The 57671-nt window shown below is 35.5% G+C and carries 43 protein-coding genes; 35 read left to right on the plus strand and 8 right to left on the minus strand.

The window, feature by feature from the left end:
• From ACEN2H_RS08960 to ACEN2H_RS09030, 15 genes are all read left to right on the plus strand, one after another.
• The coding region (locus ACEN2H_RS08960; protein WP_441731994.1) for a SusC/RagA family TonB-linked outer membrane protein at nucleotides 1-2344 on the plus strand (2344 nt) is incomplete at its 5' end.
• Between the two features lie 13 nt (nucleotides 2345-2357).
• Entirely contained in the window at nucleotides 2358-4133 is a 1776-nt protein-coding gene (locus ACEN2H_RS08965; RefSeq protein WP_441731995.1) for a RagB/SusD family nutrient uptake outer membrane protein, read from the plus strand.
• A gap of 22 nt (nucleotides 4134-4155) precedes the next feature.
• The gene (locus ACEN2H_RS08970) at nucleotides 4156-5976 is read left to right on the plus strand and encodes a PKD domain-containing protein (RefSeq protein ID WP_441731996.1); all 1821 of its coding nucleotides are present in this window, start codon (nucleotides 4156-4158) and stop codon (nucleotides 5974-5976) included.
• Nucleotides 5977-6157: 181 nt separating this feature from the next.
• Nucleotides 6158-9418 (plus strand): carbohydrate-binding protein, encoded by a 3261-nt coding sequence (locus ACEN2H_RS08975; RefSeq protein ID WP_441731997.1) that lies wholly within the window; start codon nucleotides 6158-6160, stop codon nucleotides 9416-9418.
• Nucleotides 9415-10116 carry a hypothetical protein gene (locus ACEN2H_RS08980; protein WP_441731998.1) on the plus strand — a complete coding sequence of 234 codons (702 nt, stop codon included), beginning with the start codon at nucleotides 9415-9417 and terminating at the stop codon, nucleotides 10114-10116. The genes ACEN2H_RS08975 and ACEN2H_RS08980 overlap by 4 nt, the downstream gene beginning before the upstream one ends.
• A gap of 287 nt (nucleotides 10117-10403) precedes the next feature.
• A complete protein-coding gene (locus ACEN2H_RS08985) occupies nucleotides 10404-11900 on the plus strand; it encodes a glycoside hydrolase family 30 protein (protein WP_441731999.1) in 1497 nt (498 codons plus the stop codon).
• A gap of 170 nt (nucleotides 11901-12070) precedes the next feature.
• Nucleotides 12071-14299, plus strand: coding sequence for a beta-glucosidase BglX (gene bglX / locus ACEN2H_RS08990; protein ID WP_441732000.1), 2229 nt, complete (start codon nucleotides 12071-12073; stop codon nucleotides 14297-14299).
• 535 nt (nucleotides 14300-14834) lie between these two features.
• Nucleotides 14835-17549 carry a class I SAM-dependent DNA methyltransferase gene (locus ACEN2H_RS08995; protein WP_441732001.1) on the plus strand — a complete coding sequence of 905 codons (2715 nt, stop codon included), beginning with the start codon at nucleotides 14835-14837 and terminating at the stop codon, nucleotides 17547-17549.
• A gap of 113 nt (nucleotides 17550-17662) precedes the next feature.
• Nucleotides 17663-18484: a BRO-N domain-containing protein gene (locus ACEN2H_RS09000; protein ID WP_441732002.1), complete on the plus strand. Its 822-nt coding sequence runs from the start codon at nucleotides 17663-17665 to the stop codon at nucleotides 18482-18484.
• Nucleotides 18477-18788, plus strand: coding sequence for a hypothetical protein (locus ACEN2H_RS09005; RefSeq protein ID WP_441732003.1), 312 nt, complete (start codon nucleotides 18477-18479; stop codon nucleotides 18786-18788). Before ACEN2H_RS09000 ends, ACEN2H_RS09005 begins: the two co-directional genes overlap by 8 nt.
• A gap of 58 nt (nucleotides 18789-18846) precedes the next feature.
• A complete protein-coding gene (locus tag ACEN2H_RS09010) occupies nucleotides 18847-20787 on the plus strand; it encodes a DEAD/DEAH box helicase (RefSeq protein ID WP_441732004.1) in 1941 nt (646 codons plus the stop codon).
• Entirely contained in the window at nucleotides 20780-21973 is a 1194-nt protein-coding gene (locus ACEN2H_RS09015) for a GIY-YIG nuclease family protein (RefSeq protein WP_441732005.1), read from the plus strand. Before ACEN2H_RS09010 ends, ACEN2H_RS09015 begins: the two co-directional genes overlap by 8 nt.
• A gap of 116 nt (nucleotides 21974-22089) precedes the next feature.
• Complete coding sequence (locus ACEN2H_RS09020) at nucleotides 22090-22248, plus strand: hypothetical protein (RefSeq protein ID WP_441732006.1); 159 nt, start codon at nucleotides 22090-22092, stop codon at nucleotides 22246-22248.
• 250 nt (nucleotides 22249-22498) lie between these two features.
• The gene (locus ACEN2H_RS09025) at nucleotides 22499-26203 is read left to right on the plus strand and encodes a YobI family P-loop NTPase (protein ID WP_441732007.1); all 3705 of its coding nucleotides are present in this window, start codon (nucleotides 22499-22501) and stop codon (nucleotides 26201-26203) included.
• 1448 nt (nucleotides 26204-27651) lie between these two features.
• Nucleotides 27652-28071 (plus strand): DUF6943 family protein, encoded by a 420-nt coding sequence (locus ACEN2H_RS09030; protein ID WP_441732008.1) that lies wholly within the window; start codon nucleotides 27652-27654, stop codon nucleotides 28069-28071.
• 71 nt (nucleotides 28072-28142) lie between these two features.
• Here ACEN2H_RS09030 and ACEN2H_RS09035 read toward each other — a convergent pair whose 3' ends face one another.
• Genes ACEN2H_RS09035 through ACEN2H_RS09050 form a run of 4 tightly spaced genes read right to left on the minus strand, consistent with a single transcriptional unit; the run spans nucleotide 28143 to nucleotide 29748 of the window.
• The gene (locus ACEN2H_RS09035; RefSeq protein WP_441732009.1) at nucleotides 28143-28319 is read right to left on the minus strand and encodes a hypothetical protein; all 177 of its coding nucleotides are present in this window, start codon (nucleotides 28317-28319) and stop codon (nucleotides 28143-28145) included.
• Nucleotides 28306-28584 carry a hypothetical protein gene (locus ACEN2H_RS09040; protein ID WP_441732010.1) on the minus strand — a complete coding sequence of 93 codons (279 nt, stop codon included), beginning with the start codon at nucleotides 28582-28584 and terminating at the stop codon, nucleotides 28306-28308. The genes ACEN2H_RS09035 and ACEN2H_RS09040 overlap by 14 nt, the downstream gene beginning before the upstream one ends.
• Complete coding sequence (locus ACEN2H_RS09045) at nucleotides 28581-28991, minus strand: DUF5675 family protein (RefSeq protein WP_441732011.1); 411 nt, start codon at nucleotides 28989-28991, stop codon at nucleotides 28581-28583. The genes ACEN2H_RS09040 and ACEN2H_RS09045 overlap by 4 nt, the downstream gene beginning before the upstream one ends.
• A 1-nt stretch (nucleotide 28992) precedes the next feature.
• Nucleotides 28993-29748, minus strand: a complete 756-nt coding sequence (locus ACEN2H_RS09050) for a hypothetical protein (protein ID WP_441732012.1) — start codon at nucleotides 29746-29748, stop codon at nucleotides 28993-28995.
• Nucleotides 29749-30758: 1010 nt separating this feature from the next.
• Between ACEN2H_RS09050 and ACEN2H_RS09055 the strand changes: the two genes are divergently transcribed.
• Nucleotides 30759-31433, plus strand: a complete 675-nt coding sequence (locus ACEN2H_RS09055) for a porin family protein (RefSeq protein WP_441732013.1) — start codon at nucleotides 30759-30761, stop codon at nucleotides 31431-31433.
• Here the strand turns inward: ACEN2H_RS09055 and ACEN2H_RS09060 are convergent.
• Nucleotides 31428-32033 carry a hypothetical protein gene (locus ACEN2H_RS09060; protein WP_441732014.1) on the minus strand — a complete coding sequence of 202 codons (606 nt, stop codon included), beginning with the start codon at nucleotides 32031-32033 and terminating at the stop codon, nucleotides 31428-31430. The two genes, ACEN2H_RS09055 and ACEN2H_RS09060, sit on opposite strands and share 6 nt — an antisense overlap.
• Nucleotides 32034-32313: 280 nt before the next feature.
• Between ACEN2H_RS09060 and ACEN2H_RS09065 the strand changes: the two genes are divergently transcribed.
• The 11 genes from ACEN2H_RS09065 (at nucleotide 32314) to ACEN2H_RS09115 (ending at nucleotide 46885) form a co-directional block, all read left to right on the plus strand.
• Nucleotides 32314-34758 carry a bifunctional UDP-N-acetylmuramoyl-tripeptide:D-alanyl-D-alanine ligase/alanine racemase gene (locus ACEN2H_RS09065; RefSeq protein ID WP_441732015.1) on the plus strand — a complete coding sequence of 815 codons (2445 nt, stop codon included), beginning with the start codon at nucleotides 32314-32316 and terminating at the stop codon, nucleotides 34756-34758.
• A gap of 88 nt (nucleotides 34759-34846) precedes the next feature.
• On the plus strand, nucleotides 34847-35269 hold the full coding sequence (gene mscL, locus ACEN2H_RS09070) for a large conductance mechanosensitive channel protein MscL (protein ID WP_441732016.1): 423 nt from the start codon (nucleotides 34847-34849) through the stop codon (nucleotides 35267-35269).
• Between the two features lie 241 nt (nucleotides 35270-35510).
• Nucleotides 35511-36500 (plus strand): aspartate-semialdehyde dehydrogenase, encoded by a 990-nt coding sequence (locus tag ACEN2H_RS09075; RefSeq protein ID WP_441732018.1) that lies wholly within the window; start codon nucleotides 35511-35513, stop codon nucleotides 36498-36500.
• A gap of 89 nt (nucleotides 36501-36589) precedes the next feature.
• Nucleotides 36590-36946, plus strand: a complete 357-nt coding sequence (locus ACEN2H_RS09080; protein WP_441732019.1) for a hypothetical protein — start codon at nucleotides 36590-36592, stop codon at nucleotides 36944-36946.
• A 98-nt stretch (nucleotides 36947-37044) separates the two neighbouring features.
• Complete coding sequence (locus ACEN2H_RS09085) at nucleotides 37045-39252, plus strand: TonB-dependent receptor (protein ID WP_441732020.1); 2208 nt, start codon at nucleotides 37045-37047, stop codon at nucleotides 39250-39252.
• Between the two features lie 278 nt (nucleotides 39253-39530).
• On the plus strand, nucleotides 39531-41021 hold the full coding sequence (locus ACEN2H_RS09090) for a deoxyribodipyrimidine photo-lyase/cryptochrome family protein (RefSeq protein WP_441732021.1): 1491 nt from the start codon (nucleotides 39531-39533) through the stop codon (nucleotides 41019-41021).
• Nucleotides 41021-41755, plus strand: a complete 735-nt coding sequence (locus tag ACEN2H_RS09095) for a YqjF family protein (protein ID WP_441732022.1) — start codon at nucleotides 41021-41023, stop codon at nucleotides 41753-41755. Before ACEN2H_RS09090 ends, ACEN2H_RS09095 begins: the two co-directional genes overlap by 1 nt.
• Nucleotides 41742-41885, plus strand: coding sequence for a DUF2256 domain-containing protein (locus ACEN2H_RS09100; RefSeq protein WP_441732023.1), 144 nt, complete (start codon nucleotides 41742-41744; stop codon nucleotides 41883-41885). The genes ACEN2H_RS09095 and ACEN2H_RS09100 overlap by 14 nt, the downstream gene beginning before the upstream one ends.
• Nucleotides 41882-43417, plus strand: coding sequence for a cryptochrome/photolyase family protein (locus tag ACEN2H_RS09105; RefSeq protein ID WP_441732024.1), 1536 nt, complete (start codon nucleotides 41882-41884; stop codon nucleotides 43415-43417). The genes ACEN2H_RS09100 and ACEN2H_RS09105 overlap by 4 nt, the downstream gene beginning before the upstream one ends.
• Nucleotides 43417-44709, plus strand: a complete 1293-nt coding sequence (locus ACEN2H_RS09110) for a DASH family cryptochrome (RefSeq protein ID WP_441732025.1) — start codon at nucleotides 43417-43419, stop codon at nucleotides 44707-44709. The genes ACEN2H_RS09105 and ACEN2H_RS09110 overlap by 1 nt, the downstream gene beginning before the upstream one ends.
• A 79-nt stretch (nucleotides 44710-44788) precedes the next feature.
• Nucleotides 44789-46885, plus strand: a complete 2097-nt coding sequence (locus ACEN2H_RS09115; RefSeq protein WP_441732077.1) for a prolyl oligopeptidase family serine peptidase — start codon at nucleotides 44789-44791, stop codon at nucleotides 46883-46885.
• A 210-nt stretch (nucleotides 46886-47095) separates the two neighbouring features.
• Here the strand turns inward: ACEN2H_RS09115 and ACEN2H_RS09120 are convergent, their stop codons facing one another.
• A complete protein-coding gene (locus ACEN2H_RS09120; protein ID WP_441732026.1) occupies nucleotides 47096-48697 on the minus strand; it encodes a L,D-transpeptidase family protein in 1602 nt (533 codons plus the stop codon).
• Between the two features lie 995 nt (nucleotides 48698-49692).
• On the opposite strand from ACEN2H_RS09120, the gene ACEN2H_RS09125 reads away from it, so the two are divergent.
• The 8 genes from ACEN2H_RS09125 (at nucleotide 49693) to ACEN2H_RS09160 (ending at nucleotide 55330) form a co-directional block, all read left to right on the plus strand.
• Nucleotides 49693-50007 (plus strand): HPF/RaiA family ribosome-associated protein, encoded by a 315-nt coding sequence (locus ACEN2H_RS09125; protein WP_441732027.1) that lies wholly within the window; start codon nucleotides 49693-49695, stop codon nucleotides 50005-50007.
• Nucleotides 50008-50351: 344 nt separating this feature from the next.
• Entirely contained in the window at nucleotides 50352-50867 is a 516-nt protein-coding gene (locus ACEN2H_RS09130; protein WP_441732028.1) for a nuclear transport factor 2 family protein, read from the plus strand.
• Nucleotides 50868-51445: 578 nt separating this feature from the next.
• A complete protein-coding gene (gene trmB / locus ACEN2H_RS09135) occupies nucleotides 51446-52123 on the plus strand; it encodes a tRNA (guanosine(46)-N7)-methyltransferase TrmB (protein ID WP_441732029.1) in 678 nt (225 codons plus the stop codon).
• Nucleotides 52124-52178: 55 nt separating this feature from the next.
• Nucleotides 52179-52817 carry a LysE family transporter gene (locus tag ACEN2H_RS09140; RefSeq protein ID WP_441732030.1) on the plus strand — a complete coding sequence of 213 codons (639 nt, stop codon included), beginning with the start codon at nucleotides 52179-52181 and terminating at the stop codon, nucleotides 52815-52817.
• Nucleotides 52818-52861: 44 nt separating this feature from the next.
• Nucleotides 52862-53188 (plus strand): MGMT family protein, encoded by a 327-nt coding sequence (locus ACEN2H_RS09145; protein WP_441732031.1) that lies wholly within the window; start codon nucleotides 52862-52864, stop codon nucleotides 53186-53188.
• Between the two features lie 231 nt (nucleotides 53189-53419).
• Nucleotides 53420-54550: a P-loop NTPase gene (locus tag ACEN2H_RS09150; RefSeq protein WP_441732033.1), complete on the plus strand. Its 1131-nt coding sequence runs from the start codon at nucleotides 53420-53422 to the stop codon at nucleotides 54548-54550.
• 54 nt (nucleotides 54551-54604) lie between these two features.
• Nucleotides 54605-54844, plus strand: a complete 240-nt coding sequence (locus tag ACEN2H_RS09155; RefSeq protein ID WP_441732034.1) for a NifU family protein — start codon at nucleotides 54605-54607, stop codon at nucleotides 54842-54844.
• 168 nt (nucleotides 54845-55012) lie between these two features.
• Nucleotides 55013-55330: a 2Fe-2S iron-sulfur cluster-binding protein gene (locus tag ACEN2H_RS09160; protein ID WP_441732035.1), complete on the plus strand. Its 318-nt coding sequence runs from the start codon at nucleotides 55013-55015 to the stop codon at nucleotides 55328-55330.
• Nucleotides 55331-55558: 228 nt separating this feature from the next.
• On the opposite strand, the gene ACEN2H_RS09165 is transcribed toward ACEN2H_RS09160, so the two are convergent.
• Both ACEN2H_RS09165 and ACEN2H_RS09170 read right to left on the minus strand, forming a co-directional pair.
• The gene (locus ACEN2H_RS09165) at nucleotides 55559-56341 is read right to left on the minus strand and encodes a DUF3050 domain-containing protein (protein WP_441732036.1); all 783 of its coding nucleotides are present in this window, start codon (nucleotides 56339-56341) and stop codon (nucleotides 55559-55561) included.
• A gap of 90 nt (nucleotides 56342-56431) precedes the next feature.
• Entirely contained in the window at nucleotides 56432-57610 is a 1179-nt protein-coding gene (locus tag ACEN2H_RS09170) for an acyl-CoA dehydrogenase family protein (protein WP_441732037.1), read from the minus strand.
• Nucleotides 57611-57671 lie beyond the last annotated feature (61 nt).

Consider the following 57671-nt stretch of genomic DNA (forward strand, 5'->3'; position numbering starts at 1 on the left):
TTCTTTCACCTCTTTTCCGGAGTATTTAACCTCTGCTGAATATGGCGAGGTTTTAAATGAAGGCTTATTAAATGCAAATCAATCGCCTTTTTACACTCAAGAACAATTAGAATTGTATACTAACGGAACTGATCCTATTAATTATCCAAATACAGATTGGAAAAGTTTGATTATTAAGGATTGGGGTTTGCAACAACGCCATAACCTAAACCTTTCAGGTGGAACAGAAAAAGTTAAGTATTTCGTGTCTGGAGGATACCTAGATCAAGGATCTAATTATAATGCAGACGTTCTTTCTTTTCAACAATTTAATTTGCGGTCCAATATTAATGCAAATATTACTGATAATTTAGAATTAATGTTTAACATGGGCGCAAGACGTAAAATTAATGAAGCTCCTGCATTTTCGGCGTATAATATTTTCAGAGAATTAAGTAGGGCGTTACCAACAGACATTGCATACTATCCTGATGGAACTCCTGCTAAGTCAAGTTTTAGTCCTACACATATAGCGGAAGGATTAAGAGATTTTAATGCGGGTTATTATAAGCAGAGAAACAATAATTTTGATGCTAAAATATCCTTAAAATGGAATATTTCTCATATTAAAGGATTGAGCTTAAAATCATATGCATCCCTGGTGTACGATACTTCTTTTAGTAAAAACTGGGGCAAAAGTTTTAATATTTTTACTTTAAATAGGCAAACTGGCAATTATGATGTTTCTCGTGCTACACCATTAGATACTCCTAGTGAAACAGTACTAACACAAAGTACTAGCTACAGCAATCATTATGTTTTGCAAGAGTCCATCAATTATGATCGTAGTTTTGGCAATCATAATGTTTCTGGTTTACTTCTCGCAGAAATACAAAAAATAAGTGGAGAAAACTTTAATGCGAGGCGTCAAGATTTTCAATCCACTTTGATCGATCAATTATTTGCTGGTTCCTTGCAAAATCAAGGGGCCAATGGAGGGGAGTTTCGTGAAAATCGTTTGGGACTTGTTGGCCGATTTAGTTATGATTATAAATCTAAATATTTTTTAGAATCCTCCTATAGATACGACGGTTCTTCTCGATTTGCACCTGGAAATGAATGGGGGCTGTTTCCATCTATCTCATTAGGTTGGAGATTGTCCGAAGAACATTTTTTCACGTCTTTAAAAGACGTGATTCCAGAATTAAAATTGAGAGCATCTTTAGGAACAGCAGGAAATGACGGAACTGCTGCTTATCAATGGCTAAGTGGTTTTAATTACAGTTTCTTTTATGCAATTAATGATATTGCAGTTCCCACAATTAACAATACAGCTTTAGCAAACAGGAATATAACATGGGAAACTAATACGACCTACGATATAGGTTTAGACGCTAGCTTATTTAAAAACGATCTAAAATTATCTTTAGATTATTTCTACAGAAAAAGAGATAATGTTCTTGCCTATTCTTCAGCTAGCGTTCCAAGCACACTAGGGGTAGGGTTAGCAGCTGAAAATTTATATGAATTTTCAAACGAAGGTTTTGAAATTTCTGCAAATTATCAAAAGCAGCTAAGCGATGCATTTAAAATTAGTGCAGGACTAAATTATTCAAAATCTAGAGAGAAAGCAATTTACATAGATGAAATACTTCAGCAAGATCCATTTATGCGAATGAACTTAACAGAAACGGGTGGCTTCACGGGACTTAGAAGAGGCTATATCTCTGACGGCCTTTTTCAAACACAAGAAGAAATTAATACGTATGCTATTCAAGATGGAAATAGTAATGCAAGTATTCAACCCGGAGATATTAAATATCAGGATTTAAATGGAGATAATATTATTGACGTAAAAGATCAAAAAGTTTTTGGAAAGGGAAGTAAAGCAGCTTCAAATTACTCTTTAAATTTAGGAGTTGAATATAAAAACTTCGCTTTATCAGTTTTACTAACAGGCGCTTCTGGTTATGACCTTTATATTTCAGGGGAAGCACAAAGTCCATTGCAAAATGGATTCACAGGCTATGATTATCAATTAGATTATTGGACAAACGAGAACACAGATGCAGCATATCCGAGAATAACGAGCGGGGGGTTTAATGATAATAACTATAAATACTCTGATTTTTGGGTGAGAGATGGAAAACATATTAGGTTCAAAAATATTAACTTAAGTTATTCCTTGCCTAAATCTTTATTCACCAAATCCTTAGATGAGGTTAGATTTTTTGTGACAGGATACAATTTATTTGTAATTAAAAATTATGATGAAGATTTTGATCCTCAAATGCAAGGATCAGATCAAGGTTGGGTATACCCCCCAACCAAATCATTAACTTTTGGTATAAATGTTACACTTTAAAAAAATGTTCACTATGAAAAAACGTATAAATATAATATTAGCAGTTATAACTCTTAGCTTAACAAGCTGCACTAAAGACTTTTTGAATGAACCACCATTGGATAGAATAACAGAAAATGATGTTTGGAATGACAAAGCTTTGACGGATGCTTATTTATTCCAAATTTACGAGGATATGCCGTGGGATTATTTAAAAGATTTTGGTGGAGGTGCCGGTGGAGGTGCACAGCGTGATGCCTTATCAGATTTAGCTATGAGTACCTACTCTTGGACTCCAGCAACAAATCAATTCAGACCTGGAATCTGGGGTACAGCTAATAATTCATGGCCAATGGATTGGTGGGGCTACTCCAACTTATGGAAAATTAATTATTCTATTAAAAATATTGAATTAGCAGGTAGCACTGTATTTACTACTGAGGAGCGTAATCATAGATTAGGCGAACTTTATTTTTTAAGAGCATTTAGCTATTTTGAAATGGTTAAACGATATGGAGGCGTTCCTATTATTTTAGAGGCTCAAAATCCAGATACGACCCCTGAAGAAGAATATTTTCCAAAACGAAACACCGAAAAAGAAGTTTATGATCAAGTACTAACAGATGTTCAATTAGCGTATGATTTGTTACCTCATAGATGGTCTGGTCAAAAAGGGAGAGCCAGTAAATGGGCCGCTAAATCCTTAGAATCAAGAGCTTCCTTATACGCTGCTAGTATAGCAAAGTACGGCACTGTTCAATTAAATGGCTTAGTTGGTATAGCAGCGTCCGATGCTAATGAATACTACCAAATTTCTCTAAATGCATCAAACAAGATAATTACAGAGGGAGGTTTTGTTTTATTTGATAAATACCCAAACAAAGCAGATAACTATGCTAATCTTTTTGTTGATGAAACAGAGGAAGAATCGATTTTTATGAAAATTTGGCTTCCTTTTGAAAAAGGGCATTCTTATGATTTGCATAATGTTCCGTTTAGCTATAGGGTTGACTGGGGGTCAAGCATGTCCCCTACAAAACAACTTGTTGATAGTTATGAAATTTTAAGTACAGGACTTTTTCCAAGTGATTCTGGTTCTGGATATGATGAAAATAATCCATGGGAAAATAGAGACCCACGTTTAAGAGGTACCATATTAACTAATAATGATATGTTCCAAGGGTCTCCAGTAGAAATTTGGTACGGTACTAATAGAGAAGGCGTTGTAGATACAGAGCGAGGAACAGGTGTTGGTAAAGATGGAATAGGGATTCACCCTGATGCTACTAAAACCGGTTTTTACGTTAGAAAATATCTTCAAGATGGTGGAGCTCCACTTTTTATAAAAGAATACTATTCTGGTCAAGATTGTATTTTATTTAGGTTAGGTGAAATATACTTAAATGCTGCCGAAGCGGCGTTTGAACTGGGACAAGAAGACTCTGCAAGAAATTTTATTGAATCGATAAGAACTAGAGCTGGTTTACAACAGAATCTTCGTTTGCAGGCGCAGTCAGGAATTGATTTAAGGGATAGAATTCGAAATGAAAGAAAGTTAGAATTAGCCTTTGAGGATCAAAGATATTGGGACGTTAGAAGATGGCGAATAGCTACTGAAGCCTTAAGTATAAAAGCGCAAGGAGTTAAGACCCTTAGACATGTTGACTTATCTGGTAATAGTACATTTACTTATGAATTTTTTGATGCTGAATCTTTACAAATGAATTTTGATGAACGTCATTATTACCTGCCTATAGGCCAGAATAGAATTAATAATAATAACAGACTTATAGAGAACCCTCTTTACTAAGGCTCAATTAAAAAGATAAAACATGCAAACAATAAAAAATTTAACTAAGTTATTGGTGTTAGGAATTCTATTAATTTCAACAGCTTGTGCTACTGATTTTAACCCCATTAAAAACCCCACTAGTGAGGATGCTGCATTTTCATTTACATTTGATAAAGAAAATCCCAATAAAGTAATTTTGGCAGCAACTCCTAGTCAAGCTAACTGGTATACCCATTGGGATTTCGGAGATAATTCTTTTTCAGAAGGATACGAAACTAGTAAAATTTATCTAAAAAAGGGAGATTATGATGTGAGATTTAAAGTTTTTACCGAAGGTGGTTCAGCAGAAGCCATTCAAACGGTGGTAATTAATGATGATTTTAAAGGACAAAATATTCTTCAGAATGGTGAATTTACAGGAAGTGATCCTTGGGTTATCTTACCTATTTCCGATGGGGTCAATATTTCTTTTGACAACTCTAATGCTCATTGGACAGGCGGTGGTTATGGACAAGTTGGGATTTACCAACCTTTCACTGTATTAGCAAATAATCTATATCAAATATCAATGGATATTAAAGGAGGGCCTTTAAGCAATGCTTGGTTTGAGGTGTATGTTGGTATGGAAGCTCCAGTTATAGGTGGCCCGGATTATGCAGATGGAGGAATAAGATTAAACTTAAACACCTGGGAAGGTTGCGGCGGAGAACCTTTTGATGGAGATTTCTCCGAATATACATGTGTACAGGGAGCCGCTACGTTCAAGTTTCCTAAGGCTGGTGTTGCCTACCTGGTTATCAGAGGAGGTGGAGAAAGCTATGGTGATAATGGAGTTATTATAGATAATGTTGCCATACGTTCTTTAGAATCTACTGAAGTAGCACCTCCTCCGCTTGTATCAAATTTCACATCCTCGGTAACAGACCTAACAGCAGTATTTACAAATTCATCCTCTAATGCCACAAGCTATGCTTGGGATTTTGGGGATAATTCTGGGACATCTACTGAGCAAAACCCAACGTATACCTATACTGCTGGAGGTATCTTTACGGTTAAATTAATTGCTAGTAATGGTGCAGAATCTAAAGAGTTTACAAGTCAGGTAAGCGTTACTGATCCTGCTGCCGCTCCCATAGCTGACTTTTCTTTTATAGTCTCTAATTTAAAGGTAACATTTACTAATAAATCTGGGAATGCAAAAAGTTATGCTTGGGATTTTGGTGACAACGCGGGAACATCTACCGATATAAATCCCACCTATACGTATGCTACTGCAGGAACATATAAAGTAAAATTAACAGCCATAAAAGATGGTCAGTCTATCGAATTTACAAGTAATGTTACAACAACAGTAGATCCAAACCTTGTTAAAAATGGTGGATTTGAAGATGCTACTGGTTGGACTACACTGAATCAATATGAAGCTGCTAATACAAATGGTTCTGTAACTATTTCTGGCGGTGCTGCTAAATTCGAAGAAACCTCAAATGCCGATTGGAAACATATGGGTATTTATACAGCCGTTACTTTAGAGCCAGGAACCTATCAATTCGATATGGATATGACCTATTCTGGTATTAATGATGTTTGGGGCGAAGTATATATTGGTAGTGTAAAACCTATAATTAATACTGAATATAGTGGGGATCAACAAGTGATAAAGGCATATAATGCATGGGATTGTGGAAATATTAAAACATATACAGGTTCCGCAATTGCTGCAGGTTGCGATAGTAAAAGTAAGCCCGGACAATTTGAAATAACTTCTTCAGGAAAATATTATCTTTTATTTAGAACTGGAGGAGCTCAATATGGTTCTGAAGGTATCGTTGTTGACAACTGGTCTTTACTAAAGTTATAAGATGCAATCATAAAATCAAAAATAGAATGGTTAGTTTGAGTTAATTAATTTGAGTTTGTTTTAACGGTGTTTTATTTTTAAGTACCTTACTAGTAAAACACTTTAAAAACACCTTTGTTTTTTTATTTTAATTGACAACATTAGCATTTCTCCATTTTTAAAAACATACAACATTTATATAATGAAAAAGCACGTATTTTTAGTGAGCTTGTTATTGATAACAATGCTTAGTTGGGGTCAAGGCCTTAAAACGCAAGGAAAAATTATAGTTAATTCAAATGGTGAAGATGTTCTATTAAGAGGCATGGGGCCAGGAGGATGGCAAATTATGGAGGGCTACATGATGCAGTCTTCTGGTATAGCTGGTTCGCAACATGAAATTAAAGAAAAGTTAATAGATTTGATGGGGGAATCTAAAACGGAAACTTTTTTTAAGAAATGGAGAGAAAACCACTTCACTCAACAGGATGTAGATTCTTTGGCCGCTTGGGGTTTCAATAGTATTCGAATTCCTATGCATTTTAACTTGTTTACACTTCCAATTGAAGATGAACCTGTCGCTGGTGAAAATACTTGGATTGAACCGGGATTTGAATTGATTGACAAAGTATTAGCGTGGGCTGCACCACATAATATGTATGTTATCCTAGATATGCACGCGACACCAGGTGGTCAAGGTAGAGGTTCTGAAATTAATGATTATGACCCATCAAAACCTTCCTTATGGGAAAGTCAAGAAAATAAAGACAAGCTTGTAGCCCTATGGGCGCGAATAGCAGATAGATACAAAGATAATGAATGGATTGGAGGCTATGATCTGATTAATGAGACACACTGGGATTTACCTGGTAATAATGATTTAAGAAGCTTATATGAAAGCATTACAGCTGTAATTCGACAGGTTGACGATAAACATATTATTTTTATTGAAGGAAATTCATATGCGAATGATCATAGCGGACTAACACCTCCATGGGATGATAATATGGTATATAGTTTTCATAAGTACTGGAACACTAATAAAGAAGGAGATTTAGATTGGATTTTACCTTTAAGAGAAGAATTTAATGTACCCCTTTGGATGGGTGAGTCGGGAGAAAATTCTAATACGTGGTTTACGGATGCTATAAGCCTTTTCGAGAACAACAATATTGGATGGGCTTGGTGGACTATGAGAAAAATTGGGGATATAGATAGTCCTTACGCAGTAGATATTAATCCGGGATATCAAAAAATATTAGATTACTGGAAGGCAGAAGGTCCAAGACCAACAGAGCAGGAGACTTTTGAAGGAATGATGCAACTTGCGGATAATCTACTAGTGGAAAATAGTCGCTACAGAAAAGATGTGCCAGATGCAATAATTAGACAAGTTCAAACAGATGAAACCATACCATATCATGGTAGTGCAGCTGAAATACCAGGTATTGTTTATGTTTCAGATTTTGATTTAGGTAAAAATAATTTTGCTTATTATGATACCGATGCAGCAGATTATAATCTCTCGACCGGAGAGTTTCAAGCATGGAATAAAGGATGGTCTTACAGAAACGATGGTGTAGATATTGAGAGAAACAATGAAACTGTTAGTAGCAATGGGTTTAATATAGGATTCGTTAATAAAGGTGAATGGACAAAATATACCGTTCAAGTCAATGAAACGGCAGCTTATAAAGCTACGGTTAGGCTAGCTACGCAAGAAGATGGAGGTGAATTTTTTCTTTCTGTTGATGATCAAGAAATTACAGCTACCCAAACAGTCAGTGCAACCGGCGGCTGGTCTCAATACACGATGTTTGAAATTTCAGATATTCTACTTACTGCAGGACAACATAGCTTAAAACTGCATTTTAATAATGATATTGCTTTTAATACAACTAGTATAGAGTTTGAAAAAACAGGAATCTTTGATGCGGTTGAATTGATCGCCTTAAATGGTAAAACGGGTGAAAATGAGAAATCTATTGAAATTGCTATTAGTGAAGCCTTATTAGCTTCATCACTTGATGGCTCTCTAGATCAATTCACAGTTCTTGTCAACGGAGAAGAACGGGTGATAACATCTGTTAATGAGGATCCATCAAAAGACAGACTCGTTAAACTTACGCTTGATAAATATTTAATTAAAGGAGATGATATTACGGTTAATTATAGCGGAATATCAATCCAGTCTGAATCCAATAAAACATTAAAAACCTTTACAGATTTAGTTATAAATAATGTATCTCCTGATCGTGTTGTAATACCGGGATTAATTGAAGTCGAAGACTTCGATTATATGACTGGTATGGGTACAGAAGACACCTCTGACGAAGGTGGGGGAAAAAACTTTGGATATACAGATGTCGGCGATTATTCTGACTATTCGATTTTTGTTCCTGAAACCGGTAATTACGGTGTTAAATTTAGAGTTGCAGGATACGATGAGGGAAGGATAGGACTCTATTCTGTTGATGAAAACGAAGTGGAAACAGAGTTAGTTGTTGTTACAACAGTAATTACTAACGGTTGGCAAACCTGGCAAACTGTTGCTGATAATTTATTTATTGAAGAAGGAATACATAAATTAAGGATGCGAATTTTGAAGGGAGGATTTAATTTTAATTGGATAGAATTTGATGATCCTGACTCAGATAAAGATGGTGTTTTAGATAAAGATGATTTGTGCCCAAATACTCCTGAAAATACCCTTGTTGGTGTTACAGGATGCGAACTATTTTCTTTACCAGCAGACAATTATTCTTTGATGATACTAAGTGAAACATGCAGATCACAAAATAATGGTAGTATTTCTGTCAAAACATTACAAAGTCATGATTATGTATCAATTCTTTCAAAAGAGAACTTTTCAGAAACTAAGTCCTTTACATCAGAAAGTAGTTATGATAATTTATCTGCAGGGGTGTATACACTTTGTATATCTATTAAAGGTATTGACAGATACGAGCAATGTTTTGCTCTAGTAGTAAATGAACCGGATGAATTATTAGTGTCTACTTCGAGCAAGAGTGCTAACAGCAAAAAATTAATGGTATCATTAGATGGAGGGAAATCCTATTATGTAACCTTAAATGGTATATCTACAATTACTAGTGCAAGTGAAATCGAGCTAGAATTATCTTATGGCATCAATAAATTAGTTGTTAAAACCGATAAAGATTGTCAAGGTATTTTCAACGAAAATATAATTTTTAATAGTCAACCTGTTGTCTATCCTAACCCAATCAAAAACAATACGATACATATTAATCATTTTGATTTTTATGGATACGAAATACCGATTGAAATTTATGATCTACAAGGGAAATTAGTACTTGCTAAAACATATCAGGCTACAACGGATCATCTATCTATTGATATTTCAACTATACCTAAAGGGGTGTATTTATTGAAAGTTAAATCAAAAGATAAAATATTTAATTATAAAATTATAAAGCAATGATTATACTCAAACGAACAATACCGCTTTACTTATTAGTACTATCTCTTTTTATTTCTTGTACTACCAAAGATGATGAAGTAAATTTAGTAAGTTCTAATACACCAACGCCATCTACATTAATATTTCCTGAAAACAATACCGAATGTAATGAAGGAAATATTGTGTCCGAAACGGAATCTGATGTGCTTTTTAAATGGGAGGAAACAAAGAATACTGGTTCCTACCTCTTAACTATCAAAAATTTGAATACTGGTTTAACTAGAGAGATAAAAACCGTTTCAAATGAGTTTTTGATTAGGGTTTTAAGAGGAACTCCTTATTCATGGGAGGTGATATCTAAAGCAATTACCGGTAATGAAACTGCAAACAGTGAGACTTGGAAGTTTTATAATGCAGGTCTTCCAGAAGAGAGTCATTCTCCATTTCCTGCTGAGGCAATAAGTCCAAAAATTGGCTCAAACGTGAATGAAGGGATCATACAATTACAATGGCTAGCAACTGATGTTGATAATGATATCGTTTCTTATAAAGTGTTAATGGATACATCTACTTCACCAAGTACTGAAGTCGGAAATATTACTGTAAACAGTTTAAATGTAACGGTTAGTTCTGGTAAAGTTTATTATTGGAAAGTTATAACGGAAGATGTTACTGGAAACGCTTCTCATTCTCAGGTTTTTCAATTTAAAGTTAATTAAATGATAAAATCCGTTTCTATGCATAAGTGATTAAAGAAACATTAATATTAAAGAGATTAATTACGGAAGTAAATACAGCAATGATTTTCTTGATAAAAACGGAAAATAACATCCACAAGGCTTAATTGAAAAATTAAAATAATAGTAGTACATGCATCAGAAAGGTCGTAAAAACTATTTTTGTTTTAAGGTAACTATTGGTAATTTAGAATTCATTTAAATAATAAGATGTACTTACAGCTTAACTGCTATGAAATGCTGTTTAATAAATCTTTTAAATAAAAAAAATGCAAGTAAAAAAAATAATACGATTAGTATTAATATGTCAATTATTAGTCAACTGTTCAGCAATTACAAATAAAACAGCTTCTGTTAAGAAAAGTGAATCAGCGGCTTATAATGTTAATTTGATGAAAAGTAAAGTCTATACTTCAGCACATAACAGTAATTATAAATTATCATTAAGCAAGGAGGATATATCGTTTGGAGCATTGATCCAACCTCTAGAAACAGATCTATCTATTCTGGTTGATGAAAGTATAGAGTTTCAAACTTTTTTAGGTATAGGTGCTGCGCTGACAGATGCATCTGCAGAAACCTATTACAAGTTACCAAAGGAAAAACAAGATAAGTTTATGGAGTCTTATTATAGCGTTGAAAAAGGTATAGGGTATTCATTGGCTCGAACACATATTCACAGTTGTGATTTCTCGACAGCCAGTTATACGTATATTGAAGAGGGAGATGCAGAATTAAAAACATTTAATATTGAACACGACCGTAAATATAGGATTCCTTTTATAAAAAAAGCTATTGAGACGGCTGGAGGCAGATTAACCATGTATGTAAGTCCATGGAGTCCACCAGCATTTATGAAGACGAATAACAACATGCTTCAAGGCGGGAAATTAAAACCTGAATTTTATCAGTCGTGGGCTAATTATTATGCGAAATTTATAAAAGCATATGAAAAAGAAGGAATTCCTATATGGGGTTTAACTATTCAAAATGAACCAATGGCTTCTCAACGTTGGGAATCATGTATTTATACAGCGGAAGAAGAACGAGATTTTTTAAAAAATTACTTAGGACCTACTCTTAAAAATGAAGGTTTTGGAGCTAAGAAAATTATTGTTTGGGATCACAATAGAGATTTACTATTTCAGAGAGCTAACGTTATTTTAAACGACCCGGAAGCTTCTAAATATGTTTGGGGATCTGGATTTCATTGGTACGAAGATTGGAAAAACGGAGTCCCTATGTTTGATGCAGTAAAACAGGTACAAGAATCTTATCCTGATAAAAATTTAATATTCACTGAAGGTTGTAACGAAGGTTATGATATTAAGCGGATTATAAATGAAGACCCTAAATTAGCAGAGCGTTACGGCAAATCAATGATTAATGACTTTAATAATGGTACAGTTGCTTGGACCGATTGGAATATTCTATTAGATCAAACCGGCGGGCCTAACCATGTTGGGAATTTATGTTTTTCTCCTGCTCATGGTAATACGAAAACAGGAGAGTTAACATTCACAAATTCATATTATTATATTGGACATTTTTCTAAATTTATTCGTCCTGGCGCAAAGAGAATAGCTTCGGTATCTAGCTCAAATTTATTATTAACAACTGCATTTAAGAATACAGACGGTAGTATTGTAATTGTAGCTATGAATCAAAGCGATAATGCTGTTAACTTCAGTTTAACAATGCAATCAAAGACGGCAAAATTAAATTCATTACCACATTCAATACAAACCATAGTATTGAGTAACTAACTAATAAATCAGCTATCAGACGCAAGTAATATCTATCAATTTTGTAGTAGTAGCTTCAAAGAAATGGTAACATTTAATTATCGCAACAAAAAAGACAGCAGTGGTAAGCTATATCTACAAAGTCTATTTTATTAAACAAGTCTCTTTGTTAGATAAATCCAGAAAATGCAATGAAAAAAATACTAGTAACATCTCTACTTTTAATAGGCTTTGTTAGTTTTTCACAACAAAACACGATTGATCAAAAAGTGGACGCCTTATTGAATAAAATGACGATTGAGGAAAAAATCGGTCAGCTTAATCAATATAGCGGTGACAACCAGGCAACGGGACCTATTACAATAAATCCAAATAAGGAATCCGAAATAAAGCAAGGTCTAATTGGTTCGATGCTTAATGTTTTAGGAACAAAATACACCAGACAATATCAGGAATTGGCCATGCAATCAAGGCTAAAAATCCCATTGCTTTTTGGTCAGGATGTTATTCATGGCTATAAAACTTCTTTCCCAATTCCATTGGCCGAAGCTGCCAGTTGGGATTTGGATGCAATGGAACTTTCAGCAAGAATTACTGCAACCGAAGCCGCTGCATCAGGAATTCACTGGACTTTTGCTCCTATGGTTGATATTTCCCGAGATCCACGTTGGGGGAGAGTGATGGAAGGAGCAGGAGAAGATACTTATTTAGCATCTAGAATTGCCTATGCAAGAGTAAAAGGATTTCAGGGAAAATTAGGAGACCTTAATTCTGTAATGGCTTGTGTTAAGCATTTTGCTGCTTACGGAGCTGCTATTGGTGGTAGAGATTACAACTCAGTAGACATGAGTGAGAGAATGCTTTGGGAAACGTATTTACCTCCTTTTAAATCGGCGTTAGATGCTGGAGCAGCAACTATTATGAACTCATTTAATGACTTAAACGGAGTTCCGGCAACGGGAAATAAATACCTGCTAAGAGATATCCTGAAAGGAAAATGGGACTTCCAAGGCTTTGTAGTTTCTGACTGGGGATCAATTGGCGAAATGGTCGCACACGGTTATGTAAAAGACAGCAAGGAAGCAGCATTTGCAGCGATAACAGCCGGAACAGACATGGATATGGAGAGTAATGCTTACCGGCATAACTTAGCTCAATTAGTCAAAGAAAACCAAATCTCAATTGAACTTATAGATGATGCGGTAAAAAGAATTATGCGCAAAAAATTTGAATTAGGATTATTTGATGATCCTTACAAATACAGTAATGCTAAAAGAGAGCAAAAGGAAATTAATAATCCAGAACACAGAAAAATTTCAAGAGAAGTTGCTGCCAAAAGTATTGTCCTTTTGAAAAATAAAAACTCGCTCTTGCCTCTTTCTAAAAACACTAAAAAAATCGCTTTTATAGGTCCGATGGTTAAAGAACACAAAGCCAATATGGGATTCTGGGCGGTAGATTTACCCAATATTGACTACGACAAAGGGATTGTTTCTCAATGGCAAGGATTACAAAATAAAGTAGGTAAAAATACCGAGCTTTTGTATGCCAAAGGTTGTGAAGTTGAGGGTTATAATAAACAAGGTTTTGCCGAGGCAGTCGCAACTGCAATGAAAGCAGACGTCGTTATTATGAGTATTGGAGAAAGATGGAATATGAGTGGGGAAGCCAAAAGTCGTTCCAACATCCATTTACCCGGAGTACAGGAAGATTTGGTAAAAGCGATTCAGGCAACAGGAAAACCAGTAGTAGTCTTAATTAATGCCGGAAGACCTCTTGTGTTTAACTGGACAGCTGACAATATACCATCGATTCTCTATACATGGTGGTTGGGTAGCGAAGCCGGAAATGCTATTGCTGATGTTCTTTTTGGAGATTATAATCCTTCGGCCAAATTACCCATGACTTTCCCCAGAGATGAAGGACAAATACCTATTTATTATAATCATTTTAGCACAGGAAGACCAGCCGCAGACGAGACCGCTACTCATTATGTTTCGGCCTATATCGATTTAAAAAATAGCCCAAAATACCCTTTCGGTTTTGGACTGAGTTATACCCAATTTGACTATGCTGCATTGAAATTATCTAAAACTAAAATAAAGGAAAATGAGACCATCGAAGTTTCTTTCGAACTAAAAAACTCTGGTGAAGTTATGGGTGAAGAAGTGGTTCAATTGTATTTACACGATCAGGTTGGTTCTGTAATCAGACCTGTAATCGAACTGAAAGATTTCCAAAAAATTAAATTAAACCCAGGAGAAACTAAAACAATTTACTTTACTATTGATAGAGAAAAATTATCCTTCTACGATAAAGATTTGAATTGGATTGCAGAACCGGGAGATTTTGATTTAATGATTGGTTCATCTTCAAAAGATATCAGATTGAGATCTGCTTTTGAATTATTCAAAAAATAAGTGTAAGCCGCCAAACGGTCTACAAACAACCTTCTCTTTTGTTTTGCATTTCATGGTATGGCAGTACCCTAAATTCGCACAAAATGTCAAGACTAGTTTAGATAGGAATAAAAACTTCAAAGACCATCACTACGTCAAGAAAAAAAGAACTCATAGGAAAGTATATAAACGGGAAGGCAGAGCACAACTATACAATGCAACACTAAGTTTTTTTGACAATCAAATGAGGAAACCTATTAAATTTTACTTTGGCGAGGTAAAATTTTTTACTATCAAAATGTGGAAAACCGTAAGACAAAACAAAACCTAAAGGTTATTTTTGATGTGTACTATAAAAGTATGGGTATCGTTTACGCAACAAAACAAACTAATCTGTATGTTTTTTATGTAGGTTATTACTTTTAATATTTTTAGATTTACATACCGCATTCTGATACAAAATGATTTTGATGGAACAAAGGACATAATGCTTTAAAAAGCATTATCAAAGCCTTATAATTGATAAATCATAATAATTCTAAGACAAATCGTTTTTATGAATATCGCCCAAATAGAAGACAATCTTCAAAGTCTCATCCAGAATTACACCCAAGAAACCTTCATTTATGAATTGCTTTTAGCCTATGGTCTACCTAAGGCATCCATAACACGACTGCAAAAAGGAAATCTGAACCTGTCAAAAATAGAAGGGGAAATATCCTGGAAGAAAAAACTGTTTTTTAAACCGGTATTCAATCAGGATTTGCATCTTGCTATTTCCGAAATAAAAGCGACACTCAAACAAGACCAACGCTTTGTTATCGTGACTGATTATAAAACCCTATTGGCCATAGATACAAAAACAGGCGATAGTTTAGATATTGATTTTACTGCCTTACCCAAGCATTTTGATTTCTTTTTGCCTTGGGCAGGAATGGAAAAAGCTCAACACCAAAACGAGAATCCGGCCGATGTAAAAGCAGCCGAAAAAATGGCTCGGCTTTTTGACGAAATCAAGAAAGACAATCCTGATAATTCCCCAGAATTCATTCATGGACTCAATGTGTTCCTATCCCGATTGCTGTTTTGCTTCTTTGCTGAAGATACCGGTATTTTCGAATTAGGACAGTTTACCAATGCGCTCGCCAGCCACACACAAACAGATGGAAGCGATTTGACGGATTATTTAGATAAACTATTCGACGTATTAAACACGCCACGCAATATTGATGCTAGAGACGCACTGCAATGCGACTCTAAGGCACAATACTTACAAAATTTCCCGTACGTAAATGGCGGTTTATTTAGAGAGCAACAACCCACGCCGTTGTTTACCCGTCGTTCCCGCCAAGCCATAATCGATGCGGGACAAATGGATTGGGCGGCCATAAATCCTGATATTTTTGGCTCAATGTTTCAGGCCGTTATTTCGGTAGATCAACGCGGTAGTTTAGGGCAGCATTACACCTCTGTACCTAATATCATGAAAGTCATAGAACCTTTATTTTTGAATGATTTATATGAAACATTTGAAAACGCTAAAGGAAATCTCAAAAAACTAAACGACTTACTAAAACGCATATGGAACCTCAAGCTATTTGATCCTGCTTGCGGCAGCGGAAACTTCCTGATTATTGCCTATAAAGAATTACGAAAACTGGAAATGGGAATCTTCAAGGAAATTGATGCGGTGAACAAAACCTACACTACCCAATATTCCGGTATATCATTAAACCATTTTTATGGGATAGAAATTGATGATTTTGCCCACGAAATCGCGATACTTTCGCTTTGGCTGGCAGAACACCAGATGAACCAAGAGTTTTTTAACGCCTTTGGACGTACCAAACCCGCTTTGCCACTAGAACAAACAGGTTCTATTGTTTATGGCAACGCAACAAGAGTGGATTGGGAAATGGTTTGCCCAAAAAATGAAACCGATGAGATATATATTTTGGGGAATCCTCCGTATTTGGGAAGCAGTATGCAAAATGCCGAACAGAAGGATGATATGGCATTTGTTTTCATAGGATTTAAGAATTATAAGAATTTAGATTATATAGCCGCTTGGTTTATAAAAGGAGCTAATTATATACAAAACCACAATGCTCAATTTGCTTTTGTTTCTACCAATTCTATTTGCCAAGGCGAACAAGTAGCTTTATTATGGCCTCCGATCTTTAATAAAAATTTAGAAATTGGTTTTGCTCATACTTCTTTCAAATGGAATAATAATGCTAAAGCAAATGCTGCTGTGATTGTAATTATTGTTGGAATTAGAAATGAATCAAAAAAAGAAAAGTGTTTATTTAGCGAAAGCAGAAAACACACAGCGAATAATATTAATGCATATTTGGCTAATGCTCAAAATAGTATTGTTGAGAAAAGAAGTGATAGTCATGCTTTACTACCGAAAATGACTTATGGTAATAAAGCTGTTTATGGCGAACCGTTAATTTTGTCAATAGAAGAAAGAAATAAAGTCGTTAATGAATTTAATGACATTTCAAAATTTATTAAAAAATTCGTAGGAGCAAAAGAATTAATTGACTGCACTGTAAGATGGGTTATTTGGATAAGAGAAAATCAATTAAAAGAAGCTTTGAAATTTAATTTCATCAATGATAGAATCGAGAAAGTTCGTAAATTAAGATTAACAAGTAATGAAAAAGGAGCAAATGAATTAGCAAATAAACCACACCAATTTAGAGATACATTTGAAACTACTACAAATTCTATTATTATACCATTAACTTCATCAGAAAGGAGAGAATATATACCTTTAGGATATTTACCGAATGATGTAATTTTATCAAACGCAGTAAGTGTTGTTTACGATGCAGTTCCTTGGGTGTTTTCAATAATATGTTCAAAATTCCACATGACATGGATGAAAACTGTTGCGGGAAGATTAAAAATGGATTACCGTTATTCTTCTCAATTATGCTATAATACCTTTCCCTTCCCACCCATTTCCCAATCTCAAAAAGAAGAACTAAACCAATGCGTTTTTAGAATTCTGGAAGAACGAGAAAGCCACAGCGAGAAAACCTTGGCGCAATTGTACGACCCAAACAAAATGCCAGCGGGTTTACGGGAAGCACACCGGTTGAATGATTTGGCAGTAGAAAGATGCTACCGCTCCAAACCTTTTGAAAGTGATGAAGAACGACTGGAATATTTGTTTAAGTTGTATGAAAAAATGATAGCAGAGGAAAAAGAAAAAGGAACTTTGTTTGCAGCGGAGAAGAAAAAGCGGATAAAGATATAATCAAGAAAATAGACTTGAACTGTCGATAAATTGTCGACAGTTGAAATTATAAAAAAGTAATCTAGAATCTTAGCTTACCTAGAGGCAAATTGTCCCCACAAAATAAAAAAAGTATGAGTGCAATCAAACTATTTGAAGATAAAAAAGTACGAAGCCATTATGATGCCGAAAAGGAAATTTGGTATTTCAGCATTACCGATGTGGTGGCAATTCTAACAGACAGTAAAGACCCATTGGCCTATTGGCGTAAACTAAAAGAACGCCTCAAAAAAGAAGGAAATGAAACCGTGACGAATTGTCACGGTTTGAAAATGCAAGCCGCAGATGGCAAAATGAGACTAACTGATGTTGCTGAAACAGAGCAGCTTCTAAGACTGATACAATCTATTCCGTCGCCAAAAGCTGAACCTTTCAAACAATGGTTGGCTAAAGTAGGCTATGAAAGAATCAAAGAAATTGCTGATCCCGAACAAAGTATAGACCGAGCCAGAGAAAACTGGAAACAACACGGCAGAAGCGAAAAATGGATTCAGCAAAGAATGATGGGTCAAGAGACTCGAAACAAATTGACCGATTATTGGAAAGAAAGCGGTGTGCAAGAAAAAAAGGATTTCGCCATACTAACCAATATCATTCATAAGGAATGGACGGGTCTAACAGTAAAAAATCACAAAGAAGTAAAAGGATTAAAATCTCAAAATTTGAGAGATCATATGAGCGAAGCTGAATTAATCTTTACGGCCCTTGCAGAACTATCCACAAGACAAATAGCCGAAAATGATAAAGCCAAAGGAGTGCCCGAAAATGCAAAAGCAGGTAAAAAAGGAGGTGCTATTGCTAAAAATGCAAGAATTGCATTAGAGGACAAAACAGGGAAAAGCGTGGTAACTGGAGAAAATTTTTTACCGCCAGCGAAGGAAGAAAAAATTGATTGAGGAACGAAAACCCAATAGATCTGCTGAATTAGCCGAGATTACAGGAGAAAAAGCCGATTATATTCGTAATCGAGGATTTAAAGACGAACATTATAAAAAAATGGATTTAGACTATTTAGATAAATATGGATATGCGTCTAAAGAAGATATAGATAAACTTATTTTAGACATACTTCCGGATGTTTTAGACAAACAACAGAAAGAAAACAAAGTAAGGAATTTGATTTACGCAATGCATAAAAAGGATAAAACCCTTGTAAATAAAGGGACTAGCAGAAAACCTATTTGGAAAAAGTTTGTCTAAAATAGGTATAGATAAAAAACACTTTAGACAAACTTAGACAAACTTCAAGAAACAAACCATGCCAGATATAGTAAATGTAAACTACCACAAAACAGGGAACAGCACCAAAATCAATACGATGGGAATGCGAGAAATGCAAACCCGTGCCTTTGAATCTCGGGATGCCCAGTACTTATTACTCAAAGCACCGCCAGCTTCTGGAAAATCTCGTGCTCTGATGTTCTTGGCATTAGATAAATTAGTAAATCAAGGAATAAAAAAAGTGATCGTGGCAGTTCCTGAACGTTCTATTGGGAGTTCATTTTCTAAAACTGATTTGAAAAAAGATGGCTTTTTTGCCAACTGGGAACCCAATGACAATTACAATCTTTGTACGCCCGGTGATGATGGTAGCAAGAGTAAAGTAAAAGCCTTTCATAAATTTATGGATAGTGAGGAGCAACTGTTAATTTGTACACACGCCACTTTACGCTTTGCTTGTGAGGAATTAGACGACGCAAAATTCAACAACACACTTTTGGCTATAGATGAATTTCATCACGTTTCTGCCGATGCCAATAACAGATTGGGGGAATTGTTAAAATCGATAATGAGCAAATCTAATGCTCATATTGTAGCGATGACCGGTTCTTATTTTAGAGGAGACAGCGTACCTATTTTAACGCCCGAAAATGAAGCCAAGTTTACCAAAGTAACCTACAATTATTACGAACAGTTGAACGGCTACAACTTCCTGAAATCATTGGGAATTGGTTATCATTTCTATACTGGAAAATACACTTCGGCGATATTGGATGTTCTCGATACCGATAAAAAAACAATTCTCCATATTCCAAATGTAAATTCAGGCGAATCCACAAAAGACAAGCACAATGAGGTAAATTTCATTTTAGATGCTATTGGGGATGTAATCAAACAAGATTCTGATACCGGTGTAATTCATATCAAACGCCACAGTGATGGTAAACTATTAAAAGTAGCTGATTTAGTCGAAGACAGTTCCAGAGAACGAGACAAGATTGTAAACTACCTCCGAAACAGCAAAGAAGTTGATGATATGGATTTAATCATAGCTTTGGGAATGGCAAAAGAGGGCTTTGACTGGCCTTTTTGCGAACACGCCTTAACGGTGGGATATCGAGGTTCATTAACAGAGATAATTCAAATAATTGGTCGCTGCACCAGAGATAGCAATAATAAAACACATGCCCAATTCACCAATCTTATTGCCAGTCCGGAAGCCATTCAAGATGATGTAAAAGTGGCCACCAATAATATGCTGAAAGCCATTACAGCTTCCTTATTGATGGAACAAGTATTGGCTCCCAACTTCAAATTCAAAACAAGATTAGATAATGATGACGAAGAGGCTAAGCCAGGTGAAATAAAAATAAGAGGATTCAAAGCGCCAAGTTCAAAGAGGGTAAAAGATATTGTAGAATCGGATTTGAATGATTTGAAAGCATCAATTTTACAAGACGATTCCATGCTGAAAGCGATGCCTGGAAACATCGACCCCGAAGTAATTAACAAAGTTTTGATTCCAAAAATCATCAGAATTAAATATCCGGAATTAACAGATGAAGAAATTGAGGAAATCCGCCAGTATGTGGTAGTAGATTCAGTAATCAAATCGGGTGAAATAAAAGAAGTAGGAGACCAAAGATTTATCAGGATGGCAGATAAGTTTGTAAACATAGAGGATTTACATATCGACTTGATTGATACAATTAATCCTTTCCAAAAAGCTTTTGAAATACTTTCGAAATCCGTGACTACAAAAGTGTTGAAAATTATTCAGGACACCATCGAAGCCACAAGAATAAAAATGGACTTTGAAGAAGCTAAAATTTTATGGCCCAAAATTATAGAGTTCAAGAAAATGTATGACAAAGAACCAAGTTTAAATGCAAACGACCCATTAGAACGAAGAATGGCAGAATGTATTATTTACTTGAAAGAAGAAAAAAGAAAACGAATGGCCAATACAAATGGATAAATTTCAAACCTTAGAGGACATTTTTGCAAACGATCAATTTGACATTCTAAATGTCAAACCTAAAGTTTCAACAATACGAAATGCAGACGAGCGATTATTAGCTTCTTTTGATGAGGTTAATGACTTTGTTGAAAAATACAATAAAGAACCACAGCCCAATCCGGGAAACATATCTGAATTTCAACTCTATTCCCGCTTAAAAAGCATTCGATCCGATATAGAAAAAATGGAATCTTTAGAAGAGCAGGATATTCATGGTTTATTAAAATTAGAACCAAAAGAAATTAATTCAATTGATGATATTTTTAATGATGATAGTTTTGATTTGTTGGAGGATGATACTGATCTGTTTGATTTTAAACACACACCAAAAACAGAGGAAAGAATGGCGACAGATTTTGTTGCGAAACGAAAGCCTGTAAAAGACTTTGATAAATATGAATCATTATTTAAAGAAATTCAATCTGATTTAGCCACTGGAAAGAGAAAACTCGTGGATTTCAAAATGGGTAATCTTCGAGAAGAAACCTATTATGTTCATAATGGAGTTTTATTTTTACTAGAAGAAATTAACATTGATAGGAAAGACCATTACAAGAAAGACGGTACTAGAGTTCGGGAAGATGGGCGAACCAAATGTATTTTTGAAAATGGCACCCATTCAAATATGCTGAAGCGATCTGTTGAGAAAATACTCTATGCCAATGGTAAAGTAGTTTCAGAGAACATAGAACAAGTAAATGAAGACTTCATTGAAAAATTCAGTGCTATTACTGATGAAGATGAAGCTGCAGGTTATATTTATGTCCTTCGTTCCAAAAGCAAAGACGAGCGAATAATCGAAATTGATAATTTATACAAAATTGGATATTCTAAAGTAGAAGTAGAAGAAAGAATCAAAAATGCGGAAAAAGACCCTACCTATTTGATGGCTCCGGTAAAAATAATTACCTCCTGGAAATGCTACAATATGAACCCGCAAAAACTAGAGCAATTATTGCATAATTTCTTTGGTAAATCTTGTCTAAATCTTGACATTTTTGATGAGAAAAAAAGAAGACACACCCCCAGAGAATGGTTCATAGCACCTATTGATGTTATAGAACAAGCTATTGAATTGATTATTAGCGGCGAGGTTGTGAATTATAGTTATGATGAAGTTAATCGTTTGATTGTTAAGAGATAATAAAAATTAGTTTTAACAATAACAATTGTCCATAAATTAGAAAATTTCTAAGCAATTGTTATAATCTCAAAATCAAGAAAAGAATATAACTCGTTTATTAATATAACTAGTAAATTATGAGCCACCTTGGAGATATTAATCAGCAGGAAGACCACCGCACAAAAGAACTCGGTTTAACCGTCGGAGAAATTGGCCTTCTACGACATTTTGGTTTCAAAAAGGAAATCATCAATGAAGCCGGATCAATACAAGACACTTTACACGGAGTGGTTTAAGCAATAAAAAACAATTGCCAAATCGACTGGATAAACAAGAAAGGTAGCAAAGCGTATATTCTTTTGTCCGTCAAAAAAGAGTTACAAGGCAAAGTAAACACAAGTGAGATAAACAAAATACTTCAGGAAATCGGGAACAGGTCGAAGGGCAGTTTTCTGAGTGGGGAGGTCTTAGACACCATAGAAACAACATTTAAAACACATCTCTTGGTAAGTATATAAATGAGTTTCCCAAAATCAACAAAGGAATATGAAAAGAAAGTTACTACAAATAATAAAAGGCTACCTGTTATATAGTATTATTGCATTAAGCAAATGCTACAGAAAACTTAATGGAATTCATAAATTTGATAACAAGCAAGGTATGCAGGACTTTGCTCCTAAAAGACTTCGGGGAAATCAAGATAAATACAGCGAAAGTTTAAAGTATTCAATTGATAATCCAAACATAAAGAACGTAGCTCTGGCAGGTACTTATGGTTCCGGAAAAAGCTCTATTATAAAGACTTTTGAGTATAAAAATCCTCAGTATAAATGTTTGAATATTTCCTTAGCAACATTCGATGGGAATGTTCACGACAATAAGGAAATTGAATTTTGCATTCTAAAACAGTTATTTTATAAAGTCGAACAAAATAAAATACCCGAATCAAGATTTAAACGTATTGAAAATCACAGATATATTGGCTTGAAAGCGCTTGCTTTTTTGTTATGGCTAACTTCTCTCGCTTATTTTTTAGAAATAGAATTCCTGAATAAACTTAACGCGCTTTTTAATTTAAATCATTATTATAGACCAGCTGTAATAGTTTATTCTATTTATTTAATTAGCGGTATTGGTTTTTTTCTGTATAAAATTATGGGATTCATCTTAAATTTTAAATTAACAAAATTCAGTTTTCAGAATGCAGAAATGGAAAACGAGGATCCAAAAAAGAGCAAAGATTTTGAAAATGAAATAGATGAAATTTTATATTTCTTTGAAAGAAATTTGATAGATGTTGTGTTTATAGAAGATTTAGATCGATTTGATAATTCAAATATTTTTATCAAACTGCGTGAAATAAATTTTTTAATAAACAATTATGAGCCTATAAAAAAAAATAGAAAAGTAACTTTTGTTTATGCTGTTCAAGATGATACTTTTAAAAAAGATGAAAGAACCAAATTCTTTGATTTTATTATTCCGGTAATCCCCGTTTTAAATTACAGTAATTCCGGTACAGAATTATTAAACAAAATTGACATTAAAGCAGATAAGATTGAAAAGTCATTTATAGATGAAGTGTCTCTTTATTTATCAGACAAAAGAACATTGATTTCTATTGTCAACGAATATAAAATGTACAAGAAGATTATAGGTAAAGATTTAGCCAAAAGAAAACTTTTGGCTATGATGATTTACAAAAACATTGAACCTACTGACTTTGATAAACTAAATAAGCAAGAAGGATTTGTTTTCAGTGCTTTTAATAAAACTCATCTTGTAATTAGGTCTTCAATTATCAAAATTGATTCTGATATAACTGAATTAAATGAAAAATTAAAAAGTACAAATTATGAAGCTTTAAATAATATAAAAGAACTGAGAAGTTTATATATACTTGAGTTTTACAAAAAAATACCGCAAAATCAAAACATTATATGCCTTAACATAAATAATAAGTATTGCTATATAGTCGATTTAATAGAAGATTTGAATTTTGATATATTTTCAAAAAACACTAATATAAATTATTATTACAATTATAATTATGGGGGAATACAACCAAATAATAGTAACGTTTCTTTTAAACAATTAGAAGATGAGATCGGAAACTATAATGAACGTCTAATAATAGTTCAAAACAAACAATCTAAACGTTTAAATGAAATAAAAACAGAATTGGATAAATTAAAAACAGAAAAGGAAAATCTAAAATCAAAAAATTTATCTGAAATTTTAAAAACCGAAAATTCGAAAAATTATCTTCCGCATGTTGTGAAAAACAATTCTTTACAAAATCAAAATCTGATCAATTATCTTTTGAGAAATGGTCACATTGATGAGAGTTATTTGCATTATATGTCTCACTTCTACGCTGGAAGCATTAGTAAAAATGACCACGAATTTTTATTATCTTTTACCAACGGAACTGTTTTGTCTTTTAGTCATAAATTAGAAGAATTGAATAATTTGGTCTTAAAACTAAAAGATATTCCTGATTACTTTGATAGAATACAAATTTTAAATTATTCACTCTTAGATTATTTGATAAAAAATAGAGTTCAGAAAACTGATAATGAATTACAAAGAGTTTTAAAATTAATAATTTTGAATTCTCCTCGCCAATTCATTGATAATTATATTAATTATGCAGAAGAAAAAAATATAGAAGGTTTTATAGTAGGACTAAACTCTCAATGGAATATATATAGTAAATCAGGTTTTTGGTCAGAAATATCACCTGTGTATGCTATTGATAAATTAAAAATTTACTTGAATTTAATGCTTTCTTATGCCGCAAATAAAAAGGTAAATGAATTCATTAATCGATTTGATATAGAGAAACAAATACCAATATTTTTATCAGCATTAGAAGATATCAGTTATTTTGAGGATAATAAATCCAAATTAATTGAATTCATTTCTGCTGTCAATATTAAGTTTAAAAATTTAAAAGAAATCTCTAATAAAGAAATCTCAGACTTTATTTATAACAACAATCATTACGAGATCAATAGAGAAATGATCGAATTGATTTTAAATCGATATTCTACTGATACAATTGATTTGGAATTATTCAAAACAGCAAATTATACGATTATTAAAAATTCGGGAACCACAAATTTAATTAAGTATGTTGATAATAATATTGAATTTTACATAAGGGAGATCTTTTTAAAAGAAGAAGCAAATTGTAATGAATGTGAAGAGGCAATTATTCAGTTAGTTAATAATGAAAATGTAAATAACCTCTTAAAGCAAAAAATAATAATCCAAAATGAGATTGTAATTGCAGATATATTAAAAGTAACAGATACCGCTTTCTGGCCTACTTTACTAAATGAAAATAAAATCAAAATTTCGTGGGGTAATATACTCAATTATTACAACAATTTTATCAATGATTCTTCTCTTGAGAAAACTCCTTTTGATGATGTTTTAGTTTCTTATCTGAACAACACAGAGGTAGGTGGTGTATTAAGTAAAACTATAATAAACAAAGACTTTGATGAAGAAAATTCAGATTTTGTAAAATCCTTTCTAAAAGTACTTATAAATAGCAAAATCACTTTAGAAAGCTTTACCAAATTAATTACTTCATTACCTTATTGGTATGGAGAAATTGAATCATTTCAGGCTATTTCTAAAGACAAAATGAAATTATTGATCCAAAATAAAACAGTTCATTTACGCACAGCTGTTTATGAATCAATTAGCAAAAGTTTCCCCGAGTTACTTATTACTATATTAGAAAAAAACAAGGATGAATTCATGGAGAAAATAGGAGATTATACTCTTGAATCTTCAATCATTTTAAAATTAATAGATTCAGCATTGTTCAATTCGGAGCAGAAGATAACTATGATAGATAATACTCCTGAATCTATTCTCATGGAAAATCAAACTATTTCTATAAAAGTTTGCCATTTATTGTCCCGTAATCCAAAAACAAAGGTCAGCTTAGAGTTTTTAAAAGAATTACTTGCCCAAAGCCAATCAACGGAGGATAAAGTAAAATTATTCAATTTGCATTATGATGATTATGATGAAGCTGAATTAGAGAATATCATTGAATTACTTGGTGAACCATACTCAAAAATAACAAAAGGCAAAAGACCTCAATTTCATAATAATAATTACAATATTGATTTTGTAAAAAAAATGAATGGTATATTCATCAGAAAGTTTGAAATTGTAGATAATAATAGATTCATTCAAACAAGTTCAAAAAGAATATCCTCAATATAATTGAAACCGCAGTTCTTCGAGGTCTTCTGACCTCCCACGTGAAATAGTTGTTTCACCGCTTCTCAAATGTTGTTTTAAAAGCATACCTTATAGAAACGAGACGGTGGCATCACGCTCCTACGCCAATAAGTTTCAAGGGTAAGGATTATTGGATCGCATAAGGGAAAAGCAAAGAGATAAAAATGCATTTTATATGTTTAAAAAACAATAGGCTGTAGCTAAGCAAGGGGTATATAATGAGCTTATTTCTTTTGTTTATCAAGGTTTACAAAGGGTAAGCAAGAAATATGATTAATTAAGTAACATCTTTTGTTGCTACAAATTCATAAAAATCTAGTTTAATATTTCTGTAAAATTGCAAAAAAGGCATGTTTTAAAGATATCGGAATCAAAAGACTGGGGTACTTTTATGAGTTTAATTAATCACCTCAAGATTGCCTCATTAAAATAAAATCAGTTTAAAAACACTATCACGTAAAACATCACGGGCAATTAAGCGGTCTCTCTTCGGTCGTTCCCTTTGTTACGTTCGGCTGTTCCAGTCGGTCAACCCTACATTTTCATAAGAACCCTTTTGGTAAATAAGCAATTTATCTCTTCGATTTAATAGTTTGGTTTCCCTCCGTTCCACAGACACTTCACAGCACAAAAAAATACAGCAGCTTAAAAATAAGCAGCTGTTTTTTTGCGCTGCTTCGTTCCTCATCTCCACACGCTCTCTTCCTGCGTTCGGTCGGGCTTATGCATCCGCAATATCGCTTCATTTCGTTACAGTCATTCATTCGCTTATCGCTCCATTCCATTCCGCTAAAAGCTCTCTCATTCTTTTCACTGCATTCCAGCCATATTGTGTCTGCAGCCCTCCGTTTTTTCAGCGGTTGCTCCTTCGCACAGCCATCGGGCTTGGCTCCGCTTACCTCACTTACGTTATCTTAGAAGCATCCATTTATCAATTATCCACTATCAATTATCAGTTGGCTCGGTCGCTTTGCCCTAAATCAAGGTAAACCGCCAAAAGGCGGCTGCCTTTTATTTTTTACCCGCCGTTTCACGCTCATAGCCGCTACGTTTCGCTTCGTACCTTCGCTCAACTCTCGCGACTATGGTGGCTGTTCGATTGCCGCAACCCCGCCACGGCGCTCCTCATCCGCAAAAAAAAGTTCCTTGCCCTAAAAACGGGCACCACTTTTTTTGCTCCTTTCGGTGCTTGGGGGTGTTTTATTGCCGATTCCACAAGAACACCCCTAAGAAATTTCAACAACTACGATAGTGCATTTTTCTGAAAAGAAAAAGAAAAAAATCCAGCAAGTTTAGCATCCATTCCTCACTTTCAGTCGGTCATTCTTCCCTCCATTTTCGTTCGTCATTTCTGCTGTTATAACGGCTTTCTTTTTTTCTCTTTTTTCTTTCCCAAAAAATTAAGGTCGAATCTTTAACACCAAAGCGCTATGCCGAACTTCATTATCAAAACACACCAACAAAATGCTGTTTACCGAGCAAACCAAATCTTCATTCTTAACAAAGGGATGAACAGCGGAAAGCCGCAAAAAGAACCATTTACCAATAGCTATGTAATCCTATTTCAAAACGAAGAAGATGCAGAAACGGTTTATTGGTTGGCCTATAGTCTTTGGAAAGCCAAATTCTGGCACCAATCACTTGTCGGGTCCGTAATTCCTTTTTTACGAATTGATGATTTCAAAAAAGATTTTTCATCAAAAGTCAATCAAATGTTGCAGGAACACGAACTTCACAAAAAACAGGTCCAAGCTTTGAGGCTATTGGAACAAAAAGAGGACCTATTAAAGAAGAATATTATCCTTATCAGTGAAATGAGAAGAGTGATATTGTTGAGGTATTGTAAATAACAAAAAAAAGCCTGATCTCTCGATCAGGCTCTCATATAAATTCGGGAAAAGGTTACCAAGCGAAACCCGAACTATTTCTTTTTAAATTTTGTCAATCCTTTTAAAAGGAGCGAAACAATAAAACTAATAATTGCTCCAACAATTGCTAAGATAACTGTTTTTACAATGTCTTCAGAAACGATGTTAGGGACTACACTCAGTAAAGTTCCAGATGCGGTTCCAATTTGCAGCGTGTTATTTGATTCCATCACGTGGTAAATTTTGATTGTCTTTTCTCATTCTATTTATTAGTTCATCATCTGCTTTCGCATCATCATCAACTGTCATTTGACTCACTGCAGAAAGCACTCCTCCAGCAACTGCCAAATATCCCGCAACACTAATAACAACTGTTGGCAAAACTATTGGTGCCGCAATCACACTTCCACTTAGGCCCAACAATGCCAAACCAATACTACGCAATACTCTGAAAAACTTCGGAGTGGGCGATTTTGTTCTTTCTACTACATTCATAATACTAACTTTTTAGATTGGATCTTTATTTTCACTTCTTCATTACGTCCCATAGCAGCATAGATCAATGTCGTAAGCTTTTGTAATGCTATTCGGGAGGCACTGCCCTTCCCTATTCCGGTTTGTATCGTTACGGGAGCGATACAGCCCAACAGTTCTTTTTTAGCATCATTAGCAGGATGGATTAATATGAAATCTCGACCTGGAACATTTTGTAAATGCAAGTGCCATTTGAATTTGTGGCTAAACCGCTTCTGTAAAACGTATTCTCCTTCGGGAATACAAGAAATGCGCCTTTGGTTTTCCAACCAGGGCAACTCGATGGTATAACAAACTAGAGTGCCGTTCCATTCTAAAACTCCTTGTGTTCCCTGGGGAAAATAAGTTCTATCCAACACTAAAACCATCTTACAGACCGCTTACCTGCACCAATGCCAATGGATTGTATGAACCGTTTTTCAAAGGGTACATTCTTCCATTTACCTCTTGAAAAAATTCAATTCCCAAAGCCAAAAACAATGGTTTTGTGCTACCAGGAGTAACTGAATTGATATGATTAATATCAACGGTTGGATTCGAATCCCACGCTAAAATATCCGTTTCCGATGTGGCAACCACAAAAGTTTCAGCTTCAAAATCTATTTCCGCACCTGCAGATATGATTTTGAAATGCGTGGTTCCGCTTGCGGCCGCAATCATGTTTGAAGGTACAAATGGCACCAAATCAACCGTGATGTCACCCGAAGCACGGTCAATTGTCCCCACAAAAGGAGCAAATAAAGAAGTGCCCAGTTTGCCCCTAATGTTGAATTCGAAACCAGCAAGCAATTCTGCCTCACCATCAATTACATTGCGCAGTCCGCGTTCACTTACCATATCTGCCTGAATGACTTTAATCATAGATTGAGTCAATCGGCTTACCATTCTTCCATCAGCAGAATTAATAAGCAAAGTTCGCATGGCCGTTCTCAAGACTTTCCCTGCCTTTCCTGCTCTTCCAAATTCGGCTCCATTCTCGCGGGTTCTCTGGAAGGCTGGATCGCTTTTGATTCGGCTGGCATCAACACCGCCCTTTTCACGAGCTAAATGTCCGTCCTTGGTTTTGTAAAAGGTAATATCTCCGATAGTACCTTTCAATTTAATTATGCCTTTCTGTCTTGCCATAATTCCTAAAATTTTAAATTAATAAATGTTTCAAATTCACTCAATCATCATCCTGTTGCAACATATTTCGATTGATTATGAAACAAATTTTAGCCAATTAAATCACATAAAAAAGACTCCCCTATTCCATATGTCACTTTGTGACACAAATGACAGAAAATGACCTAAATAGCCATTTACAACCAACATTAACAGGAATAAATTTCTACTTCTGAACGAAAGGAATTATTTGTTATTTTTATTGAGTGCTAGAAGTTGAACCGTATAGGTTTCAAGTACGGCAAAGCCCAGTCAAAGTCATAGATAGAGTATGAGAACAAATAACAAGAGATTATGTATCTACCCGAAAGATATACAACGCATAACCGGAAAGAGTTATCGCCAAAGCATTAGACTACTTCAAAAAATAAGAAAGGAGCTCAATAAGCTCCAAAATGAGTTTGTGTCAATCGAGGAGTTTTGCCAATACACTAGCCTAAAAAGTGAACAGGTCGAACCATTGATAATTGGATAGGAATGAAGTTTTAAGCAACTAAAATTTGAACTTAAGACAACTCTGTAGTATAAGTCAGCTAGTTCAAAGATTAAACAAGGTATATACGTTTTTCACTTTGATAAAGGATTAAATATCAGTATATTTGCAAAGATAAGATTATATGATTTTTGCCTATAATTTGTAGGAGTAAAATCGAGACCCTTGGTTTTTAATAGTTTGTGAGAGATCGTAAACACTGACATATTGAGAAAGAAACAAATCCCTTTCTCTCTACTGAAAACTTAAAACCTCAACCACTTGCGAAAAGTGCTTGGGGTTTTATCATTTTAAGAATAGTCTAGTGTATTTAATACACCGAAGATGTTTTTTGATCTGATTAGTGACTGCAAGCCTTCAAAATCTTATATTTGCGTAACAGTGCATAACAATAGGGATCAAAAATTAATCCAGGACGATAATGGAGCAGTCATTAAACAGAAATAATTATATGCGGTCTATCTTAAACTGGTTACTTTTGATAGTTTTTTTTAATGGATATTCGCAGGAAACTAAAACAATTCAAAATGCAGAAGCGGTGAAAATCGATTCTCTATATAGAGAAGATCAGTTCTATTTTGGGTTTACTTATAATACTTTACAAGAAAAACCTATTGGTTTGTCGGAAAACAAGTTTAGTGTTGGTCTCTCGGCAGGTTTTCTTAGGGATATGCCCATAAACGACGATAGGACTATAGCAATCGCTTCGGGTCTCGGTTTTTCTTATAACAACTACAATCAAAATCTTTTTATATCGGAACCCGGAGAAACGCCCGTGTATTCCATTATTGACTCTAAAACAGCTTATAGCAAAAACAAGTTCAAACAATTATTGATTGATGTGCCTATCGAATTCAGATGGAGAACATCAACGTATGAAAGTCATAAGTTTTGGAGAATTTATGGCGGATTTAAATTTAGTTATCTGCTGTACAACAAATCTGTTTTTACTGATACCGAAAGTAAAATAGTTGTTTTAAACAATAAGGATTTTAATAAGGTTCTCTATGGGATCTATATGTCAGTCGGTTATAATACAATAAATGTATATGTTCATTACGGATTGAATTCGCTTTTTAACTCGGCGAAAATCGAAGGCGAGAGCATAAACATGAAGGCGCTTAATATTGGCGTGATTTTTTACATCTTATAGCCATAAGAACAGTAGTAATATTTGCGGTATACTGCCTAAGAGAACTCCTATAATTAGTTCTGTACTGGTATGGGCTTTCATCACTAATCGCGAAGAAGCCACAAAACCATTCATAAGTATTAGGAATAGTATTAAAGCGATGTTTTGCGTTTTGTAATGCAATGTGAGCCCAAAAGCAAATAGGGTTAGCGCACTTATCCCCATCATATGTAGACTAGCCTTTGTCCTAACGAATAGCAGCAGTAGTGCGATTAGCGCGCTGAATAAGGCCCCTAACAAGAAAAAATGCAACTCTATATAGCGTTCGACCGTGATGTTATTCCGAACTAAGAGTATGATTAAAAAGCATTGAATGAGTAAAGGCAACTTGCGCTCAGATAGTCCAGGAGCCATAATGGAACCAATCTTCCCTAAATAACGCAGTATAAAAAAAAACAGTAATGGAATCACTATCGTAATAAGTGCAACCTGAGATAATACGAGGTATTTTTCTTGGTTTTCTAAATTGGAATTATTTAAAAGAAGATAGTATAAAGTAGCATAAACCGGAATAAATACGGGATGAAAAACATATGAAAATAAGGGCAGTAATTTTTTCAAGACCTCTTTAATTGATTTAGTTGTGCAAATATAAGTAATATGGAAAAAATAGAGGCTTGATTATCTTCTCGATTGAAGATAGAGTTGAAAGAAATGCTCGTTTTTAAGAGGCTTTTAGCGTCTGCCAATTCGTAAATTCTTTACACACAATGGTTAGATTTTAAAAAGAAGTGCTATTTTTGAGGAAGTTTCGCAAAGGTAATTTTATTTTAAAAAGCTAAATATCTGAGACTACTTCTTAAATCTTATAACAAATTTGCGTTTATCGCATTCCCCATAAATGAGCATATCACTAAAAAATATTATTCCAGTTCTTAATGCCCAATGGATTGGAAATAGTTCGCCAGCAGAAGTGGAGACAGTTTCTATCGACAGTCGTTCATTGCAAAACACTTCCCACAGCTTGTTTTTTGCCTTGGTAGGGCCAAATAATGATGCGCATATCTTTATTGCTGATCTTATTGAGATTGGAGTACAAAATTTTGTGGTGACCTATATCCCTGAAGAATGTAAAGGAAAAGCAAATTTTATTGTGGTAGAAAACACACTGGACGCATTACAGCAGTTTGCAGCTTATTACCGCAGTCTTTTTGAATTCCCAGTAATTGGTTTGACCGGAAGCAACGGTAAGACAATTGTTAAGGAATGGCTTAACTTCTTGTTGAGTCCCGATTTTAACGTGATTAGAAGTCCAAAAAGTTATAATTCGCAGGTAGGTGTTCCCTTGTCTGTCCTTGCAATCAATGAAAAGCACAACCTTGGGATTTTTGAAGCGGGAATTTCTACAGTCAGTGAAATGGAAAAGCTAGAAGCAGTCATTAAACCCACAATCGGAATCCTTACTAATATTGGTTCTTCGCATGATGAAGGCTTCAATAGTTTAGAACAAAAAATAAAGGAAAAACAGCTTCTGTTTAAGTATTCAGAGGTGGTTATTTATCAAAAAAACAATCTTGTAGACAAATGTATGTTGCCAAAAACAAAAACATTTAGCTGGAGTTTTGATAAAGAAACAGCTGATGTTTTTGTGTTTAAAAAAGAGACGCTAAATCAGAGCACGACGTTGCACTATAAATTCAAAGGAAACACATATGAATTGAATATTCCGTTTGAAGACAAGGCATCGATAGAAAATGCTATCTCCTGTTTAATGTTGATGTTATATTTTAACTATGACAGTGTGACAATTCAGTCCAGAATGTTATTGCTGTTTCCTGTTGAAATGCGTTTGAAGGTTAAAACTGGAATCAATAACTGTAGTCTTATTGATGACAGTTACAGCTCCGATTTTCAGTCTTTAAAAATAGCGCTTGATTTTCTAGAGAGCCAAAAACAGTTTCAAAATAAGACCGTTATTCTATCTGATATTTTTCAAAGCGGCTTGTCTAACGACGAGTTGTATTCGAAGGTGTCCCAGTTGATCGTTTCCAATAATATTAGCCGTGTAATTGGGATAGGTGAAACCATTTCTAAATTCAATGATAAATTTGCCAACTGCATCACATTCAAGAGCACAGCTGAATTTGTTTCTAATTTCGAAAAGCTAGATTTTGCCAATGAGACCATTTTGATAAAGGGAGCGCGATCTTTTGAATTTGAGGAGATCGTTTATTTATTGGAAGAGAAGACGCATGAAACCGTCCTTGAAATAAATTTGAACGCAATCAGTTATAACCTAAACTTTTTCAAATCAAAGCTGAAGCCGAACGTTAAAATCATGGTGATGGTAAAAGCATTTGGCTACGGCAATGGCGGACTTGAAATTGCCAAATTACTAGAGCACCATAAAGTAGATTATTTAGGTGTGGCTTTCGCCGATGAGGGGATTTCGTTAAGAAACGGAGGGATTCATTTGCCTATCATGGTACTAAATCCAGAGAATACTAGTTTTTCGGCTATTATCCAACATCAATTGGAGCCAGAAATTTATTGTTTGAAAGGATTGCATGCTTTTTTAAAAATTGCCAAACACAAAAACCTTAAGCGCTTCCCTATTCATATTAAATTGGATACTGGGATGCATCGTTTGGGTTTTGAAGAGGATTCCGTTAATGAGCTTATCGCCACTCTAAAAGGAAATGAAACTGTGGAGATAAGAAGTATTTTATCTCATCTGGCCACAAGTGATGATCTGAAGCACCGCGACTTTACTATTTCACAGATACGTTTGTTCGATAAATTATCTTCAAATATCGTTGCTGAATTGGGAATAAACCCCATTCGTCATATTTTGAATACTTCGGGAATCAGTAACTACCCTGATGCACAATATAATATGGTTCGTTTGGGAATAGGGCTGTATGGCGTTTCGAATGATACCGCAGAGCAAAAGTATTTAGAAAATGTAGGTACCTTGAAATCGGTTATTTCCCAAATCAGAAGCATTTCTGCGGGGGAGAGTGTAGGTTATGGCCGCAAATTTATGGCCGAAAAAACAACTAGGGTTGCCACAATTCCTATTGGTTACGCCGATGGAATTTCGAGAGCTTGGGGAAATGGAGTTGGATTTATTAGTATAAAAGATAAAAAAGCAAAAATTATAGGCAGTATCTGCATGGATATGCTAATGGTCGATGTAACTGAAATTGATTGTACCGAAGGAGATCGTGTAATTATTTTTGGCGAAAGCCCAACGGTGTCTTACATAGCTAAAAAACTCAATACGATACCCTATGAGATTCTAACGAGCATCGCGCAGCGGGTAAAACGTGTTTTTTATCGATAAAACGGTAGTATTAATGTGGGGAATTTTTAATTGTATTAGAAATGTAATAACTTAGATTATCAAATTAAATCAATCTAAACAATAATTTATGGGATTTTTCAGCGATTTTAGAGCATCTTTAATGAAAGGTGACGTGTTAAGTTTGGCGACGGCCGTTGTAATCGGTGGTGCTTTTGGTAGAATTGTAACGTCTGTAGTTAATGACATTATTATGCCTATAATAGGTTTATTAACTGGCGGAATAGATTTCACGCAGAAATTCATCAGCCTTGACGGTATGAAATATGAGGATTTGGATGCGGCGCAAAAAGCTGGTGCGGCTGTTATCACGTATGGAAATCTAGTTCAGGCCACTATCAATTTTGTTATAATCGCATTTTTTGTATTTGTAATACTGAGAGCCGCGGAGAAAACAAAAAAGAAAGAAATAGTTGTGGCCGCAACTTCAGCTCCTGCTGGACCAACTCAAGAAGAGCTACTGATTCAAATTAGGGATTTATTGAAAAAATGACACCGCTAAATTATATATTCTGATTTATCCTGAAGTAATCTCAGGGCTATAAGCCGCTTCTTAATTGAGTCGGTTTTTTTTCAGAAGCGAAAAGATGTTGCTTGTTCTTTTGGCATCCAATCACATACGACATTTTGTGTTGTTTGTAACATTTTGTTATTTTTTGTGAACACTCTTGTTTTGATTTGGATATTACTTACTTTTGTACTTCGAAATAAGTTTTCAATATTAAAAATATAGTATGAGAATAGCAGTTGTAGGTGCTACCGGAATGGTTGGCGAAGTAATGTTAAAAGTATTGGCAGAAAGGAACTTTCCTATTACAGAATTAATCCCAGTAGCTTCTGAGAGATCAGTTGGGAAAGAAATAGAGTTTAAAGGAAAAAAATATAAGGTTGTTGGTATGCAAACTGCTGTAGATATGAAAGCTGATATTGCCTTGTTTTCTGCCGGCGGAGAGACTTCGTTAGAATGGGCTCCAAAATTTGCAGCAGCCGGAACTACCGTTATAGATAATTCATCCGCTTGGAGAATGGATCCCACTAAAAAATTAGTCGTTCCAGAAATCAATGCAACAGAATTGACAAAAGAAGATAAAATTATTGCAAACCCTAATTGCTCTACTATTCAAATGGTATTGGTTTTAGCTCCTTTGCATAAGAAATACAATATTAAACGTATTATCGTTTCTACTTACCAGTCCATCACTGGAACGGGAGTAAAAGCAGTACAACAGTTAGAAAACGAATATGCAGGCGTTAAAGGGGAGATGGCTTACAAGTATCCAATTCACAGAAATGCAATTCCACAATGTGATTCGTTTGAAGAAAACGGATATACGAAGGAGGAAATGAAACTGGTTCGCGAGACCCAAAAAATTCTTGGGGACAAAACGATTGCTGTTACTGCAACTGCTGTTCGTGTTCCTATTGTAGGTGGGCATAGCGAAGCTGTAAATGTGGAGTTTACGAATGAGTTTGAGGTTTCAGACATTCAAAACTTATTACATCATACAGATGGTGTAGTAGTTCAAGATAACAATGACACTTATACTTATCCAATGCCAATGTATGCTCAGGGTAAAGATGATGTTTTCGTAGGTAGAATTCGTCGTGACGAAAGCCAGCCAAAAACCCTGAATATGTGGATTGTTGCTGATAATTTGAGAAAAGGTGCTGCAACAAATACCGTCCAGATCGCTGAATACCTTATAGCTTCAAAACTAGTTTAAGTGAGAAGAATACTTTAATTTACACCATCTGTCGTAACAATTTGTTAAAACAGGTGGTTTTTTTTAGGTTTTTCTTACATTTGCTGCAGATGAAAAAGAAACAACTCACAATTAGTCTTTCTTTGGCAGTAACTGTATTGTTTTCGATACTGTTGCAGTCGCTTCACACCTATGGGCATTTTGTGAAACAATTTTCACAAACAGAATGCCACCACAAGTATAATCTTACTGGGGCAGAGATTTCGCATAGTCATCATCACAGTTTTGATGACTGTAAGGTCTGTCACTTCACATTTGGCTCCTATATTTCTCCAGTCGAATTCGCTTATAAACTGAATGAAAATTTCGCAAAGCCTCTTTATTTTCTAGAAACAAGAGAGCCCATTATTTCATTTTCTGGAAGCTTGTATTCCCACCGTGGTCCACCAGTAAATAACTTGGGCTAACTTTTAGCCGACATCATTTCCTTTTATTTACTAAATAGTCCACTCTCGGCTTCATTTCCTTTGGAAGGGGGCAGGGACGGACAATACAATCATTTTCAATGAAAAAAATTATAATAATCCTAATCTTGGGGTTTTCGACTATGCTTCAGGCTCAAAATACGGTGTCGGGAACAGTAACAAATAAAAATAACCAACCTATAAAAGGTGTTTCAATTTATGTTATAGAACTGCACAAAGGAACGACAACAGACGACAACGGAAAGTACATTTTGACAAATCTTCCTAATGGAAGTCTAAAGTTAAATTTCGTGTTAGTAGGATTTTCAAGCCAGAATAAGGCCATAGAGAAACTACAGAAAGAAAATACTCTAAATATAATTCTTGAAGAAGCCGTCTTCGAAATGGATGAGGTAATCGTTTCCACGGCTTTCAATAAAATGCAATCACAAAATGTGATGAAAGTGGAACATGAAAGCATTAAGTCCTTGCAGCGACAGGGGACAGCAACGTTGATTGAAGGATTGGCAACCATACCCGGTGTATCTCAGGTTTCTACAGGTACATCTATTGGGAAGCCGGTCATTCGAGGATTGAGCGGAAACAGGGTTCTGGTCTATTCACAAGGGGTGCGAATGGAAAACCAACAGTTTGGTGATGAACATGGTTTAGGACTAAACGATGCAGGAGTAGAAAGTGTAGAGGTCATCAAAGGGCCTGCTTCTTTGCTATACGGCTCAGATGCATTAGGCGGAGTATTGTATTTTAATCCAGAAAAATTTGCCGATGCCAATACCTTGACGGCAAACTTCAGTCAGAAGTTATTCTCTAATACTTTGGGTAGCAATTCCTCTTTGGGATTAAAAACGTCTACCGAAAACTGGAAATTTCTAGCACGAGGAACCTATAATACCCATTCTGATTATAGAATTTCCGGAGGAGATCGGGTAACCAATACCCGTTACAACGAAACGGATTTCAAAACGGCTATCGGTTACAGTGATTCTAAATTTTCCTCTGTCCTGCGATACAATTACAATAATCTGGATTTGGGAATTCCTGAAGACGGAATAGGAGAACAAAGTTCGAGCAAAAACACTGGGTTTCCCAGACAAGGGGTTTTCAATAACTTGTTAAGTTTGAACTCCGTTTTCTATTTCGAGGACTCTAAACTGGATGTGGATTTAGGATATATAGTTAATGATCGTTCTGAGTTTGAAGACAGTGATATCGCCGGCTTACACATGAAACTGAAAACGCTCAACTATGATGCAAAATACCATTTACCCAGCATGGGAAGACTGGAGTCGATTGTAGGAATACAGGGAATGCATCAAAAGAATACTAACTTTGGAGATGAATATTTAATTCCAGATGCTATGACTAATGATTTTGGTGTTTTTGGAACAGTAAATTACGAATGGAAAACCAATGTTTTACAAGCTGGTTTGCGTTTTGACAACAGGCAAATTAGGACTGAAGAAAACGGTACTCTTGGTGAAGAAGGATATTTTAAAGCAATTGATAAATCTTTTAATAGTTTCAATGCGTCCTTAGGGTACAAAACAAATTTCGCTGATGATTTGACTTTCCGTTTTAATCTGGCTTCCGGATTTAGAGCGCCAAACTTGGCCGAACTAACCTCTAATGGGGTTCATGAAGGGACGAATCGCTACGAAGTGGGGAATAGTGAGTTAAAGACGGAGCAAAACTTGCAAACGGACTTGAACTTAGAATACAAAACGGATCACTTCGAGTTTTTTGCCAATGGTTTTTACAACCACATCAACAATTACATTTACACAGCCCCCGCAGGGATTCAAATAGATAACAATGATGTTTTTGAATATATTCAAAACAACGCCAAGTTGTATGGGGGTGAAGTTGGATTGCATTTTCATCCACATCCATTAGATTGGTTGCATTATGAAACCAGTTTTGAAACCGTTACGGCCACAAAACAAAACGGGGATTATTTGCCGTTGATTCCTGCTAATAATTGGAATAACACCATTAGGGCCGAATTCAAGATCAAAAATTGGCTGCAGGAAGGTTTTGCCAGCTTTAATGTGAACACCACTTTAAATCAAAATAATGTAAGTGGTTTTGAGACTAAAACCAATGGGTATACTTTACTGAACCTGGGCTTAGGCGGAACGGTGAAAGTTGGGAAAACAACTTTTGACGTCAATCTAAATGGAAATAATTTATTGGACAAGAGCTATATTGCACATCTTTCTAGACTTAAAACGGATGGAATTCCAAACATTGGAAGGAATGTGGTTCTGGGAGTGAATTTTAATTTGTAAGGGATTACTTTTGTTAATAACAACAGAATGTAATACACTAACAGAATGAAGTAATAGACTAGTCTAGGTTTTATAATTATAAGGCACAAACTCAATTTTTATTTTGATTTTGTGCCTTATTTTATTTAACTCTAACTATAGTTTTGTATCTTTGTTTAACAAAAATAAATTAAGGTTAAACAAAATAATTCTAGCAGTTTCATATGATTTTTGATAACAAAATATCCAAATGATACTGCAAAACTAGATCAAGAAACTACCAATGAAAATTAATTATCGTGATTAAAGCGGCTGTAAATATTGTTTGGTTCAAGCGAGATCTGCGTTTTATAGACAACGAAGCTTTATTTAGCGCCCACATTTCAGGTTTGCCATTAGTGTTGATTTATTGTTTTGAACCTATAGTTATGAACTCGCCAGATTCGGATGTTCGTCATTGGAGATTTATATACGAATCCATTCAAGATTTGAAAGCGAAGTTAAACACAACAAACGCTACCCTCTATTTTTTTCATAATGAAGTGCAAACCGTTTTTTCAGAGTTGGTTAAAAAGTATGAGATAAAAACTGTTTTTTCACATCAGGAAATTGGCAACAAAGTTACTTTTGATAGAGATTTAGCGATGTGCGATTTTTTTGAGAAAAACAATATCAGTTGGAAAGAATCACAAATGCACGGGGTGATTCGGAAATTAAAATCAAGACAAAATTGGGATAAACGTTGGGAGGATGTCATGCGTGCCGAGCCAAAAATACTCAATGAAGCTCATTTGAATTTGATAACATTAGATGAAGATGTGCTGGCAGTTTTAAAAGGAAAAGATCTTCCAGAAGAAATTACATCTAGGAATAAAAATTTTCAGCAAGGCGGCGAACACTTGGCATGGCGATATTTAGATAGCTTTGTAAAAGAGCGATATGTCAATTACAGTAAACATATTTCTAAGCCTGCTTTGAGCAGAAAAGGCTGCAGTCGCCTGTCTCCTTATCTGACATATGGGAATATTAGTATGCGGATGATCTATCAATATACCAATCAGCATTATGAAAACTCTAAGAATAAACGAGCCATTCTTAATTTTGTTTCCAGACTGCACTGGCACTGTCACTTCATTCAAAAGTTTGAAGATGAATGCCGAATGGAGTTTGAAAATGTGAACTCCGCTTATGATGTGTTAATCAAACCCAAAAACGAAGCCTATATTAAAGCTTGGCAGGAAGGAAGAACGGGAGTGCCCATTGTAGATGCGTGCATGCGATGTTTAGTAAATACGGGTTATATTAACTTTAGAATGCGAGCGATGATAGTCTCGTTTTTCACTTTTAATTTATGGCAAGATTGGCGAGAATTGCATTTTCTAGCAAGACAATTTCTAGATTACGAACCTGGAATTCATTATCCACAAATCCAAATGCAATCGGGGACGACTGGAATTAATACAATTCGGATTTACAGTCCTATAAAAAACTCTGAAGATCATGATCCAGATGGTGTTTTTATAAAACAATGGCTACCAGAGCTAGCTGAGATTCCTGTCAGTTTGATTCACGAACCTTGGAAGCTAAATTTAATTGAACAGCAATTTTATAATTGCGAAATAGGAAAGGATTATCCAGAACCAATCGTAAATATTGAAGAAACTAGAAAATATGCCAGTGACATTGTCTGGAGTTTCCGAAAAAAAGATGAGGTGAAAGAGGAAGGAAAGCGCATTTTGAAAAAGCATGTTTCTAATCCGAATCGAAAAACAAAAAAGACAAAAACATAATGACTATTTTTTTAAAAGCACAATGGGAAAATATTATCATGGCCAATTACGAAATTGATCCTGAAATATTGCTGCCTTATTTACCTAAGGGTGTAGAACTGGATTTGTATAAGGGGAAAGCATACGTAAGTCTAGTTGGTTTTATGTTTAAAAAAACTAAATTATTCAATGTTTTGATTCCTTGGTTTGGCACTTTTGAAGAAATAAATTTACGTTTTTATGTGGTCCGAAAAGAAGGAAACAAACTAAAGCGAGGGGTAGTTTTTATTAATGAAACCATTCCGTACACAATTGTCGCATGGATGGCTAATAAACTATATAAAGAACATTATACGGTGGTGCCAACAAAACATGAAATAAGTAAGGAGAAGAACAATCAAAAAGTGAAATTTGAATGGTTGCTGAACAAGAAATGGAACAGTATCTATGTAGAGGCAGGAACTGAAACTAAGGTGATGAAAAACCAAACTCTAGAGAAATTTATTTACGAGCATTATTATGGATACACTAAGATTGATGAATATAGCAGTGAAGAATACAGATTACAACATCCAAGTTGGATGGTCAATGAAGTACTAGATTATAGAATTGATTGCGATTTTGGAGCTATGTATGGTGAATCATTTTCAGTTTTGAATCATTCAAAACCAGAAGCAGTTTTTATCGCTGAAGGTTCATCAGTGGGAATAGAATGGAAAAGGAACCGCCTAAATTTTGATAATGAAAGGAGTTAAAAAACAGAACTTACCCACTAAAACATGTATTGTTTGTCAAAAACCATTTGCGTGGCGTAAGAAATGGGAGAAAGTTTGGGACGAAGTAAAATATTGTAGTGATAAATGTAGAATGAATAAGTCAAAATGAAAAAAACAGTACGATTAATTCTTGGCGATCAGTTGAACAGCAATCATTCGTGGTATGAGACCGTCGACGATTCTATTACTTATGTATTGATGGAGATTCGCACTGAAACCGATTATGCAACACATCATATTCAAAAGGTTCTAGGGTTTTTCTCGGCAATGCGAGCTTTTGCAAAAGAGCTAAAATCGAAAAAAAACAATGTAATTTACATTCAGTTAAACGATGAAAACAACTTGCAATCCTTCGATAAAAACATTGATTTTTTAATTACAGAACATAATTTCAGCCGTTTCGAATATCAATTTCCCGATGAATATCGAGTTGACGAACATTTAAAAAATTTCTGCAAAACACTTTCAATTTCAAGTTCAGTGGTTGATTCGGAACATTTTTTTACCACAAGGGAGGAATTAGGAATCTTTTTTGAAGGCAAAAAAACATTTCTGTTAGAAAGCTTTTATCGTGCGATGCGAAAAAAGCATGATGTTTTGATGGAAGGTGAAAAGCCAATAAATGGTCAGTGGAATTTTGATAGTGAAAACCGAAAAAAATTACCAAAAAATCATAAACCAACTCCAGCACTTATTTTTAATAATGATGTTTCTGAAATTCTGAATGAAGTTAAGAAGACCAATATCAAAACTATTGGCAGTGTTGATGCTGAAAATTTTGTTTGGCCCATAAACAGGGAACAATCCTTGGTTTTGTTAGACTTTTTCGTAAAAGAATGTTTGCATTTATTCGGAAGTTATCAAGATGCTATGACGCCTAATGAATGGTCATTATACCATTCCAGAATTTCGTTTTCGATGAATATAAAAATGATTTCGCCACAAGAAGTTATTGATAAGGCAGTAAGTGAATGGCAAAAACGACCAGAAGAAATACAATTTAATCAACTAGAAGGTTTCGTTCGTCAGATTATTGGATGGCGGGAGTATATGCGAGGTATTTACTGGCTCAAAATGCCTGAATATGCGTCTTTGAATTATTTTAACAACCAAGAAAAATTACCTGAATGGTTTTGGACAGGTGAAACAAAAATGAATTGCGTAAAAGACGCCATTAAGCAGAGTTTAGATTATGGGTATGCACATCACATTCAAAGGCTAATGATAACAGGGAATTTTGCGCTTTTGGCGGGAGTTAATCCTGATGAAATTGATGCTTGGTATCTTGGAATATATATTGACGCTATCGAATGGGTGCAAATTACAAATACCCGTGGCATGAGTCAGTTTGCCGATGGTGGAATTGTAGGGACAAAACCTTATGTAAGTTCGGCTAGTTATATCGATAAAATGAGTCATTACTGTGGTTCTTGTTATTATAAAAAAGCAATTAAGACGGGTGAAAAAGCCTGTCCGTTTAATAGTTTGTACTGGAATTTTTATGATAAAAATGAAGATAAATTAGGCAAAAACCCTCGAATTGGGATGATGTACAATGTGTGGCGAAAAATGCAACCCGAAGCAAAAGTTGCCATGCTGGAACAAGCAGATTACTATTTAAAAAATATAAATAAATTATAATGAAAACGGCTATAGTTTGGTTTAAAACGGATTTACGAGTATACGATAACGAAGCACTAATCAAAGCAATTGAACAGGGTGAACAAATTTTACCAATTTACTGTTTTGATGATTCTCATTTTGAAACAACCCAATATGGTTTTAAAAAAACGGGTAGCTATCGAACACAGTTTTTATTAGAATCATTAATAGATTTAGATTCCAACTTACGTAAATTGGGTTCGGGTTTACTTATATTGAAAGGAAAGCCAGAAGTTGAAATTCCAAAAATTGTGGAGGAATATAGAGTCCATAAAATTTTTGCGGAACGTGAAGTAGCTTGGGAAGAGAAACGAACAGAAAAACTGGTCCAAACTGAACTTTTTAAATTGCGTTGCGAACTGGAAAGCTTCAGCACTAGTACGCTATATCACGCAGTAGATTTACCGTTTTCGATAAAGGATATTCCTGATGTTTTTACCAAGTTCAGAAAAAGGATAGAACAAGATGCGACAGTCAGGGCTACTTTTGAAAAACCAGAGGCGATAGCATCTCCAGTCATTCCTGAATTAGTTTTGCCAACACTAGAAGAGTTGGGTCTAGAATTGTCTAAAATTGATTCTCGAGCTGCGATTCAGTTTAAAGGCGGAGAAACAGAGGCGATGAAGCGATTAAACCATTATTTTTTTGAAACGAAAAGCCTTTCAAACTACAAGGAAACTAGAAACGGAATGGTTGGCGCCGATTATTCCTCAAAATTTTCTGCTTGGTTGGCTTTGGGCTGCATTTCACCAAGAACAATTTATCAGGAAATTAAAAGATACGAAAACGAAAATGGCGCCAACGAGTCTACGTATTGGTTGGTTTTTGAATTGTTATGGCGTGATTTTTTCCGATTTATGTTCAAAAAATACCAAACTAAATTTTTCTTATACTCAGGAATAAAAACTGATAGCGTAAACTCAAGATCATTGAACGAGAAGTTAGTGTCGCAATGGATCAACGGCGCAACCGATGCTGATTTTATTAATGCCAACATGCTTGAGTTGAAACATACTGGGTTTATGAGCAATAGGGGAAGGCAAAACGTCGCAAGTTATTTTTGTAACGAGCTCAATATGGACTGGCGTATTGGTGCTTCCTACTTTGAATCGCAATTAATAGATTATGATGTGTGCAGTAATTGGGGTAACTGGGCTTATTTAGCAGGTGTAGGTAATGACCCAAGAAAACACCGTTATTTTAATATTGAGAAACAAGCCAAAGATTATGATAAGGACGGGGTTTTTAGGAATTTGTGGTTAGGTAATTAATAGGTAAATATATACAGATTGTTTTCTTATTTTTGTGATAACCAATAAAATGATATCAATGAAAAAACTAATTTTGATTATGGCGTTAATCCCCACAATAGCATCTTTTGGACAGAATAACAATCCAATAGAATATCCCGAAACCAAAAAAGGGGAAACCGTTGATGTGTATTTTGGCACTAAAGTAAATGACCCCTACCGGTGGTTAGAGGATGATCGCTCTGGCGAAACTGCGGCTTGGGTAGAAGCGCAGAACAAAGTGACCTACGCTTATTTGGAACAGATTCCTTTTCGTAACGCCTTGAAAAATCGGCTAGAGAAACTGTGGAATTATGAAAAAATAAGTGCTCCCTTTATAGAGGGTGATTTCACTTATTACTATAAAAATGACGGTTTGCAAAACCAGTCTGTACTATATAGAAAAGACAAAGCGGGAAAAGAATCTATTTTTCTGGATCCTAATACGTTTTCTAAAGACGGAACCACTTCCCTTGGTGTATTAGATTTCTCAAGAGACGGTTCTAAAGTTGCCTATGCTATATCCGAAGGGGGAAGCGACTGGAGAAAAGTGATCTTGATGGATGCCTTGACAAACAAGGTTATGGAAGACACTATAATTGATGTCAAATTTAGCGGTTTGTCTTGGAAAGGAAATGAAGGTTTTTATTACTCCAGTTATGATAAGCCAAAAGGAAGCGAATTATCGGCAAAAACGGATCAGCACAAATTGTATTTCCATAAACTGGGAACTTCCCAGAAAGAGGACAGAGTAATCTTTGGCGCAGACCAAAAAAGAAGATATGTTGGCGGAAGCGTGACGGAGGACGACCGTTATTTGGTTATAACCGCTTCGACTTCGACTTACGGAAACGAGTTATTCATTAAAGATCTGACCAAGGCAGACAGTCCCATTATTACCATAGTAGACAACTTCAATAGTGACAACTATGTTATGGACAATGATGGAAGCAAGCTGTTTATAGTTACTGATTTGAATGCGCCTAATAAACGCATCGTAACCGTGGACGTCAGCAACCCAAAAGCAGAAAACTGGAAAGACTTCATTCCTGAAACTGAGAATGTATTGTCTCCGTCAACCTGTAGCGGTTTTATTTTTGCTAATTATATGATTGATGCGGTTTCGGCAATAAAGCAATACGACTATTCGGGCAATCTGATTCGCGACATTCAATTGCCCGGACTTGGAACAGCGGGAGGTTTTAGTGGAAAGAAAAAAGACATAATGGTATATTATTCCTTTACGAACTATACTACACCGGGAACTATATATTCGTTGGAACCTAAATCAGGGGAATCAACAGTATATGAAAAACCAAAAGTGGATTTTAAAAGCGTGGACTACGAATCCAAACAGGTTTTTTACACCTCAAAGGATGGAACTAGAATACCAATGATTATCACGCATAAAAAAGGACTAGAACTCGATGGAAAGAACCCAACTATGCTTTATGGTTATGGAGGATTTAATATCAGTTTAACGCCAAGCTTCAGCATTTCTAATGCAGTATGGATGGAAAATGGAGGTGTGTTTGCCGTTCCTAATTTACGAGGCGGCGGAGAATACGGTAAAAGATGGCACGATGCGGGAACCAAAATGCAAAAACAAAACGTGTTTGACGATTTCATTGCGGCGGCGGAATACCTGATTGCGCAAAAGTATACCTCCTCTGATTTTCTTGCCGTTCGTGGTGGTTCAAATGGAGGTTTGCTTGTAGGGGCAGCGATGACGCAACGACCAGAGTTGATGAAAGTCGCTTTACCGGCCGTGGGCGTGATGGACATGTTGCGTTACCATACTTTCACCTCTGGTGCGGGTTGGGCGTACGATTACGGAACAGCTCAGGACAGCCAGGCCATGTTCAAATACATCAAAGGCTATTCTCCAGTCCACAATGTAAAAGCAGGCACACAATATCCAGCGACAATGGTTACTACAGGCGATCATGACGACAGGGTTGTGCCGGCGCACAGTTTTAAGTTTGCGGCTGAGTTACAAGAAAAACAAGATGGAAACCATCCTACCTTAATTCGCATCGATGTCAAAGCAGGCCACGGAGCTGGGAAATCAGTTTCGGCCACCATTCAGGAAAACGTGGATATCCAGGCTTTCACCCTGTACAATATGGGATTTAAAGTATTGCCAAAAGTAGAATAAGGATTTATTTCAGGAGCTATTTCCTGCTGTCCGCTGTATTCCCGATAAATAAAAACTACGGCTTGAAAAAAGCCTTGTTTTTCTAAATCGGGAGATGCCGCTGCCATCAGGGCTATGGCAGTTGGGAATCTAAGATTTATAATTTTCAAGAACGCCATTCGAAAGAGTGGCGTTTTTTATTTAATAAATGGCTGCAACATATCACGAAACTTAATCCGTAAGCAAGGTTTCTAGTAATCTTTCGTCATGACCATAAATATCGTCATAAAAATGAACTTCTCCTTCGCGATCTACCCAGGAAGTGAAGTAGCCAATGTAAACTGGGATTTTTGTCTTCAGGTTATAGGTTTTTTCTACTTCGCGATTCATGGCCTCGTCTATTTTTTCTACTGGCCAGTTTTTGTCGTCTTCCAGAACCTTAATGGCGAGCTCCCTTGGTTTTTCTAAGCGTATGCAACCATGGCTAAAAGCTCTTTGCTCTCTATCAAATAGACTTTTCGCGGGTGTGTCATGCATAAAAATAGTATGAGAATTCGGGAATACAAACTTTACCTTACCTAATGCATTTAGCTCACCAGGTCTCTGCCGCACGCGGTTCCCTACCCATTCCATGTCGTTTTTTGCAAGATAGTTTCGGTTTTTGGAGATCGCAGGCAAAATCTCTTTTCGCAAAATACTTGGGGGCACATTCCAGTAAGGACTAAAAATAATCTGGCTCATCTGACCAGTAAATACCACCGTTTTGTTTAGGGACTTTCCCACAACTACTTTGGAAATCAAAGCGGGTTTGCCGTTCTTGAAGTAAGTGAGAGTAAAGGAGGGGATATTCACCACGATATATTGTTCGTTTTTAGTCAAACTAGGCGAAAGCCAGCGGCAGCGCTCCATATTAACCATCAAGGTTTTTATGCGCTCCTGTACCGGAACGTTCATGTCCTTAATATGTTTGGATTGTAGTTCTGGATCTGGAGTAAAGGCATTCCGCTGCTTATATTTCAAAACTCCTGCTAGGAGCTCTTTATCATACTCATTTTTCTTAGAATCGTTTTTTAAATCACCGCTGGTAAAGAGTCGGTTTCTGATTTGCAGGATTACGGCCGCAGTATCACCCGGCTTTAGCGATTTCATCTTTGGAGGTAATACAATAGGGCTCCAGCCTCCTTTTTTCTCAATGTTGCGATAATCTTCCAGCGCCGATTTTAATAGGTAATACTGTCCTAGAAGGTCTTTGTCTGGTTTGTTGATAAGACTAGGATCAAGTAGCAAGGAGTCCAAGCGGTTAACGTACGATTGTTTTTTTCGCGGTAAATACCAACCCAGTTCTTCCGATTTAGTACGCTCAATTCCCTTGAACACTCGATCTGCGTAAAAGAAATAGAGTGAGGACATCAATAGTTCTACTTCTAACTCTGGGTTTTCGTTGCTGTCAGCCTCTAGAAATAGGCTGCGTATTTTCTCCTGATAGGGAACCTTGATTTGTAGGCCTTCCTGATCTAGGTTGTTGATTTTGTCAAACAGTAAATCCGCAAACTCATTCCTGCCATTGTTGTCGTACCACAGGTAGTTGTATTCGTGTTTTCTGTAAAGCTCTAGTACCTCTGGTCTCAGGTATTTCAGTTTGGCGTATTTTTTAAAAAAAGGGCCTATTAGGGTGCTGTCAAAAGCAAGAGCCGGAAAGGAAGGGATTCTTTGATAGGTCAACGCTTTATATTTGTCCTCAGCTTTCCCGTTACTTGCTTTTGTATCAACGGGAAAAACCAGAAACAAAAACCAGCAAATGGGAAAAAGAAATGAAATTAGGAAACTTTTCATGCCGTTACTATTTGATTTACAGACATAAAGATACGAAAAAAGGAAGGAGAACTGTAAAAGCTTAAGCAACTAAATTCGGTATAAAAAGTTAAAAAAGTTGTTTAAATAGCAAAAGGCTTCCCATGCAAAGATCGAGATTTTTAGAATAAGTTCGTAATAGGTCCTATCATTTAGAAATGCATTAATTTTAGAAATTCTCAATAGTAGGGTCTTTAGATTGTCTACTGATGCGGAATCTATAAAGGGCTTTAAAGATTTTTACTTTTTTGTCCGCCGCAATCTTCAGCAAAGTAACTTTCGGCCGAGCTTTCTGCAGTGAAGTGTGGGTTATTGCGTTCTTTTTTGGAGATTATATAGCCTATGTCAGAGCTGACTTTTTCATCTCTTATTATAGTATTTTTTGTCAAGTTAGTGTTTGTAGGTAAATTGAAATTATCGAAAGGACTTACTTGTGTGTCATCGTCTACGTTTGTAAAGCAGGACGATGGTTTTTTTTTTTACGTCAACTTCTATAGTTGCGCAAAAAATCAGAATTGAAATTAATGATAAAAAAGGAATTAGAAAAGGGGAGGGCTTAAATTTTATCATTCGTGTCTTGCATAACTCTCGCGCTAAATATAATTAAAAAGAAAAAAAAAGAGCTAATAAATTATAAAACAGATTGTTGACAATAAAAATAGGTTTAGCTGCTTGATTTTTAAAGAATGGTGCATAAAAAGTGCCTTGTAAAAGTACTATTAAGTTTCGTCGGCTTTTTAAGTACTGATATTTTCGTAACAATGGATGATAAAGTTGTGCGAAAATTTTTGCGTGCTCACTTGGTTCTTTACTTCGGGGTGAAGCCTTGTAGAAAAGGAGCTCCGCTAGGATGTTGTCTAGTTTATAGATGCTGTCAGATTGCTGAATTTCCATACTTTCATAATGTTTTACTAATAGCTTCGTTTCTTCGTGTTATTAAGATTAGATTTGGAGTACAATCATAAATCGATACTAATATGAAGATACAAATCAACACCGACAAAAATGTAGAAGGAAACGAAAGACAAGAAACCTATTTTTCTAGTGAAATTGAAAAAGCACTTTCGCGCTTTGATGATAGAATAACTCGTATTGAAGTTTATTTTGCCGATGAGAATGGCGATAAGTCTGGCACCAATGATAAAAAATGCGTCATAGAAGCTCGCCCTGTCAAAATGCAGCCGCTAGTTGTGACTGAACATGCTGACTCAACAGAGAAAGCTTTTCACGGTGCCTTAGATAAGATAAAAAAAACACTATCAACTTCTTTTGAAAAACAAAAGGAGCATTAAACTTTAGATTTTGGATAGTGGCAAATAAATAAAAAATGACAGTTTTCTTAAATAGAAAAGCTGTCATTTTTTTATGGGTATTGTCGAATGTGGTTTGGTCTAATTTTCGGACGTATGAGTACTATTTTATCAAGTGTAATGCTACTAAATTCACGTCCGTCTCGTGACATTTTTGATAAAATCCACAGTCGCTATTGACTTACCTGCGATTTGCAATCATTTGTCTATAAAGGCTATATTTACCTATCCTGATTTGAAGAGAGTCATCTAGGACAAGTAAGGCTCTGACTTCGGTTAAGACACCGAGTTTTAGTCGTGTACAAAAAACTTAAAATAATCTAAGTATGAAAAACATATTTCTTCTCTCGTTTGTATTTTTATTATGTTCTGCTTTTACCATCAGTAAGTTTGATGGAAAGAAAGATAAAGAAAAAATCAACACGGTACTTGATGCCTGGCACAAAGCCGCAGCTGAAGCGAAATATAGTCACTATTTCAAATTCATGACTGAAGATGCCATTTTCATAGGTACCGATGCGACCGAGAACTGGAACAAGGCGGAATTTCAAGCCTATGCCAAACCTTTTTTCGATAAAGGGAAAGCATGGAGTTTTAGCCCTCTGGAACGTCACATTTATTTTGACAAGACAGCTGAAGTGGCTTGGTTTGACGAATTACTGAAAACCCAAATGAAAATTTGTAGAGGTTCAGGGGTATTGGTAAAAATAGGAGAAGAGTGGAAAATTAAACACTATGTTTTGTCTATGACCATCCCTAATGATAATGTTGATGAGGTAGTAAAGGTCAAATCGGCTAAAGATGACGAGTTGCTAATTAGCTTAGAAAAAGAGAGGAGATAGCTTTTTAGTTATTTACCTCTGGGAATTTGTAATAATATATTTCTCAGTAAAGAACCTTAAGATTTGGGCTTAAATCAGATGCTGTTATTAAAAAAGCGTTTAAATTAGTGAGCTGAACTTGTCATAAAACGATGAAACTCTGTTTCCGATTGAGTGTGCCAATTAAAAACATTTTTCGATACATTTTGTTTCTTCTTACTTGGAATGTCTTAAATTTTTTATTTTGAAAAATATTATAGAAGGTACAATAAGGCAGTAATGAAAAGAACTACTTTCGGTATCGATAGCCAACCGATGAATTAAATATTTATGTAATCTGTTTGACTTTTCGATACTTTACGAGGGTTTTGTCGTATTGCCTTTTAATTAATCAAACTGCTCACCCATATTTTTATTGCAGTTAACAACTGTCAATTTGATCTTTTACTGAAAAACTATAATTTTTATAAAGAAAAATGGCTAGTTGAAATAGGGTCGAGGAGTTTTATTACTAAAACGTAGAAGAATATTAAATAATTCTCTGCCGTTACCTTCTGTCTTATATATTTCCTTAATTTTGCGCAAATATTTTAAAAATCGTGGGAAGCAAAAATAAGTTAAAAAGATTTATGGAAAACGAAACGTTTAGTAACGTTTTTCAGCCAACAAGAGAAGAAGTAGTTGCGGATTTATTTCCTTTAAGAGGCAAGTGGAATTCCGATTTCTTTAAGAATGACAATCCGTTAGTACTTGAATTAGGCTGTGGTAAAGGCGAATATTCTGTAGGTTTGGCTCAAAAATACCCTAAAAAAAACTTTGTAGGTATCGATATCAAAGGAGCTCGTTTTTGGCGTGGGGCTAAAACAGCTGTTGATGAAGAATTGCATAATGTGGCTTTCATTCGAACTCAAATCGAATTGATAAATCATGTTTTTGCCGAAAATGAAGTTGACGAAATATGGATTACTTTCCCAGATCCGCAAATAAAATACAAGAGAACGAAGCACCGTATGACTAATTCGGAGTTCTTGCAATTGTATAAAAAAGTATTGAAGAAAGACGGTGTAGTTAACCTAAAAACTGATAGTGAATTCATGCATGGGTATACCTTAGGTTTGCTGCACGGTGAAGGTCACGAAGTACTGTACGCCAATCATAATGTATACGTAAATGAAGGAAGTCCGGAGGAAGTGACTGCGTTTCAGACTTTTTATGAAAAACAATATTTGGAAGTTAATAAGGCAATTACGTATATTCGGTTTAAAATTAAAGAATAATAGCACTTTTATATTTGGAACAGTCGCCAATATTAAATGTTTTGAACCCAGCTAAATGAATTTAATCTTACCTTACTTTTTAGGCTTCATCACTGCTGTCATAGGAATTAGTCCTCCGGGATTAATCAATATGACCGCAGCCAAAGTGAATCTTAAAGAAGGGAAAAGAAATGCATTTTGGTTTGTGCTTGGTGCGGTAATCGTTATCTTTTTTCAAGCCTATCTGGCTATTTTATTCGCTCAGGTTATAGATATTCGTCCTGATATAGTCATATTATTGCGTGAAGTAGGATTTGGTATTTTTGGAGCATTGACTGTGTATTTTTTAGTGTTAGCAAAAGCACCAAAAATCAAGAAAACCAAAATTAAAAAGAGGAGCCAAAAGAAACGCTTTTTTCTGGGCATGTTGCTTTCAGCTCTCAATTTTTTCCCCATACCATATTATGTTTTCGTGAGTATTACACTATCGTCCTATAATCTTTTTTCCTTTGACATAGGATCAATTTTTATTTTTGTCAGTGGTGTTGTATTGGGATCCGCCCTTGTGTTTTATTTTTATGTTACATTCTTTCAGAGAATAGAGAGCAAGGCCGATTATTTGTTGAGAAATATGAATACCATTATCGGTAGTATTACCGGTTTAGTTGCAGTCGGAACTTTATTCAATATTGTAAGTTACTATATAGATAAGTAAAAGCTGAAATTATCTAGCGGGTCCTTCATAAAATAGTTAAATCCATGTCGAACGACAATTTTTTCGAAAGAGTATATATTATTGCTAAGCAAATACCATACGGGAAGGTCACCTCCTATGGTGCTATCGCCAAAGCGCTTGGGACTGCGCGTTCTGCAAGGATGGTAGGCTGGGCAATGAATGCCTCGCACGCTAAGAACGATATTCCCGCACATCGTGTCGTAAATAGGAATGGCTTACTGACAGGGAAATTCCATTTTGACGGTACAAATCTCATGCAGCAACTGTTAGAAAGCGAGGGTATCTTGATAGTTGACAATCAAATTGTTGATTTCGAAAAGCACTTTTGGACTCCAGATGTAATGTCATAATAAGAACGATCAGGATACAGTTACTGCCCCGAAATATAAGGCTTCGTCCATTCGCAGTTGTTAAATAGCGGATTAATCCCTACCTATAATTCCTACTGATTTTCGCATCGATAAATGGAATACAAAAAGGACTGTTATAAGAACTTAATCTGTTATCTTTACAATCTGAAATGAGTTTAAATAAACATAACGTTTCGGCTATAAAAATCAATTGAAAATAGTAAACTTATAATGAAATTAGAGAGAAAAGACATTCTTAAAGCTTTAGAGACAATTACTATAGCTGGAGAAGGAAAGAATATGGTAGACGGTGGAGCGATAGCAAACGTGGTCACTTTTGGAGATGAGGTAGTGGTCGATTTAGTTTTGCATACACCGGCAATGCATATCAAAAAACGAGCTGAAGATGACATTAAAAAAGCCATCCTAGAAATTGTGTCTCCTGATGCCAAAATAAAAATCAACAGTAAAGTAGAAATTCCTGATAAACCCGAAGTTAAGGGGAAAGCGATTCCAGGAATAAAAAACATAATTGGAGTTGCCTCGGGTAAAGGTGGAGTAGGAAAGTCTACTGTTACCGCAAACCTAGCCGTAACTCTAGCTAAGATGGGATTTTCAGTAGGAATACTTGATGCGGATATTTACGGACCATCTATGCCAATCATGTTTGATGTGGAGGGAGAGAAGCCCGTTTCGGTCACAGTGGACGGTAAGTCAAAAATGAAACCGGTCGAAAGTTACGAAGTTAAAATACTCTCTATTGGGTTTTTTACAGCCCCAAGTCAGGCCGTAATCTGGAGAGGACCAATGGCTTCTAAAGCCTTGAATCAAATGATATTTGACGCTGATTGGGGAGAACTAGATTTTTTGCTAGTTGATTTACCACCAGGAACTGGAGATGTTCACCTTTCTATTGTGCAATCTTTGCCAATTACCGGTGTCGTAATCGTAAGCACACCTCAAGCTGTGGCTTTGGCCGATGCTAAAAAAGGGGTTTCGATGTTTATGTCTGAGGCTATTAATGTGCCTGTTCTCGGAATTATTGAAAACATGGCTTATTTTACACCAGAAGAATTACCCGAAAACAAATATTATATTTTTGGAAAAGAAGGTGCCAAAGACCTTGCCGAAGATTTAAACGTTCCATTCTTAGGAGAAATTCCAATTGTACAATCTATTCGTGAGGCTGGAGATTATGGTCGTCCTGCTGCAATGCAAACCGCATCGCCTATCGAGCATATATTTGATGAGGTGACTAGAAATGTTGTGCAAGAAGTAGTAAGTAGAAATGAAAGTTTACCAGCTACTGAAGCTGTTAAAATTACTACGATGGCTGGCTGTTCAGCGGTAAAGAAAAAATAATATAAGATTATGACTTTAGATTTCTAATGTTTTAAATCTTTCAAACAGAATAAAATGACTACAGATGAATTAATGATTGAAGTTCAAAAAGCGCTGGAAGAAATTAGGCCTTTTTTGAATTCTGACGGCGGTGACATTTCGCTAGTTTCCATTGAGGAAGGCAAACATGTCAAAGTACGACTTGAAGGAGCATGCACCAGCTGTAGTGTCAACCAAATGACACTAAGAGCAGGAGTGGAGACCACTATCAAAAGGTTTGCGCCACAAATTGAAACTGTTGTAAATATTCTTTAAATGTATAAAGGAGCGTTTCAGCTTTTAGAAAAAAAGACTGTCTGAGTTTTTGTTGAGACCCCTTTTTTCTAAAAGAGGTCGGGCTATAATCGCTACCGCGATAGCTTGATTTTATCCCTAACGTAAAACTAGAGACTCGATTAACCAACCAATTCGAATATTTAATAAATGGATGTATTAATAAAGATTAAAGATAGAGAAGGAGTAGTTCATGATTTGCAAGCTCCAACAGACATGGCGATGAATATCATGGAATTGTGTAAAGCGTATGAGCTTCCTGTTGAAGGAACTTGTGGCGGAATGGCAATGTGTGCTTCTTGTCAATGCTATGTGCTTAACGATATTGTTTTGCCTGAAATGGGAGATGATGAAGAGGCAATGCTATCAGAGGCGTTCTACGTAAAGCCTAACAGTCGGTTGGGCTGTCAAATCCCAATCACTGAAAGCTTAGAAGGTTTAGAACTAGAGTTGGCTCCAGAAAATTAATAAAAAAAGTCCCGATATTTCGGGACTTTTTTACTTGTCTAAGATTTTAGCAGCTGCGAGTCATATTTGCTCCAAAAATAATGATTAAGCTATTTCTGATCAGTACAATTCGTCTATTATAAAAGCGTTGTCTTCGTAAACAACTATTTCGTTAAAGGATATAAACTTTACGCTGTATTCTCTGCGAAAGTACTTTGCGAAAGAAAGGCTATTAATTCATAATTCGTTTTACGCCATGGCTACTTTTGCAGTAAGGCTTTCTTCGATTGCGTCCCATAATCCGATCCGTTTGTCTAAAGCCATTTTAGCTATTTCTTCAACTTCTGCCCATTTCTGAACATCCGTTCCGCAAAGTTCATTTATCATTTGCATTGCCATAGGACCGTGAGTGTCAGAGTCTAGTTCGATGTGTCTTTCAAAATAATAAATCAATTTGCTTAGGTCGGTTTCGGGAAAGTTTTCTTGAAAATTTTTCAAGATAGCGGTAAACATATCTGGAATTAAATCTTCTCTTCCGAAGGTAAAAGCGGCTGCTATTTCATGGGGTTTTCCTTCTTCAATTACTCTAAAAGTAAAGTCTAGAAACGATTTTACGTTAGGGTGTAAGGGGCTTGTTTTTATGGCAACAAAAATATTTTGTAATGAATTTACTTCCGCCAAAAAGTTATCAATCTCTGATGTGTTTGCTCCGCAATCATGCATTGCTTCAACATACATTTCGTAGTGGCTTTGTCTACGACCGTCAATTGAAAGGTCTGATTCTTCAGCAACTACGATTTCATTAATTAAATACCGGGTTTCAGGGTTTTTGGTAGCGAACCATGGTGTAGTTGTGCAGGTTAATTTTGATTGTAAAGCCTTCAATAGTGACATGAAATCCCATACTGCAAACACGTGGTTTTCAAGGAAACACTGTAAATCTTCAATCGTTTTGACCTTTTTGTAAAGCGGGTGTTGCAACAAGATGTTTTTTTGTGGTTCAATCGTCTTGTTAATTTGCTGAATAGTCATAGGTCTTATTTTTAGTGTAAAGATAAAAAAGCTTCTTGTTTTCAAGAAGCTTTTACTATCGATTTTTTAAATACTGTAATAGTTTTTTTTCTATTTAAAAGCAGGAATTCCAGTGATGTCCATCCCTGTTATTAGCAAGTGGATGTCATGCGTTCCTTCGTATGTTATTACGGATTCTAGATTCATCATGTGTCGCATAATGGAGTATTCTCCTGTTATTCCCATTGCACCTAACATTTGTCTTGCTTCACGGGCGATTTGAACAGCCATATCTACATTATTCCTTTTGGCCATAGAGATTTGAGCGGTAGTTGCCTTTCCTTCATTTCTCAAAACACCTAGTCTCCAAGTTAGCAATTGCGCTTTGGTAATTTCGGTAATCATTTCGGCTAGTTTCTTTTGTTGTAATTGCGTTCCTGCAATAGGTTTGTCGAACTGGATTCTTTCTTTCGCATAACGCAATGCCGTATCGTAGCAGTCCATAGCAGCGCCAATGGCGCCCCAAGCGATACCGTAACGAGCAGAATCTAAACAACCTAGCGGTGCTCCTAAACCTGATTTGTTTGGTAACAAGTTTTCTTTAGGTACTTTGACATTGTCAAAAATCAACTCCCCTGTCGAAGAAGCTCTAAGTGACCATTTGTTATGCGTTTCCGGCGTAGAAAAACCTTCCATTCCACGTTCTACAATAAGTCCGTGAATTCTTCCTGTTTCATCTTTTGCCCAAACAATAGCAATATCGGCAAAAGGGGCATTGGAAATCCACATTTTAGCGCCATTCAATAAATAATGGTCACCCATGTCTTTAAAGTTAGTGATCATGCTTCCCGGGTCTGAGCCATAATTAGGTTCGGTCAAACCAAAACAACCGATAAATTCACCAGTAGCTAATTTTGGTAAGTATTTTATTCTTTGCTCTTCATTACCGTATTTCCAAATTGGATACATTACCAAAGAAGATTGCACAGATGATGTTGAACGTACGCCTGAGTCACCGCGTTCGATTTCTTGCATGATCAGTCCGTATGAAATTTGGTCTAATCCAGCTCCGCCATATTCCACAGGGATATAAGGGCCGAAACCTCCAATTTCACCCAAACCTTTTATGATTTGTTTTGGGAATTCCGCTTTTTGGGCATATTCTTCAATAATTGGGGAAACTTCACGTTTTACCCATGCACGTGCAGAATCGCGCACTAATTTGTGTTCTTCAGATAATAAATCATCTAATAAGTAATAATCTGGCGATTGAAATAAATCTGGTTTCATATTGAGTTTTTTTATAATGGTAGGGCAGTTGCTAACTAGTGCTTTTAGATTCAGCATAAAA

It is taken from the genome of Flavobacterium sp. W22_SRS_FP1 (assembly GCF_052113685.1).
In the GTDB taxonomy this organism is placed as follows: Bacteria; Bacteroidota; Bacteroidia; order Flavobacteriales; family Flavobacteriaceae; genus Flavobacterium.

Coding starts and splice junctions, on each gene's coding strand:
- ACEN2H_RS08965 (WP_441731995.1), top strand. CDS start 2,358: ATGAAAAAACGTATAAATATAATATTAGCAGTTATAACTCTTAGCTTA.
- ACEN2H_RS08970 (WP_441731996.1), top strand. CDS start 4,156: ATGCAAACAATAAAAAATTTAACTAAGTTATTGGTGTTAGGAATTCTA.
- ACEN2H_RS08975 (WP_441731997.1), top strand. CDS start 6,158: ATGAAAAAGCACGTATTTTTAGTGAGCTTGTTATTGATAACAATGCTT.
- ACEN2H_RS08980 (WP_441731998.1), top strand. CDS start 9,415: ATGATTATACTCAAACGAACAATACCGCTTTACTTATTAGTACTATCT.
- ACEN2H_RS08985 (WP_441731999.1), top strand. CDS start 10,404: ATGCAAGTAAAAAAAATAATACGATTAGTATTAATATGTCAATTATTA.
- bglX (WP_441732000.1), top strand. CDS start 12,071: ATGAAAAAAATACTAGTAACATCTCTACTTTTAATAGGCTTTGTTAGT.
- ACEN2H_RS08995 (WP_441732001.1), top strand. CDS start 14,835: ATGAATATCGCCCAAATAGAAGACAATCTTCAAAGTCTCATCCAGAAT.
- ACEN2H_RS09000 (WP_441732002.1), top strand. CDS start 17,663: ATGAGTGCAATCAAACTATTTGAAGATAAAAAAGTACGAAGCCATTAT.
- ACEN2H_RS09010 (WP_441732004.1), top strand. CDS start 18,847: ATGCCAGATATAGTAAATGTAAACTACCACAAAACAGGGAACAGCACC.
- ACEN2H_RS09015 (WP_441732005.1), top strand. CDS start 20,780: ATGGATAAATTTCAAACCTTAGAGGACATTTTTGCAAACGATCAATTT.
- ACEN2H_RS09020 (WP_441732006.1), top strand. CDS start 22,090: ATGAGCCACCTTGGAGATATTAATCAGCAGGAAGACCACCGCACAAAA.
- ACEN2H_RS09025 (WP_441732007.1), top strand. CDS start 22,499: ATGAAAAGAAAGTTACTACAAATAATAAAAGGCTACCTGTTATATAGT.
- ACEN2H_RS09030 (WP_441732008.1), top strand. CDS start 27,652: ATGCCGAACTTCATTATCAAAACACACCAACAAAATGCTGTTTACCGA.
- ACEN2H_RS09035 (WP_441732009.1), bottom strand. CDS start 28,319: ATGGAATCAAATAACACGCTGCAAATTGGAACCGCATCTGGAACTTTA.
- ACEN2H_RS09040 (WP_441732010.1), bottom strand. CDS start 28,584: ATGAATGTAGTAGAAAGAACAAAATCGCCCACTCCGAAGTTTTTCAGA.
- ACEN2H_RS09045 (WP_441732011.1), bottom strand. CDS start 28,991: ATGGTTTTAGTGTTGGATAGAACTTATTTTCCCCAGGGAACACAAGGA.
- ACEN2H_RS09050 (WP_441732012.1), bottom strand. CDS start 29,748: ATGGCAAGACAGAAAGGCATAATTAAATTGAAAGGTACTATCGGAGAT.
- ACEN2H_RS09065 (WP_441732015.1), top strand. CDS start 32,314: ATGAGCATATCACTAAAAAATATTATTCCAGTTCTTAATGCCCAATGG.
- mscL (WP_441732016.1), top strand. CDS start 34,847: ATGGGATTTTTCAGCGATTTTAGAGCATCTTTAATGAAAGGTGACGTG.
- ACEN2H_RS09075 (WP_441732018.1), top strand. CDS start 35,511: ATGAGAATAGCAGTTGTAGGTGCTACCGGAATGGTTGGCGAAGTAATG.
- ACEN2H_RS09080 (WP_441732019.1), top strand. CDS start 36,590: ATGAAAAAGAAACAACTCACAATTAGTCTTTCTTTGGCAGTAACTGTA.
- ACEN2H_RS09085 (WP_441732020.1), top strand. CDS start 37,045: ATGAAAAAAATTATAATAATCCTAATCTTGGGGTTTTCGACTATGCTT.
- ACEN2H_RS09095 (WP_441732022.1), top strand. CDS start 41,021: ATGACTATTTTTTTAAAAGCACAATGGGAAAATATTATCATGGCCAAT.
- ACEN2H_RS09100 (WP_441732023.1), top strand. CDS start 41,742: ATGAAAGGAGTTAAAAAACAGAACTTACCCACTAAAACATGTATTGTT.
- ACEN2H_RS09105 (WP_441732024.1), top strand. CDS start 41,882: ATGAAAAAAACAGTACGATTAATTCTTGGCGATCAGTTGAACAGCAAT.
- ACEN2H_RS09110 (WP_441732025.1), top strand. CDS start 43,417: ATGAAAACGGCTATAGTTTGGTTTAAAACGGATTTACGAGTATACGAT.
- ACEN2H_RS09115 (WP_441732077.1), top strand. CDS start 44,789: ATGGCGTTAATCCCCACAATAGCATCTTTTGGACAGAATAACAATCCA.
- ACEN2H_RS09120 (WP_441732026.1), bottom strand. CDS start 48,697: ATGAAAAGTTTCCTAATTTCATTTCTTTTTCCCATTTGCTGGTTTTTG.
- ACEN2H_RS09125 (WP_441732027.1), top strand. CDS start 49,693: ATGAAGATACAAATCAACACCGACAAAAATGTAGAAGGAAACGAAAGA.
- ACEN2H_RS09130 (WP_441732028.1), top strand. CDS start 50,352: ATGAAAAACATATTTCTTCTCTCGTTTGTATTTTTATTATGTTCTGCT.
- ACEN2H_RS09140 (WP_441732030.1), top strand. CDS start 52,179: ATGAATTTAATCTTACCTTACTTTTTAGGCTTCATCACTGCTGTCATA.
- ACEN2H_RS09145 (WP_441732031.1), top strand. CDS start 52,862: ATGTCGAACGACAATTTTTTCGAAAGAGTATATATTATTGCTAAGCAA.
- ACEN2H_RS09150 (WP_441732033.1), top strand. CDS start 53,420: ATGAAATTAGAGAGAAAAGACATTCTTAAAGCTTTAGAGACAATTACT.
- ACEN2H_RS09155 (WP_441732034.1), top strand. CDS start 54,605: ATGACTACAGATGAATTAATGATTGAAGTTCAAAAAGCGCTGGAAGAA.
- ACEN2H_RS09160 (WP_441732035.1), top strand. CDS start 55,013: ATGGATGTATTAATAAAGATTAAAGATAGAGAAGGAGTAGTTCATGAT.
- ACEN2H_RS09165 (WP_441732036.1), bottom strand. CDS start 56,341: ATGACTATTCAGCAAATTAACAAGACGATTGAACCACAAAAAAACATC.
- ACEN2H_RS09170 (WP_441732037.1), bottom strand. CDS start 57,610: ATGAAACCAGATTTATTTCAATCGCCAGATTATTACTTATTAGATGAT.